Source organism: Variovorax paradoxus (assembly GCF_030815855.1).
Classification (GTDB): domain Bacteria; phylum Pseudomonadota; class Gammaproteobacteria; order Burkholderiales; family Burkholderiaceae_C; genus Variovorax; species Variovorax paradoxus_M.
The window spans coordinates 1,456,248-1,512,975 of the sequence record NZ_JAUSXG010000001.1 but is presented as its reverse complement, the minus strand read 5'-3'; the positions used below and the strand labels follow the sequence as shown (position 1 = coordinate 1,512,975).

Annotated in this window: 49 protein-coding genes and 2 riboswitches (2 of these 51 only partly in view); of the genes, 20 read left to right on the top strand and 29 right to left on the bottom strand. The window is 66.6% G+C overall.

The features are described 5' to 3' along the window. From QFZ42_RS07035 to QFZ42_RS06990, 10 genes are all read right to left on the bottom strand, one after another. Positions 1-738 carry the 5' portion of a hypothetical protein gene (locus QFZ42_RS07035; RefSeq protein WP_307700275.1) on the bottom strand. Its footprint begins 33 nt before the window's first position, so the window shows 738 of its 771 coding nt (coding positions 1-738); its start codon is at positions 736-738; its stop codon lies off the left edge, out of view. Beyond that, positions 738-1,436, bottom strand: coding sequence for a phospholipase D-like domain-containing protein (locus QFZ42_RS07030; protein WP_307700274.1), 699 nt, complete (start codon positions 1,434-1,436; stop codon positions 738-740). Before QFZ42_RS07030 ends, QFZ42_RS07035 begins: the two co-directional genes overlap by 1 nt. Before the next feature lie 378 nt (positions 1,437-1,814). Then, complete coding sequence (locus QFZ42_RS07025; RefSeq protein WP_307700273.1) at positions 1,815-7,061, bottom strand: DNA repair ATPase; 5,247 nt, start codon at positions 7,059-7,061, stop codon at positions 1,815-1,817. 12 nt (positions 7,062-7,073) lie between these two features. Then, positions 7,074-7,577 (bottom strand): zf-TFIIB domain-containing protein, encoded by a 504-nt coding sequence (locus QFZ42_RS07020; protein WP_307700272.1) that lies wholly within the window; start codon positions 7,575-7,577, stop codon positions 7,074-7,076. Between the two features lie 53 nt (positions 7,578-7,630). Further along, positions 7,631-9,799, bottom strand: coding sequence for a hypothetical protein (locus QFZ42_RS07015; protein ID WP_307700271.1), 2,169 nt, complete (start codon positions 9,797-9,799; stop codon positions 7,631-7,633). Between the two features lie 53 nt (positions 9,800-9,852). Continuing rightward, entirely contained in the window at positions 9,853-10,497 is a 645-nt protein-coding gene (locus QFZ42_RS07010) for an OB-fold-containig protein (protein WP_307700270.1), read from the bottom strand. A gap of 27 nt (positions 10,498-10,524) precedes the next feature. Then, positions 10,525-10,887 (bottom strand): hypothetical protein, encoded by a 363-nt coding sequence (locus tag QFZ42_RS07005; RefSeq protein WP_307700269.1) that lies wholly within the window; start codon positions 10,885-10,887, stop codon positions 10,525-10,527. Beyond that, positions 10,884-11,597 (bottom strand): PspA/IM30 family protein, encoded by a 714-nt coding sequence (locus QFZ42_RS07000; RefSeq protein ID WP_307700268.1) that lies wholly within the window; start codon positions 11,595-11,597, stop codon positions 10,884-10,886. The genes QFZ42_RS07005 and QFZ42_RS07000 overlap by 4 nt, the downstream gene beginning before the upstream one ends. Before the next feature lie 15 nt (positions 11,598-11,612). After that, entirely contained in the window at positions 11,613-12,029 is a 417-nt protein-coding gene (locus QFZ42_RS06995; RefSeq protein WP_307700267.1) for a YjfI family protein, read from the bottom strand. Between the two features lie 135 nt (positions 12,030-12,164). Next, on the bottom strand, positions 12,165-13,115 hold the full coding sequence (locus tag QFZ42_RS06990; RefSeq protein WP_307700266.1) for a LysR family transcriptional regulator: 951 nt from the start codon (positions 13,113-13,115) through the stop codon (positions 12,165-12,167). A gap of 105 nt (positions 13,116-13,220) precedes the next feature. On the opposite strand from QFZ42_RS06990, the gene QFZ42_RS06985 reads away from it, so the two are divergent. From QFZ42_RS06985 to QFZ42_RS06975, 3 genes are all read left to right on the top strand, one after another. Next, entirely contained in the window at positions 13,221-14,729 is a 1,509-nt protein-coding gene (locus tag QFZ42_RS06985) for a CoA-acylating methylmalonate-semialdehyde dehydrogenase (protein WP_307700265.1), read from the top strand. A 154-nt stretch (positions 14,730-14,883) separates the two neighbouring features. Beyond that, a complete protein-coding gene (locus QFZ42_RS06980) occupies positions 14,884-15,690 on the top strand; it encodes a class I SAM-dependent methyltransferase (protein ID WP_307700264.1) in 807 nt (268 codons plus the stop codon). 174 nt (positions 15,691-15,864) lie between these two features. Next, the gene (locus QFZ42_RS06975; protein WP_307700263.1) at positions 15,865-17,463 is read left to right on the top strand and encodes a glucan biosynthesis protein; all 1,599 of its coding nucleotides are present in this window, start codon (positions 15,865-15,867) and stop codon (positions 17,461-17,463) included. A 24-nt stretch (positions 17,464-17,487) separates the two neighbouring features. Here QFZ42_RS06975 and QFZ42_RS06970 read toward each other — a convergent pair whose 3' ends face one another. Continuing rightward, complete coding sequence (locus QFZ42_RS06970) at positions 17,488-17,856, bottom strand: FKBP-type peptidyl-prolyl cis-trans isomerase (RefSeq protein ID WP_307700262.1); 369 nt, start codon at positions 17,854-17,856, stop codon at positions 17,488-17,490. A 186-nt stretch (positions 17,857-18,042) separates the two neighbouring features. Between QFZ42_RS06970 and eat the strand changes: the two genes are divergently transcribed. From eat to QFZ42_RS06935, 7 genes are all read left to right on the top strand, one after another. After that, complete coding sequence (eat, locus tag QFZ42_RS06965; protein WP_307700261.1) at positions 18,043-19,467, top strand: ethanolamine permease; 1,425 nt, start codon at positions 18,043-18,045, stop codon at positions 19,465-19,467. Between the two features lie 18 nt (positions 19,468-19,485). After that, positions 19,486-20,880: an ethanolamine ammonia-lyase subunit EutB gene (locus QFZ42_RS06960; RefSeq protein WP_307700260.1), complete on the top strand. Its 1,395-nt coding sequence runs from the start codon at positions 19,486-19,488 to the stop codon at positions 20,878-20,880. 22 nt (positions 20,881-20,902) lie between these two features. After that, positions 20,903-21,688: an ethanolamine ammonia-lyase subunit EutC gene (eutC, locus tag QFZ42_RS06955; protein WP_307700259.1), complete on the top strand. Its 786-nt coding sequence runs from the start codon at positions 20,903-20,905 to the stop codon at positions 21,686-21,688. Positions 21,689-21,805: 117 nt separating this feature from the next. Beyond that, positions 21,806-22,102 carry a helix-turn-helix domain-containing protein gene (locus QFZ42_RS06950; protein ID WP_307700258.1) on the top strand — a complete coding sequence of 99 codons (297 nt, stop codon included), beginning with the start codon at positions 21,806-21,808 and terminating at the stop codon, positions 22,100-22,102. Further along, complete coding sequence (locus QFZ42_RS06945) at positions 22,092-23,345, top strand: type II toxin-antitoxin system HipA family toxin (protein WP_307700257.1); 1,254 nt, start codon at positions 22,092-22,094, stop codon at positions 23,343-23,345. The genes QFZ42_RS06950 and QFZ42_RS06945 overlap by 11 nt, the downstream gene beginning before the upstream one ends. Before the next feature lie 94 nt (positions 23,346-23,439). Further along, positions 23,440-24,702: a haloacid dehalogenase-like hydrolase gene (locus tag QFZ42_RS06940; RefSeq protein WP_307700256.1), complete on the top strand. Its 1,263-nt coding sequence runs from the start codon at positions 23,440-23,442 to the stop codon at positions 24,700-24,702. 76 nt (positions 24,703-24,778) lie between these two features. Continuing rightward, positions 24,779-25,357 (top strand): peroxidase-related enzyme, encoded by a 579-nt coding sequence (locus tag QFZ42_RS06935; RefSeq protein WP_307700255.1) that lies wholly within the window; start codon positions 24,779-24,781, stop codon positions 25,355-25,357. A 7-nt stretch (positions 25,358-25,364) separates the two neighbouring features. On the opposite strand, the gene QFZ42_RS06930 is transcribed toward QFZ42_RS06935, so the two are convergent. The 3 genes from QFZ42_RS06930 to QFZ42_RS06920 are packed head-to-tail and all read right to left on the bottom strand — an operon-like array spanning position 25,365 to position 28,454. Next, a complete protein-coding gene (locus tag QFZ42_RS06930) occupies positions 25,365-27,116 on the bottom strand; it encodes a phosphoethanolamine transferase (RefSeq protein WP_307700254.1) in 1,752 nt (583 codons plus the stop codon). 56 nt (positions 27,117-27,172) lie between these two features. Beyond that, positions 27,173-27,742 carry a phosphatase PAP2 family protein gene (locus QFZ42_RS06925; protein ID WP_307700253.1) on the bottom strand — a complete coding sequence of 190 codons (570 nt, stop codon included), beginning with the start codon at positions 27,740-27,742 and terminating at the stop codon, positions 27,173-27,175. Beyond that, on the bottom strand, positions 27,729-28,454 hold the full coding sequence (locus tag QFZ42_RS06920; RefSeq protein ID WP_373423314.1) for a phosphatase PAP2 family protein: 726 nt from the start codon (positions 28,452-28,454) through the stop codon (positions 27,729-27,731). The genes QFZ42_RS06925 and QFZ42_RS06920 overlap by 14 nt, the downstream gene beginning before the upstream one ends. A 146-nt stretch (positions 28,455-28,600) precedes the next feature. On the opposite strand from QFZ42_RS06920, the gene QFZ42_RS06915 reads away from it, so the two are divergent. Next, the gene (locus QFZ42_RS06915; protein ID WP_307700251.1) at positions 28,601-29,275 is read left to right on the top strand and encodes a winged helix-turn-helix domain-containing protein; all 675 of its coding nucleotides are present in this window, start codon (positions 28,601-28,603) and stop codon (positions 29,273-29,275) included. Then, complete coding sequence (locus QFZ42_RS06910) at positions 29,272-30,624, top strand: sensor histidine kinase (RefSeq protein ID WP_307700250.1); 1,353 nt, start codon at positions 29,272-29,274, stop codon at positions 30,622-30,624. The genes QFZ42_RS06915 and QFZ42_RS06910 overlap by 4 nt, the downstream gene beginning before the upstream one ends. A gap of 31 nt (positions 30,625-30,655) precedes the next feature. Here QFZ42_RS06910 and QFZ42_RS06905 read toward each other — a convergent pair whose 3' ends face one another. Genes QFZ42_RS06905 through QFZ42_RS06890 form a run of 4 tightly spaced genes read right to left on the bottom strand, consistent with a single transcriptional unit; the run spans position 30,656 to position 33,467 of the window. Next, positions 30,656-31,351 carry a M949_RS01915 family surface polysaccharide biosynthesis protein gene (locus tag QFZ42_RS06905; protein ID WP_307700249.1) on the bottom strand — a complete coding sequence of 232 codons (696 nt, stop codon included), beginning with the start codon at positions 31,349-31,351 and terminating at the stop codon, positions 30,656-30,658. A gap of 6 nt (positions 31,352-31,357) precedes the next feature. Beyond that, complete coding sequence (locus QFZ42_RS06900) at positions 31,358-31,780, bottom strand: acyl-CoA thioesterase (protein ID WP_307700248.1); 423 nt, start codon at positions 31,778-31,780, stop codon at positions 31,358-31,360. Then, on the bottom strand, positions 31,777-32,664 hold the full coding sequence (locus QFZ42_RS06895) for a DMT family transporter (RefSeq protein ID WP_307704185.1): 888 nt from the start codon (positions 32,662-32,664) through the stop codon (positions 31,777-31,779). The genes QFZ42_RS06900 and QFZ42_RS06895 overlap by 4 nt, the downstream gene beginning before the upstream one ends. A 20-nt stretch (positions 32,665-32,684) precedes the next feature. Next, positions 32,685-33,467 (bottom strand): SDR family oxidoreductase, encoded by a 783-nt coding sequence (locus QFZ42_RS06890; RefSeq protein ID WP_307700247.1) that lies wholly within the window; start codon positions 33,465-33,467, stop codon positions 32,685-32,687. Positions 33,468-33,580: 113 nt separating this feature from the next. Here QFZ42_RS06890 and QFZ42_RS06885 point away from each other — a divergent pair, with 113 nt between their 5' ends. Further along, the gene (locus QFZ42_RS06885) at positions 33,581-35,284 is read left to right on the top strand and encodes an electron transfer flavoprotein-ubiquinone oxidoreductase (RefSeq protein WP_307700246.1); all 1,704 of its coding nucleotides are present in this window, start codon (positions 33,581-33,583) and stop codon (positions 35,282-35,284) included. A 315-nt stretch (positions 35,285-35,599) separates the two neighbouring features. On the opposite strand, the gene QFZ42_RS06880 is transcribed toward QFZ42_RS06885, so the two are convergent. The 4 genes from QFZ42_RS06880 to QFZ42_RS06865 form a co-directional block, all read right to left on the bottom strand. Continuing rightward, the gene (locus QFZ42_RS06880; RefSeq protein ID WP_307700245.1) at positions 35,600-39,256 is read right to left on the bottom strand and encodes a hydantoinase B/oxoprolinase family protein; all 3,657 of its coding nucleotides are present in this window, start codon (positions 39,254-39,256) and stop codon (positions 35,600-35,602) included. Positions 39,257-39,296: 40 nt separating this feature from the next. Next, complete coding sequence (locus tag QFZ42_RS06875) at positions 39,297-40,592, bottom strand: MFS transporter (RefSeq protein ID WP_307700244.1); 1,296 nt, start codon at positions 40,590-40,592, stop codon at positions 39,297-39,299. A 35-nt stretch (positions 40,593-40,627) separates the two neighbouring features. Beyond that, the gene (locus tag QFZ42_RS06870; RefSeq protein ID WP_307700243.1) at positions 40,628-41,443 is read right to left on the bottom strand and encodes a putative hydro-lyase; all 816 of its coding nucleotides are present in this window, start codon (positions 41,441-41,443) and stop codon (positions 40,628-40,630) included. A 91-nt stretch (positions 41,444-41,534) separates the two neighbouring features. Beyond that, complete coding sequence (locus QFZ42_RS06865) at positions 41,535-42,440, bottom strand: LysR family transcriptional regulator (RefSeq protein WP_307700242.1); 906 nt, start codon at positions 42,438-42,440, stop codon at positions 41,535-41,537. A gap of 246 nt (positions 42,441-42,686) precedes the next feature. Between QFZ42_RS06865 and QFZ42_RS06860 the strand changes: the two genes are divergently transcribed. The 7 genes from QFZ42_RS06860 (at position 42,687) to gcvP (ending at position 51,063) form a co-directional block, all read left to right on the top strand. After that, entirely contained in the window at positions 42,687-43,658 is a 972-nt protein-coding gene (locus tag QFZ42_RS06860) for a TRAP transporter substrate-binding protein (RefSeq protein WP_307700241.1), read from the top strand. Positions 43,659-43,745: 87 nt separating this feature from the next. Continuing rightward, positions 43,746-44,240, top strand: coding sequence for a TRAP transporter small permease (locus tag QFZ42_RS06855; protein ID WP_307700240.1), 495 nt, complete (start codon positions 43,746-43,748; stop codon positions 44,238-44,240). Continuing rightward, positions 44,237-45,514 (top strand): TRAP transporter large permease, encoded by a 1,278-nt coding sequence (locus QFZ42_RS06850; protein ID WP_307700239.1) that lies wholly within the window; start codon positions 44,237-44,239, stop codon positions 45,512-45,514. Before QFZ42_RS06855 ends, QFZ42_RS06850 begins: the two co-directional genes overlap by 4 nt. Positions 45,515-45,655: 141 nt before the next feature. Beyond that, the gene (locus QFZ42_RS06845; RefSeq protein WP_307700238.1) at positions 45,656-46,195 is read left to right on the top strand and encodes a hypothetical protein; all 540 of its coding nucleotides are present in this window, start codon (positions 45,656-45,658) and stop codon (positions 46,193-46,195) included. A gap of 33 nt (positions 46,196-46,228) precedes the next feature. Continuing rightward, a riboswitch (glycine riboswitch) is annotated at positions 46,229-46,319 on the top strand. A 12-nt stretch (positions 46,320-46,331) separates the two neighbouring features. Continuing rightward, positions 46,332-46,444, top strand: a riboswitch (glycine riboswitch). A gap of 46 nt (positions 46,445-46,490) precedes the next feature. Then, the gene (gcvT, locus tag QFZ42_RS06840) at positions 46,491-47,672 is read left to right on the top strand and encodes a glycine cleavage system aminomethyltransferase GcvT (protein WP_373423313.1); all 1,182 of its coding nucleotides are present in this window, start codon (positions 46,491-46,493) and stop codon (positions 47,670-47,672) included. Positions 47,673-47,730: 58 nt separating this feature from the next. After that, positions 47,731-48,102 (top strand): glycine cleavage system protein GcvH, encoded by a 372-nt coding sequence (gene gcvH / locus QFZ42_RS06835; RefSeq protein WP_307700237.1) that lies wholly within the window; start codon positions 47,731-47,733, stop codon positions 48,100-48,102. 54 nt (positions 48,103-48,156) lie between these two features. Then, positions 48,157-51,063 (top strand): aminomethyl-transferring glycine dehydrogenase, encoded by a 2,907-nt coding sequence (gcvP, locus tag QFZ42_RS06830; protein ID WP_307700236.1) that lies wholly within the window; start codon positions 48,157-48,159, stop codon positions 51,061-51,063. A 27-nt stretch (positions 51,064-51,090) separates the two neighbouring features. On the opposite strand, the gene QFZ42_RS06825 is transcribed toward gcvP, so the two are convergent. The 7 genes from QFZ42_RS06825 to QFZ42_RS06795 form a co-directional block, all read right to left on the bottom strand. Beyond that, positions 51,091-51,339 (bottom strand): hypothetical protein, encoded by a 249-nt coding sequence (locus QFZ42_RS06825; protein ID WP_307700235.1) that lies wholly within the window; start codon positions 51,337-51,339, stop codon positions 51,091-51,093. Positions 51,340-51,426: 87 nt separating this feature from the next. Beyond that, positions 51,427-52,368 (bottom strand): DUF3014 domain-containing protein, encoded by a 942-nt coding sequence (locus tag QFZ42_RS06820; RefSeq protein WP_307700234.1) that lies wholly within the window; start codon positions 52,366-52,368, stop codon positions 51,427-51,429. A 128-nt stretch (positions 52,369-52,496) separates the two neighbouring features. Further along, complete coding sequence (locus tag QFZ42_RS06815) at positions 52,497-53,174, bottom strand: alpha/beta hydrolase (protein WP_307700233.1); 678 nt, start codon at positions 53,172-53,174, stop codon at positions 52,497-52,499. Positions 53,175-53,180: 6 nt separating this feature from the next. After that, positions 53,181-54,236: an NAD(P)H-dependent flavin oxidoreductase gene (locus tag QFZ42_RS06810; RefSeq protein ID WP_307700232.1), complete on the bottom strand. Its 1,056-nt coding sequence runs from the start codon at positions 54,234-54,236 to the stop codon at positions 53,181-53,183. 140 nt (positions 54,237-54,376) lie between these two features. After that, positions 54,377-54,856 (bottom strand): GFA family protein, encoded by a 480-nt coding sequence (locus QFZ42_RS06805; protein ID WP_307700231.1) that lies wholly within the window; start codon positions 54,854-54,856, stop codon positions 54,377-54,379. Positions 54,857-54,946: 90 nt separating this feature from the next. Continuing rightward, positions 54,947-56,467 (bottom strand): methyl-accepting chemotaxis protein, encoded by a 1,521-nt coding sequence (locus QFZ42_RS06800; protein WP_307700230.1) that lies wholly within the window; start codon positions 56,465-56,467, stop codon positions 54,947-54,949. Positions 56,468-56,579: 112 nt separating this feature from the next. Beyond that, positions 56,580-56,728, bottom strand: partial view of a 3-deoxy-7-phosphoheptulonate synthase gene (locus QFZ42_RS06795; protein WP_307700229.1) — the 3' end only. Its footprint extends 976 nt past the window's final position; 149 of the gene's 1,125 nt are visible here — the last part of the coding sequence; its start codon lies off the right edge, out of view — the gene reads right to left on this strand; it ends in the stop codon at positions 56,580-56,582.

Here is a 56,728-nt window from a genome sequence, read left to right as displayed (position 1 = left end):
CGGCAGCGGCGCTTCCGGTGCCTTGACCCATCCGCGCAGCAAAACGCCCAGGAAGAGACCGCCCGCGAAGATCGCCCAGTACATCCACACCGGCATGTTCTCCATGCCGCTGTGCAGGTTCATGCCGAAGGCGGCGCCGACGGCCATCAACGGAAAGGTCAGCGCCGCGATGGTGTTGAGCTTGTGCTGCGCGCGGCTGACTTCCCGGCTCGAGCGCGCCTGCGCCTCAGCCGCGTGCGCGAGCCGGTAGTCGAGCGACATGCGGGTATCGGCCAGCAGCAGTTCCATGCCGCGCGTGATCTCGACCGCGAGGTCTCGCAGATCGATCAGCATCAGGTCGTCCTTGACGGCCTCGCGCGCCGCCTGCAAGGTGGCCTGCAGGTTCATCGCGGCGCGGGTCAGCGGAATGAGCGGGCCGAGAACTTGGAACAGATCTTCCGAAGTTTCAGCGGCTGCGTGCCTGGCCTCAAAAGTTCCCAGCGCCGCGCGATAGCTTTCGAGCAGCTTGGCGAAGGCCCGTTCGCCGGGGTTGTTGCCCTTGTGGAACCAGGCCCCGTCCGGCTTGCGCAGGAACACCGCGGGCTTGCGCTCCGCACCCGGGCCGGCAGGCGGTTCGTGCAGGATCACCAGCAGATGGCCTTGCTCGTGAATGATGCGTTGCGCGCCGTAGCTGGCGCCTCCCAGCCGCTGCTGGATTTCGGCCGGCAGTTCCCAGTCGTAGTCGATTCTTCTTGGCATCAGGCGGCCTGCAGTTCTTTCCACAAGGTGTCGAATTCGTCCGCAAAGCGGCGCACGAGCGAGGGGTCGTTGCTCAGGACCACGTTTTCCTCGTTGTGCTCGCAGGCGCTGCGGGTCCAGTTGTAGCTGCCGTTCAGCAACCGTGCGCCATCAAAGATCGCGAACTTGTGGTGCATGTGGGCTTCGGTGCGGTCTACCGCGATCGGGATGCCGGCCGCGCGCAACTGGCCCACGTCGCTGCCGCGGTCGAACTCCTTGTCGTTGTCGGTAATGAAGCGCACCGCCACGCCGCGCCTGTACGCGGCCAGCACCTCAGCGGTGATGCGGTCGTCCGACAGCGTGAAGACGCACAGGTCGACCGAGCGCTTGGCGGTCTTCAATTGCTGGTTGATCGCCTGCAGGCAAGCGGTACCCGGACTGAAAAAGGCCTGCGAGTGCACCGCAACGGCATCGGGCGAGCGGCCGGTGTCGATTGCGCGGACCACGCCTTCTAGCCATTTGAGCAGGGACAACTGCTCCGGGTCGGCGGTGCGGGCGCGCACCAGGTCGAAGGCCCGGTTGCGCAACTGGCGCAAGCCGTCTTCGGGCGGCGAGGCTTCGCGCAACGTGTGCACCAGCACGCGGCGCTCGTCGTCGCTCAGGCGTGCGTCCGCCATGGTGGCGTCCAGCTGGGCCAGGAGTTCGGGAAGGGCCGACATGTCAGTGGTTCTCCGTTTTGCTGCGCCCGTCTTGGGGCTGTTGTTCAGGGTGCTGTTTTTGGGGGCGCTGCTGTTCAGGGCGCGTGCACAGGCCACCGGGTACTCCCCTCCGCGAATGTCCCCCGGCTTCGCCTCCTCCTTGATTTCGCTGCGAGGAGCACCCGATGCCCTGTGCACCTGGACGCTCTGCTGGTGCACCGCTGATCAACGACCGCTCTTTGCAACGCGCCCGCTGGCGGGGTGCCTTGCGCAGCGAAATCAAGGGGGAGGCCGCAGGCCGGAGGACATTCGCGGAGCAAGGTACCCCGTCGGCGGGAGCGCGCCCTGAACGCGGCATCAGACGTGCAACGACGCACAGAGAAAGGCAACGCTTCATTCCTAGCTCTCCGGGTCCGGCTTCGGTGCACGCCTGGTAGCGCCGCGCGCAGCCTGCGCTTCAGCCGCAAGCCGCTCCATGTCCTGCTTGATCGACCGGTCGAGTTCGAGCCGGCGTTCGGTGGCGGTCACCAGCGGCAGGATCAGCTCGCGGTAGGTCACGGCGATCTGCAGCATCGCGTCGGCCAGGCGCTGGCCTTCGTTCGGCCCTTCGGCCGCCGGCTTGGGCTTGAGTGCATCGACCGCGCGCGCCACGTCGAGCATGCTGCTCGCGATGCGCTGGCTGCCGTCGACGTCGTCGCCACCGAGCTTTTTCTTTCGCACGAACTCTTCGCAGATCGCCGTCCAGCGCGCGCTTTCCTCCGGCGTGGGACTGCCCAGCAGCTGTGCGAGGCGAAGCAGGTTTTCTTCCGCGCCGGTGGTCAGGGTCTGCGCCTCGCCGCGGTAGTGGTCGCGCAGCAAAGCATCGAGCTCGTCGTCGCGCATCAGCGCGGTGATCTTGCCCGCAAGCTTGGTCATGTTGCGGTAGCTGCCCTGCAGCTTGAACGGCGGCGCGGTGCGGTAGGCCTCCTGCTGCGCCGCCGATTCGATGTACGCGAGGTTGACCTTCAGCAGCAGGTCGCGCGCACGGAACAATCGCTGCAGCAGCGCCTTGATCTCTTCGAGCTCGACTGCGCTGTAGGCGTGCGACAGCGCGCTGCTCGGCACCTCGTGCCCCTGCGCCATTTTCACCAGCAGCTGCACGTCCTTGGGGTCGCGCGAGGCCAGCGGCATCAGCGTGAGGTTGGAGGTCAGGCTGTTCTCGATGTACGAAAGCGCAAAGGCCGCTTCGCGTCCCGAGAGCACATCGCCGAGGTTGTAGATGTCCGCCCGGTTGGCCAGCATGTCCGGAATCTTGAACACGTCGCCCGACTCGGTGTACGGGTTGCCGGCCATCACGATTGCGAAGCGCTTGCCGCGCATGTCGTAGCTGCGCGGCTCGCCATTCCACACGCCTTCGATACGGCGCGTGCCGTCGGCCAGCGCAATGAACTTCTGCAGAAACTCGGGGCTGGTGTGCTGGATGTCGTCCAGGTACAGCATCACGTTGCTGCCCATCGCGAGGCCGAGGTTGAGCTTTTCGAGCTCTTGCCGCGCCGCGCTGTTCGGCGCGTTGGCCGGGTCGATGGCGGTCACGCCGTGGCCCAGAGCCGGGCAGTTGATGCGCACGAAGATCAGGCCCAGCCGGTCCGCCACGTACTCCATCAGCGTGGTCTTGCCGTAGCCGGGCGGCGAAATCAGCAGCAGCAAGCCCATGCGATCGGTGCGGCTGCCTTCGCCCGCCGAGCCGATCTGCTTGGAGAGGTTGTCGCCGATGATGGGCAGGTAAAGCTCGTCGATCAACTGGTTGCGCACGAAGGTCGAGAGCGGCTTGGCCTGGAACTGGCCCAGCTTGAGGCGGGCCTTCTCGCGTTCGAGCAGCTCGTGCCGCAGGCTGTGCAGCGCTTCGTAGCCCGGCACCGCGTGGGTGGTGTGGAACAGGAAGCGGCGCCAGAAGTCGTTCAGGTTCAGCGTCGTGCGGCCGTCGGTCACGCGCGGATGCTCGCCGCGCAAACCCTCGACCGTGCGGTCGAGCGCCGCGTTGACGCGCGTGCGTTGCAGCGGCATGGCGAGCACGCTGGCCGCGTCGTCGGCCCAGTCGACCGACTGCGGCGCCTGGTGGGTGGCGTAGGCACGCACCCAGTCGCGCGCCAGGCGCCAGCGCTCCGCGGGCGGTGCGGCGTCGAGGTCGTGCTGCCAGGCCTCGCGGCGGCCACCGCGCTCGAGCTCGCGCAGCAGCGCGGCCGCCAGGTCTTCACCGGCGCCCGACACGGCCCAGGTTTCGCCGCCGTGCGCACCCGCAAGCTCGCGCACGAGGTAGGCCGCGGCCTGGTCGCACAGGGTCGCCACGCGGCCCTGGTGCGCGTGGCGCTCTTCGTCGTCGGCCGTCTCGGCAATCGGCAAGAGGTCGGGCAGCACGTCGCGCGCGAAATGGTTCAATGAACGCGCGGTGTCGGCTTCGAGTTGCTCCAGCGCATCGCGCCGGCCGAACAGGGTGTTCATCTGCATCGCGGCGCGTGCGCGCCGCAGCAGCGATTCGCGGTGCGCGATCAGGTGGCCGTGCTGCCAGTAGAGCAAGGCCAAGGCCCGCTCGGTCGGGCCCCAGGCGAGCAAGCCGGCCTGGTCCTGCATCGCGACGAGCGCACCCAGCAGGCGCAGCGCATCGTCATCGTGAATGCCCTTCTGATAGCCCTCCTGGTAGCGCGCGGCTGCGAAGCGGCGCACCATTTCGAGCAGCTGCGGATGCACAGGGTCTTCGGTGAGGAGCGTGACCACTTCGGCCCAGGTGCGTTCGGCCTTGCCGCCCTGCAACGACTCCAGCAGGCGCCCGGCCAGGTATTCGGCGCGCGACAGTTCGGGTGTTTCCGACACCAGCGCCTGGTTCCAGTAGCGCTGGAGCGGCAGCAACCGGGGTTCGTCCACCGGGCTCAGGTAATCGGTGCCGGTCACCTGGTAAGCCATTCCGCTGTCCCGGGCCACCAGCGTCAGGTCGACCGGCTGGCGGTGCACGGTGAAGGCATGGCGCCCCAGGCGCAGGGTGTCGCCGCCCTCGCTCACCAACTCGCGCTTGTCGCGAATGGAACGCAGGGCCTGGTCGCGCGCGGTCTTCAGGCGCGTATCGAGCTCGTCGGCCGGCACGGCGGCGCCCAGCGTGCGCAGGTCGGCGATCAGCGTGCGCAGCTTGCCGATCATCGGGTCGGCCGCGAAGTAGCTGTGAACCTGCGCGAGGTCGGCCAGCTGCGCGATACGGCGCGGAATGCCGTCGAGGATGCGGCCCGCCGCATCGACCACGCCCTGCGCGCGGCGCTGACGGGCTTCGACCAGGCTCTGGCGGCGCGCGGACAGCGCTTCGTAGACGGTTTCGCGCTTCTCGGCGATGTCGGCCAGAAAGTCTTCCTGCTCGGCGAAGCGGCCTTCGATTTCTTCGAGTTGCGCCAGGAGGCGCGTGAGCGCGTCGTCGCACTTCTCGGGCGTATCGGCGAACTCCAGCGCGTTCTCGACCGCCTGGTTGAAGAGCTTGAACTGCGCGCCGAACTCGGCGCGCGCCTCGGTCGCGCCCAGCGACTTGCGCCGCATCCGCGCATCGGCGCGCATGCGGTTGATGTCGGCGTAGATCAGCGAGATGCGGTCGAGAATCGACGTGCGGATGACCGCATCGCCGCCCGGCAGGCTGCCGAGCTGCTCGGTCAACAGGTCGAGGCCGGCCGCCTGTTCGTCGAGCGTCGCGAGCATTTGGCCGAGCGCGGGCGAGGTGGCCAGGTTGGGCAGGTCGAGCGCGAGCTTGTCGAGCGCCTGGCGCTGGCCGTTGAAGGCCGTGTCGGCGGCCAGGAACTGCATCGCGCGCTCGCCGATGCGCTGCTGCTCGGTCTCCAGCGCCGCGTCCATGGCGGCGATGCGCGGCAGGTCGGCATAGCGCAGCTCCTTGAGCATCTGCAGCGCGCCGCGCCTCTCGCGCAGGCGTCCCAAGGCCTTCACGAAATCGTCGGGGGCGCGCCAAAGCGTGCTGGCGATGTCCACCATCAGCGCGTGCTGCTCGTCTTCCGCGCGGGCCAGCGCACGCGCGGTCTCGCGGCGGATGGTGTCGACTTTCTCGAACTCGGCCAGCGTGCTGCGCGCCACGTCGGCAATGCTGCGCAGTTCGCCCATCAGGCCGGCCGCCTCGGCTGCGTCGAGCCAGAAGTAGGCGTCGCTCACGCGGGTGCACTGGCGGATCAGGTCTTCGTAGGCGGCGCGCGTGGGCGCCTGCTCGCGCACCGCACGGGCAATGCCCATCAGGTCGCTCACGCCCCGCACCAGTTCGGCATTGCCGATCTTGCCGAAGAAGCCGGTGGCGGGCGGCTGCGCGCTCACGTGCTCCTCGCTGGCAAACGGCGTTTGCCACAGCTGCATCGGATGCACGCGCGTCGGCTCGCCGTCCTCGCCGTTGAACACCAGGATGCGGCCGTCGGCAAAGCGCGCGTAGCCGTTGGCGATGATCGGCGTAGCGAGCTTCTTGTCGATCAGGTTGTAGTTGAAGAGCGCGTAGCGGCCCGGCTTCGGATCGTAGAAGACATAGGCTACGTCTTCCCCGTTGGGCGAGCGCAGCATGCGCTTGAAGCGCAGGCTTTCCACCACCTCGCCCGGCAGGTCGAAGCGCTTGTACTCGCCCGATTGCAGGTAGTAGCCGCCCGGAAAAATGATGCCGTGGTCTTCGGGCAACTGAACGCAGGAGCCGCCGATGGCATCGATGCGCTCGACCTGCTGCGTGCGGATGTTGAAGACCAGGTAGCGTGTGACCTGCTCGCGGTAGGGCTTGACGCGCAGCAGGATCAGCATGCCGAGCTTGGCCCACGAAATCTCGGCGTCGGTGAGCGACTGGCTCTTGTCTTCCACCGGCTCGCTGTAGATGCCGAGCCCGGTTTCGGTGTTGTTCTCGATCTTGACCGTGAGGTCGCCGCCCAGGGTTTCGACGAACACCGTGTCGAGCACGTTCACATGGGGGTGCTTTCCGCCCACGTGGTCTTCGCGCGTGGCAACGGTCCATTCGAAGTCGTGGCTCGCGGGCAGCGCGATGTCGCGCTCGCCGCGGTTGTCGATGTAGTGGATGCCGCCGTCGCGCTCGATGGCCCAGCGGAACACGCGTACGTCGGTCAGCTGCTGGCCGATGCGGAAGGACGCCAGCAGCTTGTCCTGCGTGACGCGCAGCTGCAGCATCGTGGCCTGCTTGTAGTAGGCGTAGAGCTCGCGAAAGTCGGAAACGAAGCGCGTGTCTTCGAGGAAGGTGCCGGCCAGGGGCACTGGCTGCAGCTCGTCGTTCTCGGTGGCCGCCTCTCCAGGCATAGCCAGGCGGTAAAGCCCGAACACGTCGCTCACGGCCGTTTCCTTGCGCAGGCCGATGAACACGTTGTAGCCGAACAGCAGCAGGTCGCCGATGCGCACGATGTCACGCGCCACGGCGTTGTTCTCGGTGCGCGCGCGGGTTCGCAGCACCAGCGTCTGTTCGGAGCGGCCGAACTCGGCCAGGCGCTGCTCGTTGAGCGCCCGCGTCTTCTTCAGCAGGCCCTCGCCCTGGGTTTCGAGCCGCTTCTTCAGCAGGTCGTAGCTACCGCTGCCGGACACCAGGGACTCGGTCTGGTCGGTTGCGGCCGCCTGAGCGCTTCCGGGCGCTCCCGTTTCGTCAGTGGGTTGCATGGATTGGCGCGGTCAGTCCACGCGCAGCAAAGCGAGCAGTTCGTCGCGGTGGGGCTGGGTGTCGAGCCAGGCGCGGATGCGGTCCAGCTCGTCGATGCAGTCATTGCCGTAGCGGCGGCGCAGTGCGGCAAGCCGCACCTCGCGCACTTCTTCGGTCTGCAGCCGGCGCTGCCAGCCGTCGGACAGCAGTTCGTCGAGCCGGCCGGCCAGGCCGCGGCTCACGAGCGCAGGCCATTCGCCCTGGTCGAACCAGAGGTTCTGGCAGGCAATGCAACGGTCGATGCGAAAGTCGGGCCCGGCGCTCACGCGCAGGCGCTGCATGAGCCGGTCGCATTCGGGGCAGTGCCGCACAGCGGCGGCATCGAACACTTCGATGACCTCGTCATCGATGGCATGGGGCTCCCGCGCAGGGTCGGCGGCCTTCCAGGCGCGCCAGTCGTCCATGGCCATGACCATGCCGCGGCAGTCGGTGCAATTCACCGCCAGCAGCGCTTCGGCCAACGCAACGGGTTGCATCGACCCGTGTGCGGAGCAACTGCATTTCAGGTTCGGATTCATCGCGCGCCCACTCAGTTGCGGAAGGTGGAGATCAGGTTGTTGAGCGCGGTTTTCTGGCTTTCGCTGCCGTCGCTGGTGATCCGGCTCATCAGTGCCGCAACGCTGATGTTCTGGATCTCGCCGGACGAATTGCCGAGCGCGCCGACCAGGTCGCGCAGGTCTTTCACCACGTCGCGATCGCCGGACAGCTGGTCCTTGAAGGCCACCTGCAGCGCATTGCTCTTGGAGATGACGCCGTCGATGCCCTTGCCCACGGAGAGCGAGCGCACAAAGCTGTCGAAGTAGTCGCCCTGCCCGCCCACGATGTCGATCTTGGCGTTGGCCAGCGCGGTGCCCAGCACTTCGGCCTGCTCCTTGGCGATGGCGGTCTGCGCGTCGATGCCCTTCATGGTTTCGATGTGCGACTTTTCGAGGCGCATGCGGAATTCCTCGTGGTCGCGGGTGTCTGGGCTCATCGCCTTCATGGCTTCGAACTTTTCAGCCAGGCCCTTGGCTTCGGCGCTGAAGCGGGCTTCGATCACCTGCGCGTCGGCTTGGCCAGATTTCAGGGTGGCTTCGGCATCGGCAGTGCGCACGTTCACTTCGGCGAGGCCGAGCTTTTCCTTGCCCGAGGCTTCGGCGTCGAACTTGGCGCGCATGCCCGCAGCTTCGGCCTGCGAGCGGGCCTCGATCACCTGCGCATCGGCTTGGCCGGCCTTGAGGATGGCATCGGCGTCGGCCTGGCGCACATGCACGTCGGCCAAGCCGAGCTTTTCCTTGCCCGAAGCCTCGGCCTCGAAGGTGGCGAGCTTGGCCTGGGCGGTGGCAATCTGCACCTTGGCAGCGGCGAGGCCCGGCGCGGCCGAAATGGCTTCCATGCCTTCGGCTTCACGCTTCTTCGACTCGGCGTCGCGCTCCGCGACCTTGAGCTTGGCATCGGCCAGCGTGAGTTCTTCGGCCGCCTTGTGGCGCGCGCGTTTTTCCTGCGTTTCGGCCGCCTTCACGTCGATCACCATCTTTTCGTCGGCCTGGCCCTCGGCCATGATCACGACGGACTTCTTGGTGCGCTCGGCTTCGGCGACCACGCGCAGTTCCTTGATGGCTTCTTCCTGCTCGGCCACGGTGCGCTCGACCACGATGCGCTCGCGAATCACGTCGGCAATGGCCTTCTTCTGCACTTCGACGGCCTTGTCCTTCTCGATGCGCTGCAGCGTCACTTCCTTTTCGCGGTCGACAATTTCGAGGTCGCGGGCGCGCGTGACCTTTTCTTCCTCGATGGCGACCGCGCGCTTGCGGTTGTTCTCGGCCACTTCCTTCTCGCGCTGCACGTTCTCCTGCTGCACCGAGATCGATTGCTCGGAGACCAGGCGCGCGGTTTCGGACTTGGTGCGCTCCTCGGCCTGGATCTTGGCGGTCTCGGCCTCTTCGCGGGCACGCACGCTGGCAATTTCACGCTGTTGGCGCGCGGTGGCGTCGGCCTGCTGGCGTTCGAGCTCGAGCAGCGCCTCCTGCGTTTCGACGTTCTTCTTCTTGATCTGCATTTCCTCGTTGCGGCGCAACTCGTTGGTGCGCACATGTTCGACCGCCGTCAGCTCGGTGATCTTCTTGATGCCCTGCGCATCGAGGATGTTGTTGGTGTCGAGCTCCGAGAGCGGCGTTTGCTCGAGGTAGTCGATGGCGGCGTCTTCGAGCACGTAGCCCGACAGGTCGTTGCCGATCTGGCTGATGATCTGGTCACGGAAGCCGTCGCGCGCCTGGTACAGGTCGACGAAATCCATCGACTTGCCGACGGTCTTGAGCGCTTCGGAGAACTTGGCCGAGAACAGCTCCTCGAGCGTTTCGTGGTTCGACGCCCGCGCGCAGCCGATGCCCTGCGCCACCTTGAGCACGTCGTCGGCGGTCTTGTTGACGCGCACGAAGAACTTCACCTTGATGTCGGCGCGAATGTTGTCGCGGCAGATCAGGCCTTCGTTGCCGGAGCGGTCGATCTCGATCGTCTTGACCGAGATGTCCATCAACTCGGCCTTGTGGATGATCGGGTAGACCATGCGCCCGGTGAAGGTCACCTCGGGCTCGGCGCGCAGCGTGTTCACGATGAGCGCGTGGCCCTGTTCGATCTTGCGATAGAACTTGGCGAACATCGCGAACAGGCCGAGGATGACCACGGCCAGTATGACCACGGCAAAGATGATGGGCTCCATTTTTTCTCCAGAGATGCTTTAAGAGCGAACGAACAGTAAGGGGGTGCGCGCGGTCAGACGATGTCGTCGTGCGCCGCGATGAGGTAGCGGCCGGCCACCTCGTCGTATTCGAGAATGAGCGCCTGCGATCCGCGCTTGAGCGTGTTGGGCGTGGGCGCCCACACGCGAATGTTCAGGCTGGCGCCGCGGCGCGCCACTTCGGCACGGCCGTCTTTCTCGTTCACCACGCCGGTGACGACGCGGCAGGCCTGTCCGACCAGCGCCGCATTGCTCACCGCCGTGTGGCTCACGAACAAGCCGCGCAGCGGGCGGATGGCCACGGCTGTCACGGGTATGGAGATGGCGGCGCTCGCCACCAGCAACACCGTGCCGGCCAAGATCTTGAGCGGCAGCGTGGGCACCAGCGGCAGCAGCCACTCCCCGCCAAGGCACGACAGCGTCCACGACACCAGCACCAGCAGGCTCACCGCCACCGAGAACGGCACGCCGTTGAGGCCAAACGCAACCACGTAGCTCGCGAGCTGCCCCACGTCGCTGGTGTCGCCGTCGGCATGGGTCTGCAGATCGACATCGATGCCGCTGTGCTCGATGTCGACCATGCCGGCCACCGCGAGCATCCAATAGATCACCACGACGCCCAGCAGCACCGTGTAGATCGCGGTGGGGTAGCCCACCACCGCATCCATGAAATTTCCCATTGACCCTCCCGCGTGCGGGTTGTGTTTTTATCTTCGGCCCGGCTTCGCTGCGCCAGTGCCCTTTTTCTTTCCACCACTTGCAAAAGCAATCAGATCCCGCGTGGCCCTCTCCTTGATGGCCAGCCGGTCGTCCGGGGCGAGCCCATATCTCGCCGCTAGAAACTCGTAGTCTGCCGCATTCAACGACACGGTCAGCCGCGGCCGCTTGGGTTTGGACGTTGTCGCGAGCCCCAGCACCTGCCGGATCTGGTCGGAGGTGGACACGTGCTGCTCGAAGGCCGCCGTGCGAACTGCCTCCAGCACGGCCTCTTCCACGTCGAACGCCACCTGAACGGCGCGTATCGCCTCGTCCGAGCCTTGCCAGCGAACCGGCTTGACCCGCACGGTCATTGCGAACCAGGCTCCGCCGGTTTGGCCTGGCGCGCGCGGATGCGCTCCATCACCTGGCCGGTGCGGTCGACGTCATTGCCGATGCCCGCGGCCGCGAGCTTTTTCTCGAGCGCGCTGTGGCCGAGTTCGTTTTCGAGCGTCTGGCTCGCGGCCATCCGGTCGGCCAGTTCCTCATGGCGCTGGCGGATACGCTCGAGCGACTCACGCGCATTGGACAGGCGCGAACCGCCCGCGCCGATGTTTTCGGAGATCGACTGCGTGGCGCGGTACACGCTCTCGGTGGTCTTGGCGATGCCGATCTCGCGCTCATGCTCGCGGATGCGCGCTTCGGCCGTCTTGATCAGGTCCTTGAGCTTGGACACCTGCAGCGCGTAGGAGGCGTGCGCCTTGGCCTGCTCTTCGAGTTCTTTTTCGAGCGTGCCGACCTTCGCCGCGACGTCGAGTGCCAGGCCTTCCTGCGTCTTGTTGAGCGCTTCGAGCGCGAGGCCTTCGTAGCGCGCGGCTTCGTTCTTCAGGCGTTCGATCTCGCGGGCCGATTGCATCTCCTTGGCCATGACGCCGGTGAGATCGCCCTTGGCCTTCTCGATGCTGTGCTTGGCATCGACGATTTCCTGCTCGTAGATGCGCGTGGCATTGCTGTCGACCACGCTCTCGCCGATTTCGCGGGCACTGCCGCGCAGCAAGGTGACCAGCTTCTTGATGACTGTCATGATGATCTCCGCTTCTTAGTTCAGGAATTCGGACAGGGCGTCCAGCGCATCGAGCGCGTTGTCGCTGAGCACCGCCACTTCGCGCGCAACGTCTTCCACGCCCGCATTGCGCCCGAGCGCACCGGTGAGCACGTAGCGGCCGTCGACGCGCCCGAAGGACGACAGCGGCACCGAAGGGTTGAGGTCGAGCAGCGATTCGAGCAGCTCGGTACGGCGTTCGGCCTTCACTTCTTCTTCGGTCCAGAGATAGCAGATGCAGATGATCTGCATGTCCGAGCTCGTGATGAAGATGGGCAGCTCGTCGCGCCCTTCGATGCTCACCTGGACCACGGGCGTCTGGCCCGGAATCGGCTGCAACTGCACGGTCAGGCCGCCCATCGCGGCACCGGCCAGGACATCGAGTCCCTTCAGTTGATCGAGCAGTGATTGCATACCTCTCCTTGGGGTTGGAAACCGACCGAAGCGAACGGTGCTTCGATGGGGTCACTATAGGTGCGGCGACATAACATGTCAAAGATTCTTTTGGCCTATGCCCACCCGCTTGGGCCGCGGCAGCTTGCCGGAACGTCACGCCTGCGGCAGCTGGAATCCGGCCTTGAGGGTGTCGCGCAGATGGCTCACGAACAGGTTCACCGCACGCGGTATGTGCAACGAATAGGGCCGAATGGCGTAGATATGGTCCGCAAACGCGCCCGTGGGCTGCCAGTCGGGCAGCACCTCGACGAGCTTGCCCGCCTGCAGGCCCGATTGCGCGCTGAAGTCCGGCAGGAGCGCAATACCGAGCCCCGCCTGCGCCGCATCGCGCAGTGCCTCGCTGTTGTTGGCGGCCAATGGTCCGGCGATCGGCACCGTCACGCGCTCAGCCTGTCGCGCGCGGCCGCCACGCCGCTCGAACGACCACACGTTGGTTTCCTGCCCGCGCGGATAGTGCAGGCAATCGTGCTCGGCCAGCATGGCCGGCGCCAGCGGCGTTCCTTTTCGGCGCAGATAGGCGCGGCTGGCCACCAGCACGGACCGGGTCTCGCACAGCCGCCAGGCCACATGCGTATCGGGCGGCGAAGCGGCATGCCGCACGGCCAGGTCGAAGCCTTCCGTCGCCAGCGAACTGAGCCGGTCCGAGAGTTCCATCTCGATGCGGATCGACGGATGCGCCAGAAGAAAGTCGGTGAGCCGCGGCAGCAGCTGCTGCCGGCCCAGCGCCACGGGCGCCGTGACACGCACCAGGCCGCGCGGTTCGCCCGAATGGTCCTGCGCCTTCAGAAAGCTGTGGGCGATCTGCTCGAAGGGCTCGCGGGTCTGGTCGACGAGCTGCTGGCCGGCCTCGGTGAGCCGCATGCTCCGCGTGGTGCGGCGCACCAACGGCACACCCGCGGCGCGTTCGAGTTCGGCGATGCGCTGACTCATGGCCGCCTTGCTCACACCCAGCCGCGCCGCGGCGGCGGTGTAACTGCCCTGCTGCCCGAGCACGATCAGCCAGTGCAAGTGGATCCAGAGCGATTCGGCTTTTTGCGTATCCATGGCTGCATTGTTCACCATGGCGAACAAACAGTTCAACTTTAGCGCCTAGGCAGAGGTGCCTCTCCTTCCTAGACTGGTGCAATCATTTGACCTCCGGGACTCTCCATGACCACACAGATCGCGCATTTCATTGCCGGCCAGCACACCGCCGGCGGTTCCACCCGCACGCAGGATGTCACCAATCCCGCTTCCGGCAAGGTCACGGCCAAGGTGGTGCTCGCGGCCCAGTCCGATGTCGACGCCGCCGTGGCCGCCGCGCAGGCCGCATTCCCCAAGTGGGCCGATACGCCGCCGATCCGCCGCGCCCGCGTGATGTTCAAGTTCCTGGAGCTGCTCAACCTGCACAAGGACGAGCTGGCGCACATGATCACCGCCGAGCACGGCAAGGTGTTCACCGACGCGCAGGGCGAAGTCTCGCGCGGCATCGACATCGTCGAGTTCGCCTGCGGCATTCCACAGCTGCTCAAGGGCGACTTCACCGACCAGGTTTCCACCGGCATCGACAACTGGACGCTGCGCCAACCGCTCGGCGTGGTGGCCGGCATCACGCCCTTCAACTTTCCGGTGATGGTGCCCATGTGGATGTTCCCGGTGGCCATTGCCGCGGGCAATACCTTCATTCTCAAGCCCAGCCCGACCGACCCCACGCCGTCGCTGCGCATGGCCGAACTGCTGAAGGAAGCCGGCCTGCCCGACGGCGTGTTCAACGTGGTGCAGGGCGACAAGGTCGCGGTCGATGCGCTGCTCGAGCACCCGGACGTCAAGGCCGTGAGCTTCGTCGGCTCCACGCCCATTGCCAACTACATCTACGAAACCGGCGCCCGCCACGGCAAGCGCGTGCAGGCGCTCGGCGGCGCGAAGAACCACATGGTGGTGATGCCCGACGCCGACATCGACCAGACGGTGGATGCACTGATCGGCGCGGGCTACGGCTCGGCCGGCGAGCGCTGCATGGCCATCAGCGTGGCGGTGCTGGTGGGCGACGTGGCGGACAAGATCATTCCCAAGCTCATCGAGCGCACGAAGACGCTCAAGGTGCTCGACGGCGAGAACCTCGCGGCCGAGATGGGGCCGATCGTCACGCGCGCGGCGCACGAGCGCATCACGGGCTACATCGCCCTGGGTGAGAAGGAAGGCGCGAAGCTGCTGGTCGACGGCCGCGGCTTCGAAGGTGCCACGGCCGGCCAGGGCTGCGGCGACGGTTTCTGGATGGGCGGCACGCTGTTCGACCATGTCACGCCCGAGATGCGCATCTACAAGGAAGAGATCTTCGGCCCCGTGCTCTCGTGCGTGCGCGTGGCCAACTTCAAGGACGCGGTCGATCTGGTCAACGACCACGAGTTCGGCAACGGCGTGAGCTGCTTCACGCGCGACGGCAACGTGGCGCGCGAGTTCAGCCGCCGCATCCAGGTCGGCATGGTCGGCATCAACGTGCCGATTCCGGTGCCGATGGCATGGCACGGTTTCGGCGGCTGGAAGCGCTCGCTGTTCGGCGACATGCATGCCTACGGCGAGGAAGGCGTGCGTTTCTACACCAAGCAGAAGTCGGTCATGCAGCGCTGGCCCGAGAGCATCGGCAAGGGCGCCGAGTTCGTGATGCCGACCGCGAAGTAACAGGCATCGGGGCACTGGCCAACAATGGCCAAGGCTAACCAAAGACTGACTTGCTCCCCTGTGCGAGAGCCGCCAGACTTTGCGCATGACCCTGGTTCCAGCGCCCACGACAACCACGACGGCAACAAGCACAGCCTCACGGAGCCTGTCGGCCGTGCCTTCCACGCTGCGTATTTCGCTCGCCGCGCGCGCCTCCGGCGATGCGATGTTTCCGCAACTTGCCGTGCGGGACGCCTACGCCGCCGCGGTGCTGGAGCAGATACGCGACGACGGGCACGCCCTGCCGGAAGACAGGGCGACCATCTACGGCATCCTGAACCGCACGCGCAGGTTTCGAAGCCTCGCGCAGGAATTCCTCAAGCAGCATCCGGGCGGCCGCGTGGTGAACATGGGCTGCGGCCTGAGCCACTACTTCCAATGGCTGGACGACGGAAAGTCCCGCTTGACCGACGCCGACCTGCCCGAGGTGCTCGAACTTCGCCGCGAACTGATTCCTGAAACCAGTCCGAGGCACGATGCGCGCGCGCTCGACCTCACCTCGCCCGATTGGTGGGAACAGTTGGGGCTGCCGCGCAAGCGCAACGGGCCACCGGTATTTCTCTTTACCGAAGGGGTGCTGATGTACCTCGAGCCGCAACAGGTGCAAGCCATGCTCGCGACCTTCGGCGAACGCGCGCCCGCCGGCTCGGTGCTGGCATTCGACGCCATGTGCTGGCTTGCGATCGGGCGGGCCGCGCAGCATCCTTCCGTGCGCGCCACCGGTGCCGAGTTTCGATGGGGGCTGCGCCGGATCGCCGAGCTGACACAGGCCCATCCGCGCTTGCGGCTCGATTCCACCTACCGCGTGCTGGAGGGCATGGGCCCGCTGTACACCTTGTTTGCGCCGCTGGTCCTCATGCTGCTCGGCGTGCCGCTCTACGCTGTTTACGCGCTGAGCGCGGTGGACCAAGCCGATACATAAACGCACAATTTTTCCAATCCCCGGCCTTGTCTGGCCTGGATTGCACGGGTTGGCTGACGCGGAAAGCACCTCGGTCAAGGCATGCTCGCCGCTCCTCCTGTCGCGGAAACGCCTGATGCGTTGCATTAGGATGGTTCTCCCGTACCTCCAAGACTCGCAACCCTCAAGAAACACATGCTTGATCGCCGATCCTTCCTTGCCGCAGGTGGTGCCGCCGCCGCACTCGCCGCCCTTGGACTGCCCGAAGAGGCGTTGGCCGCCAACGGCCTGCAACTGAGCCAGCCTTCGCCGTTCTCGTTCGATCGCCTTGTCGCGCAAGCCAAACGCCTGGCCGCGCAACCGTACGTCGCTGCCGCGCCGCTCGCACCCGACGTGCTCGAGAAGATCGACTACGACGCCCACGGCAAGATCAAGTTCGACCCCGCCAACGCCCTCTTCCGCGATGGCCCCGGCGCCTTTCCCGTCACCTTCTTTCACCTCGGCCGCTTCTTCCAGACCCCGGTGCGCATGCACGTGCTCGAGAACTCCGACGGTGATGCGTTCGCGCGCGAAGTGCTCTACAGCCCCACGTATTTTTCGATGCCCCCCGACAGCCCGGCACGCGCGCTGCCGCCCGGCGCGGGCTTTGCGGGCTTTCGCCTGCAGGAAAGCCGCCTGGGCGACCAGAGCAAGCTCGACTGGCAAAAGAACGACTGGGTCGCGTTCCTCGGCGCTTCGTACTTCCGCGCCATCGGCGAGCTGTACCAGTACGGCCTGTCGGCACGCGGCCTCGCGCTCGACGTGGCGGTGCCCGACAAGCCGGAAGAGTTTCCGACCTTCACGCGCTACTACTTCGAAACGCCGGCCGCCGGCAACACCACCTCGATGACGGTCTACGCGCTGCTCGAGGGGCCGAGCGTCACGGGCGTGTTCAAGTTCGTGATGCAGCGCGGCAAGGCCGTCATCATGGACATCGATTCGCGCCTCTTCCTGCGCCGCGACGTGTCGCGCCTCGGGCTGGTGCCGCTCACTTCGATGTACTGGTACTCGGAAACCATCAAGCCCACCGCCATCGACTGGCGGCCCGAGGTGCACGACTCCGATGGCCTTGCCATCTGGAACGGCGCGGGCGAGCGCATCTGGCGCCCGCTCAACAACCCGACGCAGACGCGTGCCTCGGCCTTCGCGGACACCAAGCCGCGCGGCTTCGGCTTGCTGCAACGCGACCGCGCCTTCGACAACTACCAGGACGGCGTCAACTACGAAAAGCGCCCGAGCCTCTGGATCGAGCCGCTGGGCGACTGGGGCGAAGGTTCGGTGCAGCTGATCGAAATCCCGACTGACGACGAGATCCACGACAACATCGTCGCCTTCTGGGTGCCCAAGGCCGATGCCAAGGCCGGCGCGAGCTACAGCCTGCAGTACCGCCTGCACTGGACCGACCAGGAGCCCTTTCCCTCGCCGCTTGCGCGCTGCGTGGCCACGCGCATCGGGCGCGGCGGGCAGCCCGGCCAGCCGCGCCCGCCGGGCGTGCGCAAGTTCATGGTCGAGTTCGTCGGCCAGCCGCTCACCACCGTGCCCTTCGGCGTGAAGCCCGAACTCATGCTGACCGCGCCGCGCGGCAAGTTCTCCTATGTCTTTGCCGAAGCCGTGCCCAACGGCGTGCCCGGCCATTGGCGCGCGCAATTCGACTTCACGCCCGAAGGCAACGAGCCCATCGACATGCGGCTCTACCTGAAGATCGGCGACAAGACACTGACGGAAACCTGGCTGTACCAGTACCAACCAGGTTGAGCTTCACGAAGAAGCCCGGCGCGATCAGCGCTTCTTGACCGACACCAGCTCGACTTCGAAGTTGAGCGTGGCGTTCGGCGGAATCACGCCGCCTGCGCCGCGCGAGCCATAGGCAATGGCCGGCGGGCAGGTCAGCTTGGCCTTGCCACCCGGCTTCATCTTCTGCACGCCCTCGGTCCAGCAAGGGATCACGCCGTTGAGCGGAAACTCGGTGGGCTCACCGCGGCTGTAGGAGCTGTCGAATTCCTTGCCGCTGTCGGGGAAGGTGCCGCGGTAGTGCACCTTGACCACGTCCGTCGCGGCGGGCGAGGCGCCGGTGCCTTCCTTCAGCGATTGATAGACCAGGCCGCTTGGCGTGGTCACGGGCGCGGTCTGCGCCCAGGCGGTGGACATGGCGCAGATGGAAACAAGAGCGGCGCCGAGCAGGGACAAGGAAGACTTCACTGAACACCTCGAGAGAATGGAAAGCCACGATTATGGCCAGCAGGCGGCGCGCTTCGCCCGGGAGCCTGTATCCGGTGGAACAACCCTTGCTTTGCTGCATGTGCACTGTCAACATCCGCAAAAAGAGGAAGCTCCATGCAGTCCATCGAAGCCACACCGGCCGCCATCGCTGTCCCGGCCGGCACCGGCCACCTGAAGAAGGTGCTCGGCCCCATCCAGCTCTGGGGCATTGCGGTAGGCCTCGTCATATCGGGTGAGTACTTTGGTTGGAGCTACGGCTGGAACACCGCCGGCACGCTCGGCTTCCTGGTGGCCACGCTGCTGGTGGCCACGATGTACACCACCTTCATCTTCAGCTTTACCGAACTCTCGACCGCCATTCCGCATGCGGGCGGCCCCTTCGCCTATGCACGGCGCGCCTTCGGGCCGACCGGCGGCTTCGTCGCGGGCTTTGCCACGCTGATCGAATTCGTCTTTGCGCCGCCGGCCATCGCGCTGGCCATCGGCGCCTATCTGAACGTGCAGTTCCCGGGCATCAATCCCAAATGGTTCGCGCTCGGCGCCTACGTGATCTTCATCGGGCTCAACTGGGTGGGCGTGGGCATCGCGGCGGCCTTCGAATTGTTCGTGACCATCCTGGCCATCGTCGAGCTGCTGGTGTTCATGGGCGTGGTCACGCCGGGCTGGACGATGGCCAACTTCGTCGCCAACGGGTGGGCCGGCGGCAGCGTGCTCAATGGCGCGGCCATCTCGGGCATCTTCGCTTCCATTCCGTTCGCGATCTGGTTCTTCCTGGCCATCGAGGGCGCGGCCATGGCGGCCGAAGAGGCGCGCGACCCGCACCGCACCATTCCCATCGCCTACACCACGGGCATCGTCACGCTGGTGGTGCTCGCCTTCGGCGTGATGATCTTCGCGGGCGGCGTGGGCGACTGGCGCAAGCTTGCCAACATCAACGACCCGCTGCCGCAGGCCATGAAGGCGGTGGTGGGCGACAACAGCGGCTGGCTGCACATGCTGGTGTGGATCGGGCTCTTCGGGCTGATCGCCTCGTTCCACGGCATCATCATGGGCTACTCGCGCCAGATCTTCGCGCTGGCGCGCGCCGGCTACCTGCCGCGCTATTTCGCGGGCCTGAGCCCGCGCTTCGACACGCCGCACCGCGCGCTGCTGGCCGGCGGCGTCATCGGCGTGGTCGCGATCTTCAGCGACGAGTGGGTGCAGTTCGGCGGCCAGACGCTCACCGCCAACATCGTGACCATGGCCGTGCTCGGCGCGATCGTGATGTACCTGATCTCGATGGCCGCGCTCTTCAAATTGCGCAAGAGCGAACCCGACCTGCTGCGCACCTACCGCGCTCCTTTCTACCCCGTGTTCCCGGCCATCGCGCTCGGACTCGGCGTGGTGTGCCTCGGCGCGATGGTGTGGTTCAACTTCATGCTGACGGTGCTGTTCCTGGTGCTGATGGCGGCGGCCTACGGCTACTTCCTGCTGACCTCGGCGCAACGCAAGGCGGCGGCACCCGACGAGATGCTTTCTTCCACCGCCGGCAACGCCTGAAAGGCGCTGCGAAAGACGATGCGATACAGCGCCACCATCGCCGGGCAGGTCTTCACCTTCGACGACCTGAAGCAGGTCATGGCCTTCGCCAGCCCCGCGCGCTCGGGCGACTACCTCGCGGGCGTGGGCGCCGCCACCGCGCAACAGCGCATGGCGGCGCGCCATGTGCTGGCCGAGACGCCGCTCAAGCAGTTCCTGTCCGAAGCGCTGATTCCCTACGAGAGCGACAACATCACGCGGCTCATCATCGACAGCCACGACGCGCAGGCCTTTGCGCCGGTGTCGCATCTCACGGTGGGCGATTTTCGCAACTGGCTGCTGTCGGAGCAGGCCACCACCGAGGCGCTCACGGCGCTGGCGCCGGGCCTCACGCCCGAGATGGTCGCGGCCGTGTCCAAGCTCATGCGCAACCAGGACCTGGTGTCGGTCGCGAAGAAGTGCAGCGTGGTCACGCGTTTTCGCAACACCATCGGCCTGCCCGGCCACCTCTCGGTGCGCCTGCAGCCCAACCACCCGACCGACGACCTGCGCGGCGTGGCGGCCTCCACGCTCGACGGCCTGCTCTATGGCGCGGGCGATGCGGTGATCGGCCTCAACCCGGCCTCCGACAGCATGCCCGTGCTGGGCCGCCTGCTGCACATGCTCGACGAGGTGATCCAGCGCTTCGAGATCCCCACCCAGAGTTGCGTGCTCACGCACGTGACCAACACGCTGAAGCTCGCGGAAGCCGGCGCGCCGGTGGACCTGGTGTTCCAGTCGATTGCGGGCACCGAGAAGGCGAACCTCTCCTTCGGCGTAACGCTCGAGCTGCTAGACGACGCCTACGCCGCGGCGCTGGCGCTGAAGCGCGGCACCGTCGGCGACAACGTCATGTACTTCGAGACCGGCCAAGGCAGCGCGCTCTCGGCCAACGCCAACTTCGGCGTCGACCAGCAGACCTGCGAGGTCCGCGCCTATGCGCTGGCGCGCCGCTACAAGCCGCTTCTGATCAATACGGTGGTCGGCTTCATCGGGCCCGAATACCTGTACGACGGCAAGCAGATCATCCGCGCCGGGCTCGAAGACCACTGCTGCGGCAAGCTGCTGGGCCTGCCCCTCGGCTGCGACATCTGCTACACCAACCATGCCGAGGCCGACCAGGACGACATGGACAACCTGCTCGTGCTGCTGGGCACCGCGGGCATCAACTTCATCATGGGCATTCCGGGCGCCGACGACGTGATGCTCAACTACCAGAGCACCTCGTTCCACGACGCGCTGTTCCTGCGCCAGACGCTGGGCCTGAAGCGCGCGCCGGAATTCCAGGCGTGGCTGCAGCGCATGCAGATCACCGACGCCGCGGGGCAGCTTGCGCCGCCTTCGGCCAACCGCCTGCTGGCGGACATGAGCGGGCTGACCGCGCTCGCGCCATGAGCGCAGCGCCAAGGGTGCGCCAATGAGCGACCCCGTCACCCCCAATCCCTGGTCGCAATGGCGCTCGGCCACGCCAGCACGCCTGGCGCTGGGCCGCGCCGGCGCCGGCATGCCCACCGACGAGACGCTGCGCTTCGGCTGGGCCCATGCGATGGCACGCGATGCCATTCACGCGGCGCTCGATGTCGATGCGCTCGAAGCCACGCTGAACGCACAACAATGGGGAACGATGCGGGCCCGCAGCCGCGCCGGAGACCGCACCACCTACCTGCGCCGGCCCGACCTCGGCCGGCAACTCGACCCGGACGACGCCGAGCGCATGCGCAACGGCGCGAAGGGCGGCTGCGAAGTCTGCCTGGTGATCGGCGATGGTCTTTCTTCGCTCGCCGTGGCGCGCCATGCCGCGCCGCTGCTGGCCGCGCTGCGATCGCAATTGCCGGCCGACACGCGCTTCTCCCCCGTGGTCATCGCCACCCAGGCCCGGGTGGCACTGGCCGACGAGGTCGGCGAACTGTTCGGCGCCGCGCTCTCGGTCATGCTGATCGGCGAGCGCCCGGGACTCAGCTCGCCCGATAGCCTCGGCATCTACCTGACCCACTCGCCGAAGCGCGGCCGGCACGACGCCGAGCGCAACTGCATTTCGAACGTGCGCCCCGAAGGCCTGCCCTGCGAGGCCGCTGCGTTCAAGCTGGCCTGGCTGATGCGAGAGGCGCAGCAACGGGGGCTGACCGGCGTCGGGCTCAAGGACGAGAGCGATCTCGCGGTGCTGGGGCAGAGCGACGCCGCGAGGCCCGGCGTGGCGCCATAGCGGGGCTTTTGCCAGATCATAAAATACGCAATAAAATGATTGTTAAGTCGGTTAATACTCATTTTATTGATGTCAAGAAGCAGTCTCAGCCTTTCCGCCCTGCCCTCGCAGACCGCCTTGCCTCTTGAAAGGCTGGGCCAGCGCCTTCGCGCCCACAGGGTGCATCGCGGGTGGACGATTGCCGAAATGGCCGAGCGGCTGCTGTGCTCGTCCAATACCCTGCGCGCCCTCGAATCCGGGAAGCCCGGCACCAGCATCGGCCTGCTGGCCCATGCGCTGTGGCTTCTTGGCGAGATCGATTCGCTGGACGGCGTCGCCCCGGCGCCCGCAGGACTGGCGGCCAGGCGCCGCGTGCGCAGGTCGGCCTCGCAGGGTGCTCCGGGCGAGATTGCAGAGGACGAACGTGATTTCTGACAACGACGACGTCGAGCGACGCATCTACGTCGGACTCGCGCAGCGCACGGGCGAGCGAGTGCAGCCGGCCGGCCTGATGAAAGTCGTTCGCCGTGGCGTCGTGGAGTCCGGCGAATTCGCCTACGGCCGGCGCTATCTCGAAGACCCGGCGGCCGCGCCGCTCAACCCCGAGCGCCTGCCGCTGCGCGATGCCGCATTCGTGCTCGCCGAGCGCCGCATCCGCGAGGGCGGCGCCATGCCGCTCACGCTGCGCGATGCGCTGCCCGACAGCTGGGGCCGCAAGGTGCTTGAAATACGCCAAGGCAGGCCCCTTTCCGACATCGACGCATTGCTGCTGACCAACGAGGACCGCATCGGTGCGATGGTGTTCGCCGAGTCGCTGCCCATCGAGAGCGAAGAACCGCCTTCGACGCTTCATTCGCTGGAGGAACTCGCCGAGGCCTCGCGCCGTGTCGAAGCCGGCATGGAGATCGGCCCCGACATGCACCGGCTCCTGCGCGGCGGCAGCCTGGGCGGCGCCCGCCCCAAGGCGGCCTTTGTGCACGAGGGCCGGCGCTGCATCGCCAAGTTCGCATCGCGCGGCGACGACCATGACATGGAAGTGATCGAGGCGGCCACGCTCTGGCTCGCCGATGCCTGCGGCATCGATGTTCCGCCGTTCCTGCTGCAGCCCCTCGCGTCGGGGCATGCCTTGCTGGTCGAACGCTTCGACCGGGCGGGCCCGGTGAGCGACGAGCAGCGTTTTCACTACCTCTCGGCCTCGGCATTGCTCGATGTGCCTTATGACTCCAGCGGGGGCAGCTACGTCGAGCTGGCGCAGCTGCTGCGGCGTATCTCCCGGCAGCCGCAGGAAGACCTGGCCGAACTGTTCCGCCGCCTGGTATTCAACCTGGCGGTGGGCAACAGCGACGATCACGTCAAGAACCACGGCGCGTTGCGGGGCGAAGACGGGCTGTGGCGCCTGTCCCCGGCCTTCGACCTCGTGATGCAACTGGGCGGCCACACGGGCTATCAGGAGCTCGCCATCTTTCCGGGCCAGCACGCATCGCGCCTCGAACTGGCCCACGCCGCATCTTCCCAATTCGGCCTGCCGGCATCGCACGCAGCCGCGACCATCCGCAGCATCCAGGAAACCGTCGCTGTGCAGGCCGCGGCGAGCGTCGAGGCGGCAGGGGGAAACCGCGCGCTCGTGCGCAGGGTGGCGGCGTTCATCGAACAGCAGCAGGCACGCATCGGCGCGTAGTTGGCATGGCTGATGCGTAGGTCGATGCGGAAGTGTCACGAGCGCTGCATACGCTCGGAGCTTTTCATCGACAACGCATAACGACAGGAAGCACATGCAACGCCGCCTCGCCCTTCTCACCCCACTTGCTGCCGCGCTCGTCGCTACCGGCTGCGCCAGCCTCTCGCCCGCCAAGGGCCTTTCGCCCGCCCACTGGGACGCTTTCAACCGCGCCCAGATCGAAGGCCTGATCTCCAGCCTCGGCAAGCAAAGCCCGGGCTACAACGCCGCCAAGCCGCCCTACGTGGTGTTCGACTGGGACAACACCAGCGTGTTCCTCGACATCGAGGAAGCCTCGCTGATCTACCAGCTCGAGAACCTGGTCTTCGGCGCCACGCCGGCGCAGCTCGAAGTGGCGCTGCGCAAGAACATCCCCAAGAAAGATTTTCTTCCCGCGTACAACAACGCGGCCGGCCAGCCGGTGAACATCGACCGGCTGGTGCCCGACATCGTGGCGAGCTACACCTGGCTTTACCAGAACTACAGCGGCCTCAAGGGCAGCCAGCCGCTGGCCGCGGTGAAGCTGAGCCCGCACTACATCGCATTCACCACCAAGGTGCGCTATCTCTACGAAGCCATCGGCGACACCTTCGACCACGACACGGCCTACCCGTGGGTGACCTACCTCTTCGTCGGCATGACCGAAGCGCAGGTGCGCAAGCTCACGGCGGAAACCGTGGCATGGCAATTGAAGGAACCCGTGGCCAAGGTGAAATGGACGTCGCCCGCCGCACTGCCCGGGCAGGCGGGCGTCGTCTCGGTCAGCTGGAAGAACGGCCTGCGGCTACAGCCAGAAATGCAGGAGCTGTACGCCGCGTTCCGGAACGCGGGTTTCGATGTGTGGGTGTGTTCCGCATCTTTCGTCGACGTGATCAAGGAAATCTCGTCGAACCCCGCCTTCGGCTACAACAACCCGGCCGACCGCGTGCTGGCGATGGAACTGGAGCGCGACGCCAATGGCGTGATCCAGCCCGAGTACCGGCGCGGCTACGACCAGACGCAAGGCCCGGGCAAGACCAAGAACATCCAGCGCTTCCTGGTGAGCAAATACGGCTACGGCCCGAGCTTCATCGCCGGCGACAGCGAGGGCGACCAGAACATGATGGCCGACTTTGCCGACACCAAGAAGGTGCTGATCGTCAACCGCCTGCGCGACCCGAAGACCGACATCGGCAAGTTCTCGGCCATGGCGGTGCAGAACTACGGCAAGCCCGACACGCGCTACCTGCTGCAGGGCCGCGACGACAACACGGGCCAGTGGGTGGCTTCGCAACTGCACACGCCGCTGGGGGCAACGCAAGGCAAGGCTCTGAAGTAGGCCTGCACGCTCGGCGGCGGTAGCTGCTCGTGGGGTAGTTGCCTATGATCCCGGCATTGCCACCAGGAGACACCACATGGCCGACCGCTACCCTCTCGCCGAGCTGAAAGACCTGCCGGAAGACATCCGCACCGCAATTCTGGCGGTGCAGGAGAAAGCCGGCTTCGTTCCCAACGTTTTCCTTGCGCTGGCGCGCCGCCCGGCCGAGTGGCGCGCCTTCTTCGCGTACCACGACGCGTTGATGCTGAAGGAAGAAGGCTCGCTCACCAAGGGCGACCGCGAGATGATCGTCACGACCACCAGCGCGGCCAACCAGTGCCTGTACTGCGTGGTCGCGCACGGCGCGCTGCTGCGCATCTACGAGAAGAAGCCTTTGGTGGCGGACCAGGTGGCGGTGAACTACCGCAAGGCCGACATCACGCCGCGGCAGCGCGCGATGCTCGACTTTGCAATGAAGGTCTGCGAACGCTCGCACGAAATCGACGATGCGGACTTCAGCGCATTGCATGTCCATGGATTCGACGACGAGGACATCTGGGACATCGCTTCCATCACCGCCTTCTTCGGCCTGAGCAACCGGCTTGCAAGCTTCAGCGGCATGCAGCCGAATCCGGAATTCTTCCTGATGGGGCGGTTGCCCCGCGAGAAGAAATAGCGATCCCTCAAGCCTTGTTTCGGCAGGACGCGAGCGCGTCCAGGGCGGGCTTGTAGGTGGAGTTGCTCACGTCCATCAGCCCCAGCACGGTGTGGTACAGGTTGTCGTGCGTCAGCGGCGCATCGAGCCCCGCTTCCATGCACGGGCGGGAGAGCTTCCGGCGCTCGCTCATGCCCTCGCCGAACCAGGTGACCATGGGCACGTGCTTCTGCGCCTCGGGTGCGAAGCTGTACGGCACACCGTGCAGGAACAGCCCGTACTCGCCGAGCGATTCGCCATGGTCGCTCACGTAGAGCAGCGCCGGGTCGTACTGCCCCGATTGCGCCTTCAGCCAGTCGATGGCCTGGCCCAGGAAGCGATCGGTCTGCGCAATCGAGTTGTCATACACGTTCTGCAGCTCCGCATGGCCGCACTCGGCCAGCGCGTTGGTCTTGCACTCGGGCAGGAAGCGCTTCACCTCCGGCGCCGAACGCTTGTAGTAAGCCGGGCCGTGGCTGCCCATCTGGTGCATGACCAGCACCACGCCCTTTGCACGGCGCTCGGCCGGCAGCGCGGCAATGCGCGCGTCGAGGCCCTTGAGCATGACGTCGTCCAGGCATTCCTCGCCGTCGCACAGCGCGCTCTTCTGCGCCGGCGAAAGGCTGTCGAAGGCGGAGGCATTCGGAATGCGCGTGCAGACATCCTTGCAGCCCGCCTGGTTGTCGAGCCACAGCACCGCGAGGCCGGCGGCCTGCAGCACGTCGACCAGGTTTTCGTAGTCGTCCTTGCGCGATTCGTAGCCCTGCTTGCCCAGGGGCGAAAACATGCACGGCACCGAGGCCAGGGTGTTGGTGCCGCACGAATGCACGTCGCGATAGCTCAGCACGCCGCGCGTCGCCAGTTCGGGCGTGGTGTTGCGCGCATAGCCGTTGAGGCCGAAGTGGTCGGCCCGCGCCGTCTCGCCCACCACCATCACGAACATCGGCGGGCGCGCCTGGTCCGCATAGCTTGCCCCCAAGGCCGTTCCGGCGGTGATGGGAATCAGCTTGCGGCTGCGCTTGAACATCGGCTTGATGAGCACCGAGCCGGCCGAATAGAGGCTCGCCACCGGATTCATCATGTAGCGCAGATGAATGTTGTTGCGCATCAGCGGCGCGAGCTGCCGGTTCATCGACACAGCCGCTACCAGCGCCACCGCCACGGCCAGCAGGAGCAGCGCCGCATTGCGCCAGAGCTTGGAGACGAAGCGCATCGGCACCAAGCGCGCGCGCCAGAGCGCCACGCCCGGCAACAGGACCACCAGCAGCACATGGAAGGCCATGCGCCAGCTCATCAGGTCGCGCGCCTCGTGCGGATCGGTCTGCAGCACGTTGGCGATCATGGTCGGGTCCATCACCACGCGGTATTCGAGCATGTAGTGCTGGACGAACGCCGCCAGCAGCACCACGGCGAACCACAGCGGCTTCATCCAGCGCGACCAGGCGGTGAAGGACAGCAGCGCCACCGTGGCGCACACCATGAGCACCGCCATGGCCGCGGTCGTGGGCAAGTAGGTGCTGGGTGCGCCGCCGATGCGGGCCAGCTCGTCCCACAGCGGCCAGTTGGCGGCCACCGCGAGATAGATGCCGAGCCAAACGACCATCTTCTGTGCCGAACGGGGCCGCGTCAGCCACAGGTCGATGCGCGCCCAAAACGCGCGTGCGGACGCCACGGGCCGCGTGCCGTCCGCCGGCAGTTCCATGCCCCGCACGGGCGCGGGTTCGATTCGCGAAAAAGACATGCGCCACTGTAAGAAGCGCAACTGAAGGAAGCCTGAACTGCGCGTTCAGCCGGCGTTCAGGCTTGGCTGCGCCTCGCCCTCAACCGGGGCCGCATGTAGGCCCTGAGCGCCAGGTTCAGTGGCCGGCTGACGCGGCGCTCCACCACGATCGACACCAGCGCGCCCAGCATGGCGCCGACCGCCACGTCGATCGGAAAGTGCAGCCCCAGAAACACGCGGCTCCACCCCACCACCGCGGCCAGCACCAGCGCGGCGAACATGGGCGCCCGCCACGGCAGGCACCACAGGGAGAACGCGGCGGCGAAAGTGCCCGCGGCATGCAGGCTCGGAAAGCCCGGCCGGGCGCCCTGCGGCGCCCACTGAATGCCCAGCCCATAAAACGCGGGCCGCTGGAACGGCAGGGCCGAGCGCAACAGGTTCACGAAGAGCCAGACCGCCAGCACGCTGACCAGCGCGGTGAAGAAGGCATAACGCAGGCGCCGGTCGAGCGCCGCCCCGCCCATGATTGCGACGGCCAGCAGGGTCGGCAGCACGTCGGACGCAAAGCGCGCGAAATGAATGCTCCGCGCGGGCGCCGTGACGCCCGCGTTGATCAGCGCGAACAGCGCGACATCAAGAGCCTGCATGCAGGACGGCGGGTTCGTCTGCGGGCAGCCGGGAAGCACGGGGCGCGGCAACCAGGTCGATGGCGAAGCCGACCGTCCAGCAAATCCAGGCGGTCCACAGCGTGTGGCTCATGTAGTGCGCACCGCGCAACTGCTGCGACACGCCCAGCATGAGGCCCGCAACCAGCGACACGCCGAGCCACAGGGCTGCAGCACCCGGCGACACCCTGCGCAGCACGAAATAGCCGCCCGCATAGGCAAAAGCGGCGGAAGCATGGCCCGCCGGAAAGCACCCACCGGGGCCGCCGTCGTACACCTTCCATGCCCAGTGCGACACATGACTCGCCACGCCGCCGAATTCCTTCAGATCCCACGGGCAGCTGGTGTGGCTTGCATGCTTGAGCAGGCTGACGGTGATGACCGACAGCAGCACCGTGAAAGCCAGCTGCGCTCGGGCGCGAACGGACAGCCGCCGCAAGACGCCCAACGGCCAGCGAATGCCGGCGAACAGCGCGATCACGAACAACCAGCTCAGGTTCTTTGCGCTCTCATGCATCACATGAACCAGAAAAGCGTTGTCGCGCCACGGAAAGCCCGCGGGCGTGCCGGCCAGGCGCGCGAGCGCGAGATCGCCTCCGGTGGAGTCCCAGCCGAGCAGGAGCCCGAGCGTCAGAAGGGTCAAGGCCACCAAATGAAGGTCTGGAGAATTCGGAAGAGTCGAGACACGCGTCATGGGCAGAGAAAAACAAGCCTGGAGGAACCCTGCGAGCCTACGTTCGTGGTCTGAACCGAGCCTGAAGCGGCCTGAACGAAAGCTGACGCTTCCATGGGGCCTGCCGCGGTCGGCGCTAGACTTCGTTTTTTGAAAGATGACCTCGCGTGCGCATATTGCTTGTGGAAGATGACAGTGCGTTGGCAGACGCCGTCTGCAGCTATCTGCTTGCGAAATCCTTCGTGGTCGACGTGGCACCCGGCCTCGCCGAAGCCCGTGGCGCGCTGCTTTCTGTGCAATACGCCGCCGTGCTGCTCGACCTGCACCTGGGCGACGGCGACGGCCTTTCGCTGCTGCCGCAGGTGCGGGCGCTGCGCGAGCCGCCCATCGTCATCGTGCTGACCGCGCGCGACCAGGTCACCGACCGTATCCGCGGGCTCGATGCCGGCGCGGACGATTACCTCATCAAGCCCTACGACCCGGCCGAGCTGCTGGCGCGGCTGCGCGCGGTCGAACGGCGGCGCAGCGCGGGCAGCTCGCCGGTGCTGCACCTGGGCACGCTCGAGATCGACCTGGCGCAAGACCGGGTGCGCAAGGACGGGAACCCGGTCGTGCTGACCCAGAAGGAGTGGGCCCTGCTGCGCGTGATGGCCACACGGCCCGAGCGCATCCACACCCGCGAGAACCTTGCCGACGCACTCTACGGCTTCGGCGACGAGGCCGACAGCAACACGCTCGAGGTGTTCATCAGCCGGCTGCGGCGCAAGCTGGGCAAGAACCATATCCAGACACTGCGCGGCCTCGGCTATCGCCTGTCGACCTCGGCAGACGACGACGAATGAACGCAGCACTCCCGAAAAACGGCCCCGACACGCTGGCCGGCCGACTCACCCGTACCTTGATTGTCTGGGTCGGCGGCGTGTGGATGCTGTGCGTGCTGGCCGTGGTCTGGTATGTGGACCGCGAGATCAACCACAACTTCGACAATGAACTGGTCGAGGTGTCGCACCGCATGTTCGACATGGCGGTGCAGGAGCTCGACAAGCTGCAGCAGGCGGGCACTCCCGCCGGAACGCCGATGATCGCCCCGAAGCAATTGTTTTCGGAAGACGCGGTGAAGTACCAGGTCGTGGACATCCACGAGCACGTGCTGCTGCGGTCGGCCGAGGCGCCCACCGATGCCTTCGACGTTCCGCTTGCCTCCGGCTTCGCGAACAACCAGACCTGGCGCATCTATACCGTGCGGCACCCCACGCGCGGCCTGTACTTCCAGGTGGCCGATCCGCTCGACGAGCGGCGCTCGGCGCTGAACCGCACGCTCTTCGGCCTGATCATTCCGCTCGGCGCCGTGCTGCCGCTGCTGGCCCTGGTGCTGCGCAACGTGGCGCGTACCGAACTGCGCGTGCTGCAGCAGCTCGCGGGCGAGATCGAGAAGCGCAGCGGCTCCGACTTGCGGCCCATCACCTTGCCCGGCCTGCCGCGGGAACTGCGATCGGTCGGCGACCACGTCAACAGCCTGCTGGAACGGCTGTCGCATTCGCTCGATGTCGAACGCGCATTGGCCGCCAATGCGGCGCACGAGCTGAGAACACCGCTGGCTGCGGCCAGGCTGCGCCTGCAGACGGCGCTCGAACACGATCTGCAGCGCAACGACGTCCAGGCCGCGCTCGACGCGCTGCAAATTCTCAGCCACCGCACCGAAAAGCTGCTGCAGCTTTCGAGGGCGGAATCGGGCGCATCGCTCGCGCGCTCGCGGGTCGACCTGGTCCAGCTCGCCGGCGCGGTGGTGCAGGAGTTCTGGAACGATCCGCAGATGGACCAGCGATTGGCGCTCAAGCTGCCCGACAGCGCTGCACCCGTGGCCGTGGGCGATGTCGACGCGCTGGCGATCGCGCTGCGCAACCTGGTCGAAAACGCCCTGGGCTACAGCGTCGGCGGCCGCGTGGTGGTGGAGGTGATGGCGCCCTGCACGCTCGCGGTGCGCGACTTCGGCCCCGGCGTGAGCGCGGCGCAGCTGGCCACGCTGCAGCAGCGCCATGTGCGGCACAGTTCAGACCGCGCAGGCTACGGGCTGGGCCTGTCCATCGTGAGCACCATCGTCGAGAAGCACAACGCGACCCTCGAACTGGCCTCGCCGCCCGCGGGCGCCGCGAGCGGCTTCGAAGCGCGCATCGTGCTGCAGCCGGCGTAGCAGCACCCTTGCACGGGGCCGGGTCAGCGGGTCAACGCGCGCCGACCTTGCGCGGCACGAATTCGTACGAATTGTCGAAGCCGAATTGCCGCGCTCTGTACATGCCGGCCATCTTCTTGACGAGGTACTGGCGCGCGGAACGGGGCAGCGCAAAGAAGTTGGCGTTGGCCGTGGTCTTGCGCTCGCCGTCCAGGTTGCCCGTGATGGCGTGGATCGCCACCTTCCGGCCCTGGTGGAAGGCAATGATCTTGATACCGCCCGAGAAATGGTCATTGTTGAAGCTGTCCACGCCGTCGGGGGCGAAGAAGCGATAGACGAGGATGGGGTCGATCAGCCCGTCGGCGTCGAGATCGCGAAACTCGGCGAGCTTCGACCGAAAGTTGACGCCTGCATCTTCCTTGCCCGCAAAGTCGCGGATGGACCATTGCCGCGCCAGCACGCCGCTGCTGCCTACCTTGAAGAGCGATGCCTCGATGGCCGAGGACAGCAGCTCGCCTGGAAACGGTAGGTCCTGCTTCTCGCCGAGCACCAGCACATAGCCGCCGGACCTGTCCTCGTAGCAATACCGCTTGAACACGGGAAGCTCGACGCCGGCCTTCTTCAATGCGTCGGCGCTCAGGAACGGCGCATAGGCCAGGCATGCATTCTTCTCGGCCTTGATCTGCGCATGGCCGGAAGCAGCAAACAACAACGCAAGGGCGGCAAGCGCCAGTGTCTGGAGCGGCATTTCGCCCTACTCGCTCACGAGCGCACGCAACCAGTCGGGCAGGGGCAGCGCCTTCTGCCTGGGAAAGTCGACCCAGATCGTGGTCGCTCCGCCCGCGGCGCAGATCACGTCGGGCGCCTCGGCGCGCGCCATGGTGGCCCAGCTCTCGAAGGTGGTCCGGGCCGGGTCGCTCACGTACATCTTGAGCAGCACGTTGCCCGGATACTCGAGCTGGCGGTAGAAGTTGCAGAAGGCATTGACGATCACCATGCCCTCGCCGCCCGGCGCGGGCTGGACGCCGAGCGAATGTATCCAGTCGATGCGCGCGGTTTCGAGATAGCGGAAGTAGGTGCCGTTGTTGAGATGCCCCATGGCGTCCATGTCGCCCCAGCGGATCGGGATCGACATCTCGTACACGAGCTTCTTCTTTTCGGGGATTTCGATTCTCATCGGTGGGCCTTGATGGATGCGAGGATGCCAAGAACGAACAGCAGCGCCGCCACCAGTTCGGCGGCTTGCGGCCAGCGGCCGTCCCAGAGGAATGAGTAGAGCAAGGCGAACAGCGTCTCGCTCACGATCAGCTGGCCGCAAAGGCTGGCCGACAGGCGCTGGCTCGCAACGTTCCAGAGAACGGTCGCGAGCCACGAAGAGCCGAAGCCGCCCGCCAGCGCCAGCCAGACGAAGAGCATGCCCTCAGGGCGCGCGCGCAGTGTGGCCACGTCGCTGCCGGCCACCATCCACAGCAGCAAGGCGCCCACGCCGGTCGCGATGCCGAGCCAATTGGCCCAGTCGGTGGCATTGAGCTCGGTATGGCGCTGCAGCCATGCGGCATTGAGAAGGCCGTACACCGTCCAGCTCGCCATGGCGCAGAGCGCCAATGCAATGCCCCAGCCGAAGCGAACGCCGTCGCCGGCCGTACCGTGTTGCGCCGACCAGGCGCCGTAGACCATCAGCGCAATGCCGGCGCCCGTGAGCACCAGTCCCGGCAGCAGCGCCTGCATGCGCAGTCCCGCGGGCCGGCCGAGCAGCATCATCCAGACAGGAATGGTGCCGATGATGAGGCTGGGCACCTCGGTGCCCGCCGCCGCGATGCCGAAGGCCAGCAGCAGGTAGTAACCGCTGAAGCCCAGCACGCTGAGTCCGAGGGCCGCCAGTGCCTGCCGCCTGTCGGGCCAGCGCAGCGAGGCAGGCCGCGTGAACACCGCGACCCCTGCAATCGCACCGAAGACCACGAAGCGCGCGGCCGTGATGTCGACCATGCCGAAGTGGCCGACCATGCGCGGCGCCACGAACACCAGGCCCCAGAGCGCGCCCGCGCCCAGCCCGGCGGCAATGCCGACCCACGCGCGCGGCGTCAGAGCGCGAACCCGTCGTCGGCGGCAATGACCGCGCCGTTTACGAAATGGCTCTGGCCGCTGGCCAGCAGGACGATCAGGCCGTCAAGGTCTTCGGGCTTGCCCACGCGCTTGCGCGGCAGCATGTTGACGAGCTTCGCACCGCCTTCGGAAACCCAGTGGTCTTCGTTGAGCTCGGTCGTGATGTAGCCCGGGCACAGCGCGTTCACGTTGATGCCGAAGCGGCCCCATTCGAGCGCCATGGCCTTGGTCATCTGCACCACCGCGGCCTTGCTCATGCAGTAGGCGCCGATCTGCGGCAGCACCTTGAGCGCGGCCACCGAGGCGATGTTGATGATGCGCCCGCCGATGTAGGTGCCCGGCGCCGAACCCTTGGCGCGCGCCAGCATGCGTTTGCCCACTTCCTGCGCGACGAAGAAGGAGCCCTTCACGTTGGTGTCGAAGATGTAGTCGTAGTCGTCGGGCGTGACATCCTGCAGGCGTTGGGTGGTGCTCACGCCCGAGTTGTTGACCAGGATGTCGATGGGCCCCACCTCGGTTTCAGCGCGTGCCACGGCGGCCTTGATGCTGCCGATTTCGGTCACGTCGAGCTCGACCACGTGAGCGTCGCCGCCCTCGCCTTCGATGCGCGCGCGCAGCTCCTTGAGCTTTTCGACCCGGCGGCTCGCGAGCACCACCGCGGCGCCGGCGCGCGCCAGGGTTTTGGCGAACTGCGCGCCCAATCCGCTGGAAGCGCCGGTAACGAAGGCCACGCGGCCTGAAAGATCGATGCTGTAAGCCATGAAGAGGGTCCTGCTGAGTCGTTGCCGAGTCGCCGAGGTGACGCCCTGCACTCCACATAAAATGTTTCGCGCCCCGAAGCGTCCGAGCCCAAATCATTATCGACGAGACCCACATGACCCACGACGAAATCCTCGCCCAGTTCGGCCCCCGCGAATCCATGGAATACGACGTGGTGGTCGTCGGCGGCGGCCCGGCCGGCCTCTCGACCGCCATCCGGCTCAAACAGCTGGCGGCCCAGCATGAAAAGGAAATTTCCGTCGTGGTGCTCGAAAAGGGTTCCGAGCCCGGCGCGCACATTCTCTCGGGCGCCATCATGGATCCGCGCGCGCTCAACGAGCTGCTGCCCGACTGGAGGGAACAGGGCGCGCCGCTGAACCAGCCGGTCACCGACGATGCCATGGTGTTCCTCGGCGAAAAGTCGGGGCTGCGCACACCCGGGGCCTTCCTTCCGGCCTGCTTCCAGAACCACGGCAACTACATCATCAGCCTGGGTGCCTTCACCAAGTGGCTCGCGCAACAGGCCGAAAACCTCGGCGTGGAGATCTTCCCGGGCTTCCCGGCCGCCGAAGTGCTCTACAACGAGAACGGCTCGGTGCGCGGCGTGGCCACCGGCAACATGGGCGTGGGCAAGGACGGCGAGCCGACCGAAAATTTCCAGCTCGGCATGGAGTTGCTCGGCAAGTACACGGTGTTCGCCGAAGGCGCGCGCGGCCACCTCGGCCGCCAACTCATTGCCAGGTTCAAGCTCGACGAGGGCAAGGACCCGCAGACCTACGGCCTCGGCGTGAAGGAAGTGTGGGAAATCGACCCCAAGCGCCACCAGCCCGGCTTCGTGCTGCACACCGCCGGCTGGCCGATGAAGAGCGACACCTATGGCGGCGCTTTCCTCTATCACATGGAGGACAACAAGGTCACGCTGGGCTTCATCACGGGCCTGGACTACAGCAACCCCTACCTGAGCCCGTTCGAGGAAATGCAGCGCTGGAAGCTGCACCCCAACATCCGCTGGTACCTTGAAGGCGACGAGGCCAAGGGCATCAAGCCGGCCAAGCGCATCGGCTACGGCGCGCGCGCCATCACGGCCGGCGGCCTGATGTCGCTGCCCAAGACGGTGTTCCCGGGCGGCGCGCTGGTCGGCTGCGAGGCCGGCTACCTGAACGTGAGCCGCATCAAGGGCAGCCACGCCGCCATCAAGACGGGCATGCTGGCCGCCGAAGCCGCGTTCGACGCGGTGCAGGCCGGCCGGCAGCATGACGAGCTCACGGCCTATCCGGCCGCGTTCGAGAAGAGCTGGCTCTACACCGAGCTGAAGAAGGCGCGCAACTTCAAGGCCTGGTTCAAGAAGGGGCTGGGCATTGCCACGTTCATGAACGGCATCGAGCAATGGCTGCTGAAGGGCAACATTCCTTGGACCCTGCGCCGCAGCAAGCCCGACCACCTGTATCTCAAGCCCGCGGCGGAGTGCAAGCCCATCGTCTACCCGAAGCCGGACGGCAAGCTCACCTTCGACCGGCTCTCGAGCGTGTTCATCAGCAACACCAACCACGAGGAGCAGCAGCCGGCCCACCTGACGCTCAAGGACGCGTCGGTGCCGGTGAACATCAACCTCTCGAAGTTCGCGGGTCCCGAAAGCCGCTACTGCCCGGCGGGGGTATACGAGTTCGTGCCCGACGAGGCCAAGGCGGGCAAGGAGCGCCTGCAGATCAACGCGCAGAACTGCGTGCACTGCAAGACCTGCGACATCAAGGACCCGACGCAGAACATCGTGTGGGTCACGCCTGAAGGGGGCGGGGGGCCGAATTACGTGGGGATGTAGTCGGAGCTTTTGCCCAGGGCGATCTTTGTTCGGGGCGGAGTTGTTCAGGGCACGTGCACAGGCCACCGGGTACTCCCCTCCGCGAATGTCCCCCGGCTTCGCCTCCTCCTTGATTTCGCTGCGGGGAGCACCCGATGCCCTGTGCACACCGGGCGCTGCGCTTGTTCCGCTCGACCAACGACTGCTCTGAATAACGCTCCCGGCGATGGGGTGCCTTGCGCAGCGAAATCAAGGAGGAGCCCGAAGGGCGGGGGACATTCGCGGAGCAAGGTACCCCGTCGGCGGGAGCGCGCCACGAACGACAGAATGCAAAGTTCAGCCCGTGCTTTCACCCCACCCGCCCCCACCAGGCGTTTCGATCACGAACACATCGCCCGGACGCATCTGCACCTGGCCAATGTGCTCCAACGTTTCTACCGTGCCGTCGACCCGCTCCACGCGATTGACGCCCACCGCCCCGGCCTCGCCACCCGTACCACCGAAGGCTCCGTAGAGCCGACCGTTGCTGAGGATGGAAGCCGTCATCGGTGCCAGGAAGCGCACGCGCCGCACGCCGCCGTCGCCACCACGCCAGCGCCCTGCTCCGCCTGAGTTGGTACGCAGGCTGTAGCTGTCGAGCCGCACCGGGTAGCGGAATTCGAGCACTTCCGGGTCCGTCAGGCGCGAGTTGGTCATGTGGGTCTGCACCACGCTCGTGCCGTTGAAACCGGGGCCCGCGCCCGAGCCGCCCGAGATGGTTTCGTAGTACTGGTGCTCGCCGTCGCCGAAGGTGAAGTTGTTCATGGTGCACTGGCTCGCGGCCATGACGCCGAGCGCGCCGTAGAGCGCATTGGTCACGCAGCTCGAGGTTTCGACGTTGCCCGCCACCACCGCGGCCGGCGGCAGCGGGTTGAGCATGCAGCCGTCCGGCACGATCACCTCGATGGGCTTCAGGCAGCCCGCGTTGAGCGGAATGTCGTCGTCGACCAGCGTGCGGAACACGTAGAGCACGGCGGCCATGGTGATGGCGCGCGGGGCGTTGAAGTTGTTCGCCAGTTGCGCGCTGGTGCCGGTGAAATCGACCGTGGCCGAGCGCGCGGCGGCATCGACCGTGACGCGCACGCAAATTTGCGCGCCGTTGTCCAGCGGCAGCGTGAACTCGCCGTTCTTCAGCGCCGTGATGACGCGGCGCACCGACTCCTCGGCGTTGTCCTGCACGTGGCCCATGTAGGCCGCCACCGTCTCGCGGCCGAACTGCGCCACCATGGCCTGCAGCTCCTGCACACCCTTCTCGTTGGCGGCAATCTGCGCGCGCAGGTCGGCCAGGTTCTGCTCGATGTTGCGCGACGGATGGGCGCCGCTGCCCAGCAGTGCGCGCAGTTCGGCCTCGCGCAGGCGGCCGCCCTCCACCAGCTTGAAGTTGTCGATCAGAACGCCTTCGTCGCCGATGGTGGCCGAGAACGGCGGCATGGAGCCAGGCGTGATGCCGCCCACGTCGGCATGGTGGCCGCGCGAAGCCACGTAGAACGAAGGCCGCGCATCGCCTGCCTGCAGGTACACCGGCGTGACCACGGTGATGTCGGGCAGGTGCGTGCCGCCGTGATAGGGGTCGTTCAGCACGAAGACGTCGCCGGGCTTCATGCCGGGATTGCCGTCGATCACGGTCTTGATCGATTCGCTCATCGAGCCCAGGTGCACCGGCATGTGCGGCGCATTGGCGATGAGGTTGCCCTCGACGTCGAACAGCGCGCAGGAGAAGTCGAGCCGCTCCTTGATGTTGACCGAGTAGGCCGTGTTCTGCAGCCGCAGGCCCATCTGCTCGGCGATGTTCATGAAGAGGTTGTTGAACACCTCGAGCATTACCGGGTCGGCGCTGGTGCCCATGGCCCGCGTGGCCACACGTGGCCGCACGCGGTGCAGCTCGATGCCGGCGGCGGTGGCGCGCGCCTGCCAGCCGGGCTCGATCACCGTGGTGGCGTTGCGGCCCGCGAGAATGGCGGGGCCGTCGATGGAGGCGCCGGGTTTCAGCACCGCCTCGTCGAACAGCGCGGCGTCGCGCCAGCCGGCGGCTTCCTCGTCTGCCTCGCAATACATGCGGACGGCGGCCAGCGGCTCGGGTGCATGGGGGGCAATGTCGGCCTGTGCGGCCGGTGGCGCGCCACGCTCGCCGGCCCCTACGGCTTCGACCGTCACCGCCTCGATCACCAGCGCCCGCTCCGCCATCAGGAAGGCGAAGCGGCGGCGATAGCCGGCTTCGAACTCGTCGCGCATCGCCGCGATGGTTTCGTCGGCCGAACCCGCCATGGGCAGCGCACAAGCCAGCGCGGTGTCGGTGCCTTCGTAGCGAAGCTGCACCCGGTGCACCGCGGCGATGGCCGCATCCGCCACGCCCTGCTCGCGCAGCTCTCCTTTCGCTTGCGCCGCAAGAGAGCCTGCCGCATCACGCGCCGCGACCAAGCCTTCTGTGTCGAGCCTGCGCTCCAGTGCCAGCTCGCGCATCGCCAGCTGGTCGGCCAGCCCCATGCCGAAGGCGGAGAGCACGCCCGCCAGCGGATGCAGGTAGACGCTGCGCATGCCCAGCGCATCAGCCACCAGGCAGGCATGCTGCCCGCCGGCGCCGCCGAAGCACTGCAGCGTGTACTGCGTGACGTCGTAGCCGCGCGCCACCGAAATTCGCTTGATGGCATTGGCCATGCTGGCCACGGCGATGCGCAGCGCGCCGCTCGCCACTTCTTCAGCACTCACGGCGCGGCTCGTCGCTTCCGACATGCGGCGCGCCATCGCGTCGAAGCCGCGGCGTGCCGCCTCCAGGTCGAGCGGCTCATCGGCATTCGGGCCGAACACATTCGGAAAGTGCGAAGGCTGGATCTTGCCGAGCAGCACGTTCGCATCGGTGGTGGTGAGAGGTCCGCCGCGCCGGTAGCTGGCCGGCCCCGGGTTGGCGCCGGCCGACTCCGGCCCCACGCGCAGCCGTGCGCCGTCGAAGGCGATGACCGAACCGCCGCCCGCCGCCACCGTGTGGATGCTCATCATCGGCGCGCGCATGCGCACGCCGGCCACCTGGGTTTCGAACGAGCGCTCGAATTCGCCGGCATAGTGCGACACGTCGGTGGAGGTGCCGCCCATGTCGAAGCCGATCACGCGTGCATGGCCAGCATCGAGCGCGGTGCGCACCATGCCGACGATGCCGCCGGCAGGGCCCGAAAGAATCGCGTCCTTGCCCTGGAAGCGGTCGGCCTGCGTGAGACCGCCCGAGCTCTGCATGAAGAACAGCGGCACGCCCGGCATCTGCCGCGACACCTGCTCCACGTAACGCCGCAGGATCGGGCTCAGGTAGGCATCGACCACCGTGGTGTCGCCGCGCGGCACCAGCTTCATGAGCGGGCTGGTCTTGTGCGACACCGACACCTGCGTGAAGCCGATGGCGCGCGCGATGCGCTCGGCCGCGAGTTCGTGCGCGGTGTAGCGCCAGCCATGCATGAAGACGATGGCGCAGGCGCGCAGCCCGGCATCGAAGGCCTCTTGCAGCGCGGAGCGCAGCGCTTCTTCGTCCAGCGACTGCACGACGCCGCCCTGTGCGTCCATGCGCTCGTCCGCCTCGATCACGCGCTGGTAGAGCAGTTCGGGCAACACGATGCGGCGGTCGAACAACCGCGGCCGCGCCTGCGTGGCGATGCGCAGCGCATCGCGAAAACCCGCCGTGGTGACCAGCACCGTGGGCTCGCCCTTGCGCTCCAGCAGCGCATTGGTGGCCACCGTGGTGCCCATCTTCACGCACTCGACGCGCTCGGGGGTGACGGCTTCGCCGGGCGCGAGCTTCAGCAGGCGGCGGATGCCTTCGACCGCGGCGTCCTTGTACTGCTCGGGGTTCTCCGACAGCAGCTTGAGCGTGTGCAAGCCACCCTCGGGGTCGCGGCCGACCAGGTCGGTGAATGTGCCGCCGCGATCGATCCAGAACTGCCAGCGGGACGGGAGAAGGGAATGCGTGGTCATGAGAAAAAAGGGGTCTTCGCGGGAGAAAAAGAGGTTCGGATCAGTTCTGGCGCAGGTCGCGTCCGCGCGTTTCGGGCAGGCACAGCGCCACGATCACCACCATGGCGTAGGCCACCGCCGCGCACACGCCGATGGCGGTGCCCAGCGGAAGATGCATGCGGTCGCTCAGCACCCCGACCAGGGCCGGAAAGGTGGCACCGATGCCGCGCCCGAAGTTGTAGCAAAAGCCTTGCCCGGAACCACGCAGTTCATTGGGGAAAAGCTCGGCCAGGAAGGCCCCCGCGCCGCTGAAGATGCCCGACATGAAGAAGCCGAGCGGAAAGCCGAGCAGCAGCATCAGGCTGTCGGTGATGGGCAGCAGCGTGTAGGCGTAGACCAGTGAGCCGGCTCCGACTGCAAAGAGAATGAACGCACGGCGGCGGCCGAGACGGTCCGACAGATAGGCACCGCACAGGTAGCCGATGAAGGCCCCGATGATGAACATGAACTGGTAACCGCCCGAACCCAGCACCGTGAGGTGGCGCTCGTTCTTCAGGAAGGTGGGAAGCCAGACGCCGATCGCGTAATAGCCGCCCTGCATGCCGGTGAACAGCAGGCTCGCGAGCACCGTGGTGCCCAGCATGCCGGGCTTGAAGATCGCGAGGAAGTTGCCGCTGCGCTCGCCGCGGTCGACGGCCGCACGGCTTTGCACATAGATCTCGGGGTCGCGAATCGAGCGGCGGATGAACACGATCAGCACCGCCGGCAGCAGGCCGAGCATGAACATCACGCGCCATGAATACTCCGGCGGCAAGAACGAGAACAGCGCCATCGACACCAGCACCGCCGCGCCCCATCCGACGGCCCAGCTGCTCTGCACCAGCCCCACCGCCTTGCCGCGGTAGGCCGGCCGGATCATCTCGGCGATCAGCACCGAGCCGACCGCCCACTCGCCGCCGAAACCCAGGCCCTGCAGCGTGCGCGCGATCAGCAGTTGCTCGGGCGTTTGCGCCAGGCCGCAGGCAAAGGTGAAGATCGCGAACACCAGGATGGTGAGCTGCAGGATGCGCACCCGGCCGTATTTATCGGCCAGGATGCCCGCCCCCCAGCCGCCGAGCGCGGAAGCCACCAGCGTGGCGGTGCCGATCAGTCCCACCTCGGTCTTGCTCATGCCCCACAGCGACAGCAGGATGGGCGTGACCAGCGGCAGCGTGTAGTAGTCGAACGCGTCGACCGCATAGCCGCTGAACGATGCGGTGAGCGTGCGCTTCTCGTTCGGGTCGAGCGTGCGCAGCCAGCTGCCTTCGGCCTGCGCGTTGTCGCCCGTCTGCGCGGCGTCGAGGGTGGTGGTTTTCATGGGTTGTCTCCAGGTTATGAATGGGTCGCGGCGGTCTAGAACGCGGCCAGGCTGTGATGCAGCAGGTCGGTGACCAGCATCGAGCCCGGCGCATGCGTGATGGCGAACGGCAGCTTGGCGGCAGCGAGCGCGGCCTGGGGCGTGACGCCGCAGGCCCAGAACACGGGAAGCTCGTCAGGCATCACCTCGACCGCATCGCCGTAGTCGGGATCGCCGATCGACCGAATGCCGATCAGCGCCGGGTCGCCGATGTGCACCGGCGCGCCGTGCACGGCCGGAAAGCGCGAGGTGATCTGCACCGCGCGAATGGCGTCGGCCGCGCGCAGGGGCCGCATCGACACCACCATCGGCCCGTGGAAAGGGCCGGCGGGCGCGGTGGCCACCGAGGTGCGGTACATCGCCACGTTGCGGCCCTGCGCGACATGGCGCAGCACGATGCCCTCGGCCATCAGGGCATGCTCGAAGGTGAAGGAGCAGCCGATGACGAAGCTCACCAGGTCGTCGGTCCACAGCGCGCGAACATCGGTGGGCTCGTCCACCAGCTCGCCGTTTCGCCACACGCGGTAGCGCGGCAGGTCGGTGCGGATGTCGATGCCTTCGCCGAGCGCCGGCAGCGCCGGATCACCGGCTTCGGACACGCCGAGCAGCGGGCACGGCTTCGGGTTGGCCTGGCAGAAGCGCAGGAAGTCGGCGGCGTGCACGCGCGGCAGGGTCACGAGGTTGCCCTGCACGTGGGCGCTGGCCAGCCCGCTGGTGTGGGCACTCAGGGTGCCGCTGCGGCAGGCCTGGCGCACGGCCAGCGCACTGCTGCCGGCGCCGGGCTGTTCTGCAAAGGATGGACGGTTCGACATGTGGCGTTTTCGATGCCCGATGCATCGCTGTGGTGTGATTCGACGGATTGTGGGAATCCGCGCTCACGAACGCCAACGCAAAGTTTCTCGCTCAGCTCATCGATTTTTTCGATGACCCCATGCGGTGCGATGCGTGCACCACGGCGGAGCTCAACGCCGCTTCCGGCAAGGGCGAGGAAGGATCGTCGCGATAGCTCGCGAAGATGGGCAGCGGCTCCATCGCGTCGTCGCAGGGCAGCACGCGCAACGGAAGCCGCCGGGCCAGCGGCTCGACCACCGCGCGCGGCAGCGTGGCCACGCCGAAGCCCGCCTCCACCAGCTGCGCCATCGCCGAGATCGAAGAAATCGCATGCACGCGCGGCGGCGGGCTGCCGGCGTCGCGGAACATCTCGAGCAGCGCCACGTGCGGTTGCGAGCCGCGCTGAAAGGTCAGCAGGTCGAGCGAGAGCAGGTCCGGCAGGCGGTAGCGCCGCTTCAGGTGCAACTCGCGGTGGCCGACGAAGCACATGGGCATCGGCGGCACGGCGCGGGTGCGCACGCCGTCGCCGGCGGCCGGCAGCGCGGCAAACACGAGGTCCTGCTTGCCACGCTGGAGTTGATCGACCAGCACCGGCGTGGTTTCGACGGTGAGCTCCAGCTCGAAGTCCGGATACGTTGCCTGCATGTGCTTGAGCCAGCCGGTGAGCCAGCTGTGCACCACCGATTCGATGGCGCCCACGCGCAGCACGGCCTCGCGCACGGCGCCCGAGCCCATCTCGGCCTTGATGTGCATCTGCATCTCGAGCAGCTTCTGCGCGAAGGCATGAAAGCGCTGACCCGCCACGGTGAGGCGGAACTGCTTGTCGCGCCGGTCGAGCAGCAGCACGCCCAATTCGCGCTCGAGCGCGGCGATGCGGCTGGACAGCGCCGACTGTGTGAGGTGCAGCTTCTCGGCCGCTCGGGTGACGCTCTTGAGCGCCACGGCCCAGTGAAAGGCTTCAACGAATCGCAGATTCATCGCTTTCCGGTCGCCCGGCTCCTTGGTTGCGCGAGCCGCGAGTGTCGCCTGGGCGGCCCGCACGGGCCCACCGAAACCGTACGCGCCGGACGCCTGGAGCGTTCGGGAGACGTTAAATTTCGAGGCAATATTCGCGGCGGGTCCGTGAAAATCCCGACGCGCTGAAGCGTCCGGTTACGGCATAGTCGGCTGCTGACCGCGAAGCTGTCTTCGGCTTCGCGACTTCTTTTCTCTGGAGACACCACAATGAAATTGACCCGACTGGCCGCCGGCCTGGTTCTGGGCATGGGCATGGCTTGCGCCGCCTTCGCGCAGACCACCATGAAAATCAGCATTTCGACCGCGCAGAACTCGCACCAGGGCGTTGCGATCGATGTGTTTGCCAAGGAAGTCGAGAAGCGCACCGGGGGCCGCTACAAGGTCCAGACCTTCTACAACGGATCGCTGGGCGGCGAGCGCGAGTCGATCGAGGCCGTGCAGCTCGGCACCCAGGAACTGGCGCTCTCTTCAACCGGCCCGGTGCCCAACTTCGTGCCGGAAACCAAGATTCTCGACGTGCCCTTCCTGTTCCGCGACAAGGCGCATGCGCGCGCCGTGCTCGACGGCCCGATCGGCCAGGACCTGCTGACCAAGTTCGACGCCAAGGGCTTCAAGGCATTGGCGTGGGCCGAAAACGGCTTTCGCCACATGACCAACAGCAAGCGCGACGTGAAGGCGCCGGAAGACCTCAAGGGCCTGAAGATGCGCACCATGGAGAACCCGGTGCACATCGCGGCCTACAAGACCTTCGGCATCGTCACGACGCCGATGGCCTTCCCCGAAGTGTTCACCGCCCTGCAGCAAGGCACCGTCGACGGCCAGGAGAATCCGCTGTCCGTCATCATCGCGGCCAAGTTCGACCAGGTGCAAAAGCACCTGTCGCTCACAGGCCACGTCTATTCGCCGTGCATCTTCCTGATGAACAAGGCGTCGTTCGACAAGCTCAGCGCGGCCGACAAGCAGGCTTTCCTCGAGGCCGCCAAAGAAGGCACCAAAGCCAACCGGGCACGCGTGGACGAAGACGACGCCAAGGGCGTGGCCGACCTGCGCGCCAAGGGCATGACGGTGATCGACAACGTCGACAAGACCAAGTTCGTTGCCGCCCTGGCGCCGGTGAACGCCCAGTTCGAAAAGGACTTCGGCAAGGCCAACCTCGACAAGATCCGCGACTTCAAGTGATTTTCAAGATGCTATCTGTCCGATAGCATCCCCCGCCCGTTCAGCGCTGTCTGACGGGCTTTTTTGTTTTCAACATCACGACTGCAGATGAAAGAAAAATTTCTCGGCATCGAGCGCTGGACCACCGGCTTCTCGATGATCGCCGCCTGCGCGATGCTGGTCATCGCCTCCGGGTTGGGCGTGTTCCAGATCGTCACGCGTTTCGTGCTCGAGCAGCCTGCCGAATGGAGCGAGATCCTGATCCGCATGAGCCTGATCTGGATGGTGTTCCTCGGCATTCCGATGGCCTTTCGCCAAGGCGCGATGGTGAGCGTGGATGTGCTTTACCGCTGGAGCCCGCCGCACATCAAGCGCGTGCTCGACGCCGCGGTCAGCATCGCGGCGCTGGCGCTGATGCTGGTCATTCTCTGGTGGGGCTGGGACTACGCCCTGCGCGGCCGCGTGCAATCGATGGCCGGACTCGAAAGCGTGTCGATGATGTGGTCGTACCTGGCGATGCCGGTGGGTTCCGTTTTCTGCCTCTTTGGCATTGTTGGTAATTTTCTCGATCCCAAGCGGCTCGAACTGGAGACCGCGCAATGACCCCCGTGATGGTTGCAACGATGGTGCTGTGTTTTGCACTGTCGGTTTCAGTGGCGGTGTCCATCGGTCTCGCATCGATCCTGGGTATCCAGGTGGCCAACGTCAACATGCTGATCTCCGTGAAGGAGATGTTCAATTCGATCAACAAGTTTCCGCTGGCGGCAATTCCGTTCTTCATCCTGGCCGGCAACTTGATGGAAACCGGCGGCATCTCGCGCCGGCTGGTCGAATTTGCCAAGAGCATCGTGGGCGGCGTGCAGGGCGGCCTGCCGATGACCTGCGTGCTCACCTGCATGATCTTCGCGGCAGTGTCGGGCTCGTCGGTGGCGACCACCTTCGCGATCGGCGCCATCCTGATTCCGGCACTCATCAAGCACGGCTACCCTACGGCCTACGCGGCGGCGCTGCAGGCCACGAGCGCCGAGCTGGGCGTGATCATTCCGCCCTCGATCCCGATGATTCTCTACGGCGTGAGCGCCGAGGTGTCCATCGGCGAGCTGTTCATTGCGGGTTTCGGCCCCGGCATTCTCATCAGCCTGGCGCTGATGCTGTTCGTCTGGGTGTATTGCAAGTGGAAAGGCTGGGGCAAGAACGACGGCGACGGCCGCATGTCTTTCGGCAAGGCGACGTGGCAGGCCGGCTGGGCGCTGCTGATGCCCGTCATCATCCTGGGCGGCATCTACGGCGGCATCTTCACGCCCACCGAAGCCTCGGCCGTGGCGGTGTTCTATGCGCTGGTGGTCGGCGTGGTCATCTACCGCGAGATCAAGCTCAAGGACCTGTACCTGATCCTGCGCAAGTCGGTGCTGTCGTCGGCGGTGATCATGTTCATCATCGCCAACGCGGGCCTGTTCGCGTTCCTGATCACGCGCGCGGGGGTGCCCGACGCCATCGGCCATTGGCTCCAGGAGGTGCTGAAGTCGCCCGCGATGTTCCTCCTGGGCGTGAATGCGGCGCTGTTCGTCATCGGCATGTTCATCGAAACCAGTGCGGCCATCATCGTGCTCGCGCCCATCCTGGCGCCCGTGGCGGTGCACTTCGGCATCGACCCGGTGCACTTCGGGCTCATCATGGTGGTGAACCTCGCGCTGGGCATGATCACCCCGCCCTTCGGCGTGAACCTGTTCGCGGCCTGCACGGTGGCGCGCATCTCGCTCGACCGGATCGTGAAGTACCTGGTGCCCTTCGTGCTCGTGATCCTGGCCTGCCTGATGGTGATCACCTACGTGCCGTGGATATCGCTGGCGCTGCGCGACTTGGTGTACGCCAAGTAGCCAAGGCGCGGAAAGCAAAACGGGCGGCCTTCGCGGGCCGCCCTTTTTTTTGCGTGGCACCCTGTGTAAGGCAAACGTTTCACGAAGATGTCACCGCTTGCAACGATGCTGCAGCCTTCGAATCCCGAAAGCTGTGGCGCCATGTTTCCCACCAAGACCGACAAGGCACGCGACGAACTCCAGGGCGGCCAACGCACGCTGAGCCAGCGCGAGCGCGCGCTGCTGCTGATGGCGGACGGCCGACGCTCGCTGACCGATTTCAGCCCGCTGTTTCCAAGCCGCAACGAAGCCGAACAGGCGATCCAGGCGCTGGTGCTGAAAGGCTATCTGCAGGACACGACGCCGGCCGCAGCGCCAGCACCGTCCGCGCCGCCCGCCCCTGTGCCAACGGCCGACCCGATCCAGCTCCACACCTCGGCCGACAACTTCGACGGCAAGCGCTCCCTGGCCACCACGCGGATGTTCCTGTTCGACATCTGCGAACGCATGTTCGTGAGGCGCGACCCGAAATTCGCGCTGCAGATGCGCGACGCCCTGCGCGAGGCCCGCGACCGCCAGGCGATGCTGACCATCGCCGCGCTGATGCTCAGCGAAATCGAGAAAACCGCCGGCGCCGAGCGGGCCGAATCGCTGCGCGAGCGCATCGAGCGGCTGCTGCCTCCGGCCGAGGTGGTGCACTGAGGCGGTGGGCCCCGCGCCCGCGATCCACTACACTCCACAGGGTCAGGAGAGAGCTTCGCCATGCGAGGCCGCCGAAGGCGCAGGGGTTTCCCGAACGCTCAGGCAAAAGGACTGACAAGGCGCTGGCGCAAGCCGGCGTTTCCTTGCTGGAGAGAGGCCGCTGCATCGTCAACCATGCACCGGTCCACCGAAGGAGCAAACCCCGATCGTGGGGCGAATCTCTCAGGTAAAGCGGACAGCAGGGGTGGCCCATGGCGTCGTGCCATGGAATTCGTCTGCCCCTTTGGAGTGCCCCGTGGCCGCTTCCCCCGCTTCCGCTTCATCCGACGCCCCCCTTCTCAAGACGCCGCTCCACGACCTGCACGTGGAACTGGGCGCCCGCATGGTGCCCTTTGCCGGCTATTCAATGCCGGTTCAGTATCCGACCGGCCTCATGGCCGAGCACAAACACACGCGCGACGCGGCCGGCCTGTTCGACATCTCCCACATGGGCCAGCTGCGCCTGGTCGGGCCCGAGGCAGCGGCCGCCTTCGAAACCCTGATGCCGGTCGACGTGATCGACCTGGCTGCGGGCAAGCAGCGCTACGGCCTGCTGCTGAACGATGAAGGCGGCATCCTCGACGACCTGATGTTCTTCAACGAAGGGCACAGCTCGATCTTCGTGATCGTGAACGGCGCCTGCAAGGTGGCCGACCTTGCCCATATCCAGCAGAAGATCGGCGCCCGCTGCGACGTGCAGCCCATGCCCGACCACGCGCTGCTCGCGCTGCAGGGGCCGCAGGCGGTCACGGCGCTCGCACGTTTGTCGCCCGGCATCGAACGCTTCGTGTTCATGACCGGCGGCGCGGTTCAGATCGGCGGCATCGCGGCCTTCGTCACCCGCAGCGGCTACACCGGCGAAGACGGCTTCGAGATTTCCGTGGCGGCCAAGGACGCCGACGCCCTCGCCCGCCTGCTGCTCGCGCAGCCCGAGGTCAAGCCCATCGGCCTGGGCGCGCGCAATTCGCTGCGGCTGGAAGCCGGGCTCTGCCTCTACGGCAACGACATCGACATCACGACCACGCCGGTCGAGGCCTCGCTCAACTGGGCGATACAGAAGGTGCGCCGCCCGGGCGGTGCACGCGAAGGCGGCTTTCCGGGCGCGGCCAAGGTGCTGGCCCAGCTCGCCGCCGCCACAGCCGGCGCCGCGGGCCGCACCGACCACGACACCCTGAAGCGCAAGCGCGTCGGCCTCGTGGCGCTGGAGCGCATTCCGGTGCGCGACGGCACGATGCTGCAATCCTTCGAAGGCCAGGACATCGGCATCGTCACCAGCGGCCTGCTCGGCCCCACGGCCGACCGCTGCATCGCCATGGCCTACGTGGCCACGGCTTTTTCGGAGCCCGGCACGCGTGTGCAGGCCATCGTGCGCGGCAAGCCGGTGCCGATGGAAGTCTCGACCCTGCCTTTCGTGCCGACCCGCTACTACCGCGGCTGAACCCGCGGGGCGGCTAGGCTCTGCACCCGATCATCATTTTTCCACGAGGAGTTTTTCCATGAGCATCAAGTACACCAAGGACCATGAGTGGGTCTCGGCCGAAGGCGGCGCAGCCACGGTCGGCATCACCGTGCATGCGCAGGACGCGCTGGGCGACGTCGTGTTCGTCGACCTGCCCGAAATCGGCAAGACCTTCGCGCAGGGCGAAGTCGCCGGTGTCGTCGAATCGGTCAAGGCCGCGGCCGATGTGTTCATGCCCGTGTCGGGCGAAATCATCGAAGTGAACGAAGCGCTGCGCGCCGATCCGTCGCTCGCGAACACCGATCCGCTGGCCGCCGGCTGGTTCTTCAAGGTCAAGCTCAGCGAACCCGCGCAACTCGATGCGCTGCTGGACGCCGCCACCTACGACAAGTTCGCCGCCGAATCCTGATCCGCTGAGTTCTTCTTCAGCCGCCTTCCTTCTTCTCCTCGACCCTTCACCGCCATGCCGATTCCCGCCCTTCCCTCTTTGCAAGAACTAGAGAATGCCGAAGAGTTTCTCGCCCGCCACATCGGCATCGATGCGGCGGACGAGGCGCGCATGCTGCCGGTGATCGGCTCGGAAACGCGGGCAGAGCTCATCGACGGCATCGTGCCCGCGGCCATCCGCCGCGCGAAGCCGATGCGGCTGCCCGCGCCCGTGACCGAAGCCGATGCGCTGGCCGAACTGAAGGCCATCGCGGCGAAGAACAAGGTCTTCAAGAGCTTCATCGGCCAGGGCTACTACGGCACGCACACGCCGGGCGTCATCCTGCGCAACGTGCTCGAGAACCCCGCCTGGTACACGGCCTACACGCCCTACCAGGCCGAAATTTCGCAGGGCCGCATGGAAGCCCTGCTGAACTTCCAGACTATGGTGTGCGACCTCACGGGCATGGCCATCGCCAACGCCTCGATGCTCGACGAAGCCACGGCCGCGGCCGAAGCCATGACGCTCGCCAAGCGCAGCGTCAAGAGCAAGAGCAACGTGTTCCTCGTCTCGGGCGACTGCCATCCACAGACCATCGAAGTCATCAAGACACGCGCCGCGCCGCTGGGCATCGAGGTGAAGGTCAGCACCGTGTCCGAGACGCTGCCGCACCTGATGGCGAGCTGCGAATTTTTCGGCGTACTCGCGCAGTACCCCGCCACCACCGGCCATGTGCACGACCTGCGCCCCCTGGCCGGCCATGCGCACCAGTGCGATGCCGCCTTCTGCGTGGCCGCCGACCTGCTGGCGCTCACCCTGCTCGCGCCCCCCGGCGAATGGGACGCCGACATCGTCTGCGGAACCACGCAGCGCTTCGGCATGCCGCTGTGCAACGGCGGCCCGCACGCGGCCTACCTGGCCTGCCGCGATTCTTTCAAGCGTTCGCTGCCGGGCCGCCTCGTCGGCGTGAGCGTCGACACGCACGGCCAACCCGCCTACCGCCTCGCGCTGCAGACGCGCGAGCAGCACATCCGCCGCGAGAAGGCCACGTCCAACATTTGTACCGCTCAGGTGCTGCCGGCCGTGGTGGCCAGCATGTACGCCGTGTACCACGGACCCGACGGCCTCACGCGCATTGCGCAGCGGGTGGCGGCGCTCACCGCCATCCTGGCCCAAGGCCTCACGCAGATGGGCCGCGAGCCGGTCAACGCATTCGCTTTCGACTCACTCACGATCCGCACCGGCGACGACACGCCGAAGATCATCGAACGCGCCACCGCCGCCGGCGTCAACCTGCGCCAGCGGCTGCAGCAGCACCTGGGCATTTCGCTTGACGAGACCAGCACACGCGCCGACGTCGAAACGCTCTGGGCCTTGTTCGTGCCCACGGGCACGCCGATGCCGCGCTTCGACGACCTTGCCAACACGGCGCCGCGCCTGCCCGAAGACCTGCGCCGCACCAGCGCCTTTCTCACGCACCCGGTGTTCAATACGCACAAGAGCGAAACCGCGATGCTGCGCTATATCCGCAGCCTGTCGGACAAGGACCTGGCGCTCGACCGCAGCATGATCCCGCTCGGCAGCTGCACGATGAAGCTCAACGCGACCAGCGAGATGATCCCGATCACCTGGCCCGAGTTCGCGAACATCCACCCCTTTGCGCCGGCCGAGCAGCTGGTGGGCTACGCCCAGCTCGACGCGCAGCTGCGCGCCTGGCTCTGCGAAGCGACCGGCTACGCGGGCATCAGCCTGCAGCCCAACGCGGGCTCGCAGGGCGAATACGCGGGCCTCCTGGCCATCAAGTCCTTCCATGAAGCCAAGGGCCAGGGTCACCGCAACATCTGCCTCATTCCTTCGTCGGCCCACGGCACCAACCCCGCGAGCGCACAGATGGTGGGCCTGCAGGTGGTGGTCACGGCCTGCGACGTGCAGGGCAACGTCGACATGGACGACCTGAAGCGCGCCTGCGAAAAGCACAGCGACAAGCTTGCGGCCGTGATGATCACCTACCCCAGCACGCACGGCGTGTTCGAAACCCGCGTGAAGGAGCTCTGCGAACTGGTGCACGAACACGGCGGCCGCGTGTACGTGGACGGCGCCAACATGAACGCGCTGGTCGGCGTGGCCGCGCCCGGCGAATTCGGCGGCGACGTGAGCCACCTGAACCTGCACAAGACCTTCTGCATTCCGCACGGCGGCGGCGGCCCGGGCGTGGGCCCGGTCTGCGTGGTCGAAGACCTGGTGCCTTACCTGCCCGGCCATGCCACGGCCGGCATCGCGTCGAACGGTGTCGGCGCGGTTTCCGCGGCGCCGCTCGGCAACGCGGCCGTGCTGCCGATCAGCTGGATGTACTGCCGCATGATGGGCGCCAAGGGCCTGCAGGCCGCGACCGAAATCGCCATCTTGAGCGCCAACTACATCAGCGCGCGCCTCAAGGACCACTACCCCACGCTGTACGCGAGCCCCAACGGCCACGTGGCGCACGAGTGCATCCTGGACCTGCGTCCGCTCAAGGACACGAGCGGCGTCACTGCCGAAGACGTGGCCAAGCGCCTGATCGACTACGGCTTCCATGCGCCGACGCTGAGCTTCCCGGTGCCGGGCACGCTGATGGTCGAGCCGACCGAGAGCGAGCCGCTGGCCGAACTCGACCGCTTCATCGAGGCGATGATCGCGATTCGCGGCGAAATCCGCCGCGTCGAGGAAGGTGTCTGGCCGAAGGAAGACAACCCGCTGAAGCACGCGCCGCACACCGCGGCCAGCCTGCTCGGCACGGAATGGTCGCATCCGTATTCGCGCGAACTCGGCGCGTTCCCGCTGGCTGAGCTCAAGCAGGCCAAGTACTGGCCGCCCATCGGCCGCGTCGACAACGTGTACGGCGACCGCAACCTGTTCTGCAGCTGCGTGCCCGTGGGCGATTACCAGGAAACCGAAGAGGCCTGACGGTACGGGCGCAGCGCCCTTCTTCGCTCAGCCCTCGCGGCGATAGGTCGCCCATTTCACCGTGAGGATGTCCGCGGCGATCTTCGCGGCGTTGACGCCCGCGTAAGTTTCGGACGGGTCGAATTCAAACGCTTCCTGGTACTGCTTGATGTGCGCGTAGTCCCGGTCGAAGGTCATCGGACCCATGAGCTCGGCGGGGTCGGTGCCGGCGGGAAGCGCCAGAAACTTCTCGGGATCGGTAGCACTCTGGTAGAGGTCGACGCTCATCAGGTTCATACGGTGGTCCTCGAAATTCTTTGAGGGCAAATCATCCACGGCATCCGCAGCGCGCGCAATCGGCCCGCGCCTACACGGCAAAGCGGGTCAGCGCTGCTGCTGCTTCTTCTTCGCCATGTCACCCGTGGCGATCTGCTCACGGAAACCGCGCAGGCTGGCCTTCAGCCTGCGCTCGTTCTCGGGCCCCATGCGAACCATGATCTTCTGGCCGGACGAGAGCGACTCGAGCTGCGGATCGGCGTACTCGTAGCGCACCCACGGCCGCTGCGACGACACATTGCCTTTCACCTCGACGAGGCGAACCGCGATCGGACCGGTGGGTTCGGGCGCCTGCAGCAGGTGGCCGATCACCACGATGAGCCGGTCGTTGAAGTAGCGCCCCGGATAGCCGAGCTCTTCGTAGGATTTCTGGAACAGCGGATAGAGCTGAGCATAGGTCTTGGCCGCCTTGGCCGGATTGATCGATTCGGCAAGCTGCACGATGGGGGTGTAGCGCGCGGCATTGCTGGCCGCAATGGTCTGCGCGCCGCCCTTTCCGTCGGTGGTGAAACGCTGCTTGGTGGGCTGCACCGGCCAGATGCTGGCGGGCGCCTGCTCGCGCGCCAGGTTGTCGACCGTGGCCACGGAGCGGCGGATGATGCCCTCGAACTGCAGAAAATCGGCCACGTTCTTGCTGCCCATCAGGTCGACCAGCGCCTTCATCACGCGCGTATCGGAATCCGCGACCGCGGGCAGACCCGAGGCCGGCAGCGCAATCGCATCGATCGGGTTCTGCGGCTCCAGCAATTCCGGCGCCGGAGGCGGCGCGGGCGCGGGGCCGTCGTTCGGCGCGGCGGCGACGGGTGCAGCAGGCTCCACGTGCATCCGTTGCTGCTGCTGGTACCAGCGCCAGCCGAGGAATGCGGCCGCAAGCGCCAGCAGCACGATGACAACGACGGTTCCCGCCGACGACTCGCCGCGCGGCTTGTACGAGGGGGCGTCGCGCAGCTCAGGCACTTCGCGGATTTCGGGCGTGTCTCTGTCGGACATGTGGGCGGTTTCCTTTTGAGAGGATTTGCGGTGGAGAAACGAATCACCATGGTGCACCAACAAAGCCGCACCACGGCCGCGTCCTCGTAACGCCCTGTGACGCGCCGAGCGCGCGAAAAGTTCAGCCTCTAAGGCGCGGTTGCGGACGTTTCCAGCGATTGCAGCCACGCCACCGAACCCTGCAGCTCGGCGGGGCGAATCTCATGTCCGCCCGGAAAATCGGCCCCGGAGAGCGCGAGCGGCAGGCCGCGGGCGAGTTCGCGCGTGGCTTGCGCCGCGCTGGGTGGAATCACGTTGTCGGCGCTGCCATGGCTCACCCACAGCGCCTTGCCTTCGAACGCTTCCGGCGGCGCGACGTGCGGCACCACCTGCGGCAGCAGCCGGCTGTGCCACACCATCGCGGCGCGCAGCTTCGCAGGCTGCGTCAGCAACAACGACAGCGCCATGATGCCGCCCTGGCTGAAGCCGCCGACCACCACCCGCTCCGGCGGCACGCCCAGCTGCTGCGCCGCCGAGGCGATCATCTCGCCGACCAGGAAGCGGCTTTCGCGCTCCTGTTCTTCGTGGATGCGCCGCTCGCCGCCGGGCAGCACCTGGAATTCGAACCACGCGTATGCATCGGGCGACAGCACATACGGCGCGCGCAGGCTCAGGACGTGAAACTGCGGCGGCATGAGCCGCGCGAGTCCGAACAGATCTTGCTCGTTGCTACCGACGCCGTGCATCAGCACCAACAGCCATGGCTCGCGCACGCCGGGACCGGAAGGCTGCTCGAGAAACTTGAAGGGCAGATGGAGTTGCGGCATGAGGCGTCAGACGGAAAGATGAAAACCTTGCGCCAATGCGCGCGTGATCTCGGCGGCCGGCAGTTCGCGGCAGCCCGTTGCGTTCTGGCCCGACCACAGCGGAGAAAAGTCGCTGCTGCCCTGCGCCTCGGCTTTGGCGCGCAGCGGCGCAATGCCTGAAGTGGCGAGCGGAAATTCGGGCGCCGCCGCACCGATCGGCCCCAGGTCGCGCATCACGCGGTTCACGATGCCGCGCGCCGGCCGTCCGGTGAAGAGATTGGTCAACGCCGTATGGCGCGCGGCATCGCTCTTCAGCGCCGCGCGGTGCACGGCGCTGGTGACGGCTTCGGGCGCCAGCATGTAGGCGGTGCCAACCTGCACGCCCGCGGCCCCCAGCGCCATCGCCGCGGCCACGCCGTTCGCATCGGCGATGCCGCCAGCCGCGATCACCGGCACCTTCACGGCACGCACCAATTGCGGCAGCAACGCGAAGGTGCCGAGCTGCGCCGTGAGGTCGTGCGAGAGAAAGTGGCCGCGATGGCCGCCCGCCTCCAGCCCTTGGGCAATGACCGCGTCGACGCCGTGCGCCTCGAGCCACAGCGCTTCGTCGACCGTGGTCGCCGATGCCAGGATCTTCGAGCCCCATCCACGCACCTGCGCCAGCAGCGGCTCGGGCGGCAGCCCGAAATGAAAACTCACCACCGGCGGACGGAACTCGGCCAGCACCTCGGCCACCTCGGCGCTGAAGGGGTTGCGGCCCGGGCCGGTGGGTATGGCGGCCGCATCGATGCCGTACTCGCGGTAGTACGGCGCCAATGCGTTGCACCATACCGATTCGCGTTCGGCGCTCGGCTGCGGCGACACATGGCAGAAGAAATTGAGGTTGTAGGGTTTGCCGGTGCCCGCGCGAATGGCGGCCACTTCGCTTCGGATGGCATCGTTGCTCAGCATCGCGCACGGCAGCGAGCCGAGCCCGCCTGCATTGCCGACCGCGATGGCCATTGCGCTGCCCTGAATGCCGGCCATCGGGGCCTGGATCAACGGAAGTTCCGTCCCGAGAATTTGCTGCAGCTGCGTGGTCATTCGAAAGCGCTCCTTGTTTTTCAGGTGTCGTCGGATAGCGCCATTCTCCCGTCAAGCGCGAACTGCGGCGGCGGCGGGGTCATCACCGCGGCAGCGCCGCCGTGCGAGATCGACAGCGGCGGGATCGCGGCCAGGTCGGCTCAGGGCTGCCGGGCCATGACCGGCTGTGGGTACCTGGAGGGATGCTCGGGCTGCCCCTCGGGGCTCAATCTTGCCCTTGCAAAGCATTCGACCTCTGCGGGCAAGGCGACTCCCGACTGGGCCGAGCGGGTCCATATGTGCGCAGTGATGTCCACCGCGCCGGGGTTGTCGAAACAGCCGCGCGAGATTGCCCGAAGGTCGGGCCAACGTTCAAAGGCGAGGCCGATGGTCGTTCCGCAAGTGGGACAAAACTCGGCGTAGACCTTTCTGCCGCTCTCATCGGACGTGTGCTCGTACGTGCGTACCTCGCCGGCGTTGAACTCGACCGCCTCGATGGGGAACACGGAGTTGGCATAGAACGAGGAGCCGGTCATCCGTTGGCAGAACGTGCAGTGGCAGACAAGCGTTCGAAGCGGCGCCTGATGGGCACGGAACCTGACCGCTCCGCAGAGGCAGCCACCTTCAAGAACAAGCGACATGGGGCAACTCCGGTTCGACTGTGCTTCGAGCTGATTTACGGCCGACTGTAGCCCGTCTTATAGCGGGGGCGATGAGCCCCAAGCGGCCGGTCAGACCTTGAACACGCTCACCGCCTGAACCAGGCTGCCAGCCTGTTCCTGCAAGGAGCCCGCGGCCGCGGCGGCCTGTTCCACCAGCGCGGCGTTCTGCTGCGTGGCCTGGTCCATCTGGCTGATTGCCTGGTTGATCTGCTCGATGCCCGTGGTCTGTTCCTGGCTCGCGGCCATGATCTCGCCCATGATGTCGGTCACCCGGCGCACGCTGGCCACGATCTCCTGCATCGTCTTGCCGGCTTCGGCGACCTGGTCGCTGCCCGCGCCGACCTTGTCGACCGAGTCGTCGATCAGCGTCTTGATTTCCTTGGCCGCACCCGCCGAGCGCTGCGCCAGGTTGCGCACTTCCGAAGCCACCACGGCAAAGCCGCGGCCCTGCTCGCCGGCGCGCGCCGCCTCGACCGCCGCGTTCAGCGCCAGGATGTTGGTCTGGAAGGCGATGCTGTCGATCACGCCGATGATGTCGACGATCTTTTTCGACGACGCATGGATCGAACCCATCGTGTCGACCACCTGCCCGACCACGCTGCCGCCGCGCACGGCCACTTCGGAGGCCGAGACAGCCAGTTGGTTGGCCTGGCGCGCGTTGTCGGCGTTCTGCTTCACGGTGGAGGTGAGTTCGTCCATCGACGCGGCAGTCTGCCCCAGGGAGCTGGCCTGTTCCTCGGTGCGGGAGGACAGGTCGAGGTTGCCCGAGGCTATCTGGCCGCTGGCAGTGGCGATGGTGTCCGTGGACCCGCGGATCTCGGTCACGGTGCCGGCCAGGCTGCGCTGCATCTGGTGCATGGCGTGCAGCAGGCTGCCGTTGTCCTTCGGGCGCAGCCGCACCTCGATGCCGAGGTCGCCCGCGCCGATCTGGCGCACCACCTCGGCGGCGTACCCGGGCTCTCCGCCGAGCTGCCGGTACAGGTTGCGCGCCATGCCCCATGCCATGCCGCCCACCACCACCATGAGCACACCGCCGATGCCCAGCAGGATCACCGTGTTGCGCCAGAAGGCGGTGTCGATGTCGTCGATGTAGTCTCCGAAGCCGACGATCCAGTCCCACGGCTCGAACTTGACGATGGCATAGAGCTTCTGCACTTCTTCCTTGGCCCCCGGGCGGGTGCCGTAGGCCGTGAGCGTGGCGACGGGGTGGCCCGCCAGCGCGGCGCGGTAGCGCTCGCCGGCTTCCTTGCCGCCCTTGGCGTCGACGATGCCCACGCGCTTGGGGTTGGGGTGCACGTAGTTGATGTCGTTGGTGTAGCCGCGCACGAAGAAATAGAGCTCGTCCTTGCGCAGGCTGCCGATAAGCTTTTTCGCTTCTTTCTGCGCCTGGTCGCGCGTGAGTTCGCCCGACTTTTCCTGCTCGTACAGGCGTTCGAGGGAGGCATTCGCCAGCACCACCAGCGTGGAGAGCTGAGCCGTTCTCTCCTTCATCATCGATTGGCGCAGCGTCGAAAGCGACACGGAGGCCAGCACAACCATGCCGAGCAACGCCGCGACACAAAGCAAGAGAATTCGGGTTCGGAGTTTCATGAGGCGCAGCGCACGGCAAGAGAAGTGGAAGTACTTCCGCTTATCGGCAGCGCGGCCGGAAACTTGAGCCCCGCAGGCGTGCTTTACACAGTCTCGCGCCCGAAACAGCGGGTCACGCTTTCGACTGGCGCCGCCGCGCCTTGACCGCCGAAGCCAGTCCTTCGAGCACCGGCACCGTCTGGGCAAAGCCGATGCAGGCATCGGTGATCGAGACTCCGTGCTTCAACGCGACGCCGGGCTTGAGGTCTTGCCGCCCTTCCT

Bases quoted from the DNA above. Each gene is read 5' to 3' on its own strand.
- QFZ42_RS07030 (WP_307700274.1), bottom strand. From the start codon at position 1,436: ATGTCGGCCCTTCCCGAACTCCTGGCCCAGCTGGACGCCACCATGGCG.
- QFZ42_RS07025 (WP_307700273.1), bottom strand. From the start codon at position 7,061: ATGCAACCCACTGACGAAACGGGAGCGCCCGGAAGCGCTCAGGCGGCC.
- QFZ42_RS07020 (WP_307700272.1), bottom strand. From the start codon at position 7,577: ATGCAACCCGTTGCGTTGGCCGAAGCGCTGCTGGCGGTGAATTGCACC.
- QFZ42_RS07015 (WP_307700271.1), bottom strand. From the start codon at position 9,799: ATGGAGCCCATCATCTTTGCCGTGGTCATACTGGCCGTGGTCATCCTC.
- QFZ42_RS07010 (WP_307700270.1), bottom strand. From the start codon at position 10,497: ATGGGAAATTTCATGGATGCGGTGGTGGGCTACCCCACCGCGATCTAC.
- QFZ42_RS07005 (WP_307700269.1), bottom strand. From the start codon at position 10,887: ATGACCGTGCGGGTCAAGCCGGTTCGCTGGCAAGGCTCGGACGAGGCG.
- QFZ42_RS07000 (WP_307700268.1), bottom strand. From the start codon at position 11,597: ATGACAGTCATCAAGAAGCTGGTCACCTTGCTGCGCGGCAGTGCCCGC.
- QFZ42_RS06995 (WP_307700267.1), bottom strand. From the start codon at position 12,029: ATGCAATCACTGCTCGATCAACTGAAGGGACTCGATGTCCTGGCCGGT.
- QFZ42_RS06990 (WP_307700266.1), bottom strand. From the start codon at position 13,115: ATGGATACGCAAAAAGCCGAATCGCTCTGGATCCACTTGCACTGGCTG.
- QFZ42_RS06985 (WP_307700265.1), top strand. From the start codon at position 13,221: ATGACCACACAGATCGCGCATTTCATTGCCGGCCAGCACACCGCCGGC.
- QFZ42_RS06975 (WP_307700263.1), top strand. From the start codon at position 15,865: ATGCTTGATCGCCGATCCTTCCTTGCCGCAGGTGGTGCCGCCGCCGCA.
- QFZ42_RS06970 (WP_307700262.1), bottom strand. From the start codon at position 17,856: ATGTCCACCGCCTGGGCGCAGACCGCGCCCGTGACCACGCCAAGCGGC.
- eat (WP_307700261.1), top strand. From the start codon at position 18,043: ATGCAGTCCATCGAAGCCACACCGGCCGCCATCGCTGTCCCGGCCGGC.
- QFZ42_RS06960 (WP_307700260.1), top strand. From the start codon at position 19,486: ATGCGATACAGCGCCACCATCGCCGGGCAGGTCTTCACCTTCGACGAC.
- eutC (WP_307700259.1), top strand. From the start codon at position 20,903: ATGAGCGACCCCGTCACCCCCAATCCCTGGTCGCAATGGCGCTCGGCC.
- QFZ42_RS06940 (WP_307700256.1), top strand. From the start codon at position 23,440: ATGCAACGCCGCCTCGCCCTTCTCACCCCACTTGCTGCCGCGCTCGTC.
- QFZ42_RS06935 (WP_307700255.1), top strand. From the start codon at position 24,779: ATGGCCGACCGCTACCCTCTCGCCGAGCTGAAAGACCTGCCGGAAGAC.
- QFZ42_RS06930 (WP_307700254.1), bottom strand. From the start codon at position 27,116: ATGTCTTTTTCGCGAATCGAACCCGCGCCCGTGCGGGGCATGGAACTG.
- QFZ42_RS06925 (WP_307700253.1), bottom strand. From the start codon at position 27,742: ATGCAGGCTCTTGATGTCGCGCTGTTCGCGCTGATCAACGCGGGCGTC.
- QFZ42_RS06920 (WP_373423314.1), bottom strand. From the start codon at position 28,454: ATGACGCGTGTCTCGACTCTTCCGAATTCTCCAGACCTTCATTTGGTG.
- QFZ42_RS06910 (WP_307700250.1), top strand. From the start codon at position 29,272: ATGAACGCAGCACTCCCGAAAAACGGCCCCGACACGCTGGCCGGCCGA.
- QFZ42_RS06905 (WP_307700249.1), bottom strand. From the start codon at position 31,351: ATGCCGCTCCAGACACTGGCGCTTGCCGCCCTTGCGTTGTTGTTTGCT.
- QFZ42_RS06900 (WP_307700248.1), bottom strand. From the start codon at position 31,780: ATGAGAATCGAAATCCCCGAAAAGAAGAAGCTCGTGTACGAGATGTCG.
- QFZ42_RS06890 (WP_307700247.1), bottom strand. From the start codon at position 33,467: ATGGCTTACAGCATCGATCTTTCAGGCCGCGTGGCCTTCGTTACCGGC.
- QFZ42_RS06885 (WP_307700246.1), top strand. From the start codon at position 33,581: ATGACCCACGACGAAATCCTCGCCCAGTTCGGCCCCCGCGAATCCATG.
- QFZ42_RS06880 (WP_307700245.1), bottom strand. From the start codon at position 39,256: ATGACCACGCATTCCCTTCTCCCGTCCCGCTGGCAGTTCTGGATCGAT.
- QFZ42_RS06875 (WP_307700244.1), bottom strand. From the start codon at position 40,592: ATGAAAACCACCACCCTCGACGCCGCGCAGACGGGCGACAACGCGCAG.
- QFZ42_RS06870 (WP_307700243.1), bottom strand. From the start codon at position 41,443: ATGTCGAACCGTCCATCCTTTGCAGAACAGCCCGGCGCCGGCAGCAGT.
- QFZ42_RS06865 (WP_307700242.1), bottom strand. From the start codon at position 42,440: ATGAATCTGCGATTCGTTGAAGCCTTTCACTGGGCCGTGGCGCTCAAG.
- QFZ42_RS06860 (WP_307700241.1), top strand. From the start codon at position 42,687: ATGAAATTGACCCGACTGGCCGCCGGCCTGGTTCTGGGCATGGGCATG.
- QFZ42_RS06855 (WP_307700240.1), top strand. From the start codon at position 43,746: ATGAAAGAAAAATTTCTCGGCATCGAGCGCTGGACCACCGGCTTCTCG.
- QFZ42_RS06850 (WP_307700239.1), top strand. From the start codon at position 44,237: ATGACCCCCGTGATGGTTGCAACGATGGTGCTGTGTTTTGCACTGTCG.
- QFZ42_RS06845 (WP_307700238.1), top strand. From the start codon at position 45,656: ATGTTTCCCACCAAGACCGACAAGGCACGCGACGAACTCCAGGGCGGC.
- gcvH (WP_307700237.1), top strand. From the start codon at position 47,731: ATGAGCATCAAGTACACCAAGGACCATGAGTGGGTCTCGGCCGAAGGC.
- gcvP (WP_307700236.1), top strand. From the start codon at position 48,157: ATGCCGATTCCCGCCCTTCCCTCTTTGCAAGAACTAGAGAATGCCGAA.
- QFZ42_RS06825 (WP_307700235.1), bottom strand. From the start codon at position 51,339: ATGAACCTGATGAGCGTCGACCTCTACCAGAGTGCTACCGATCCCGAG.
- QFZ42_RS06820 (WP_307700234.1), bottom strand. From the start codon at position 52,368: ATGTCCGACAGAGACACGCCCGAAATCCGCGAAGTGCCTGAGCTGCGC.
- QFZ42_RS06815 (WP_307700233.1), bottom strand. From the start codon at position 53,174: ATGCCGCAACTCCATCTGCCCTTCAAGTTTCTCGAGCAGCCTTCCGGT.
- QFZ42_RS06810 (WP_307700232.1), bottom strand. From the start codon at position 54,236: ATGACCACGCAGCTGCAGCAAATTCTCGGGACGGAACTTCCGTTGATC.
- QFZ42_RS06805 (WP_307700231.1), bottom strand. From the start codon at position 54,856: ATGTCGCTTGTTCTTGAAGGTGGCTGCCTCTGCGGAGCGGTCAGGTTC.
- QFZ42_RS06800 (WP_307700230.1), bottom strand. From the start codon at position 56,467: ATGAAACTCCGAACCCGAATTCTCTTGCTTTGTGTCGCGGCGTTGCTC.